Below are 54,990 nucleotides of genomic sequence, written 5' to 3'. Positions count from 1 at the left end.
GCGACACCATGTCGGCGTGGCCGTCGGCGAGCAACTGCTCGGCGAGCTCGGGGGTGTTGATGCGGTTGGTGGTGACAAGGGGGATCGAGACGGCGCCCATGACCTTCTTGGTCACCCAGGCGTACGCCCCTCGCGGCACCGAGGTCGCGATGGTGGGGATACGGGCCTCGTGCCAGCCGATGCCGGTGTTGATGATCGTCGCTCCGGCCGCCTCGACGTCCCGGGCGAGCTTGATGACCTCCGCCAGGGAAGAGCCGCCCGGCACCAGGTCCAGCATCGACAGGCGGTAGATGATGATGAAGTCCTCGCCGACCGCCTCGCGCACCCGCCGGACGATCTCCAGGGGGAAGCGCGTGCGGTTCTCGTACGAGCCGCCCCAGCGGTCCTCGCGTTTGTTGGTCTGGGCGGCGATGAACTCGTTGATCAGGTAGCCCTCGGAACCCATGATCTCGACGCCGTCGTAGCCGGCCTGCCGCGCCAGCCGGGCGGCCCGCACATAGTCGTCGATGGTCTGCTCGACCTCGGCGTCGGTGAGCGCACGCGGGGCGAAGGGACTGATCGGCGCCTGGAGTGCGCTCGGTGCGACCAGGTCCTGGTGGTAGGCGTACCGCCCGAAGTGCAGGATCTGCAGGGCGATCCTGCCGCCCTCGCCGTGCACCGCGGCGGTGATCTCGGCGTGCTGCAGGGCCTCCGCCTCGGTGGTCAGCTTGGCGCCTCCCTCGTACGGCCGGCCGGCCTCGTTCGGCGCGATCCCGCCGGTGACAATGAGGCCGACGCCGCCCCGGGCCCGGGTGGCGTAGAACTCCGCCATCCGCTCGAAGCCCCGCTCGGCCTCTTCCAGGCCCACGTGCATGGAGCCCATGAGCACGCGGTTGGGCAGGGTGGTGAAGCCCAGGTCGAGCGGGGTCAGAAGGTGCGGGTAGCGGCTCATCGGGCAGTCCTCCGTGCGCGGTGTCGTGATGTCTGTTGTAGACGACCGGGCACACCTTGTGCAACTAGTTGCACAATGCCGTAGCTCACTTCCTCCAGGGGCCGGATACCCAAGGGGTCCTAGGCTTTGGTGCCTATCACGACGTTGGCGTACAACTCCTCCGAGACGGCCAGTCGGCCGGTCAGGCCGCTGTGGGTGAGGGCCTCGACGGCACGGGACGCCTGGCGTTCGCTCGTCTCGACGAGGAGGCGGCCGCCGGGGGCCAGCCATTGCGGAGCCTCGGCGGCGACGCGGCGCAGGACGTCGAGTCCGTCGGAGCCGCCGTCGAGTGCGACGAGGGGTTCGTGGTCGCGGGCCTCCGCGGGCAGCAGGCCGACCTCGTCGGTGGGGACGTAGGGCACGTTGGCGACCAGGACGTCGATGCGGCCGCGCAGGGTGTCGGGCAGCGCCGCGAAGAGGTCGCCCTCGTGGACGTGCCCGGCGAAGGGCGCGACATTGCGGCGGGCGCAGCGCACGGCGGCCGGGTCGATGTCGGCGGCGTGCAGTTCGGGCCCGCCGAGGCAGGCTGCCAGGGCGGCACCCACCGCGCCGGAGCCGCAGCACAGGTCCACGACGAGGGACGCGTCCCGTGCGAGGGCGACCGCCTGGTCGACGAGGAACTCGGTGCGGCGGCGGGGCACGAAGACGCCCGGTTCCACGGCGATGCGCAGACCGTGGAACCCGGCCCAGCCGAGGACGTGTTCAAGGGGAAGTCCGGCGACGCGCCGATCCACCATGGTGGCGATGTCGGCCGGAGTACCTGCGGTGGAGAGGATCAACTCCGCCTCGTCCTCGGCGAAGACACAGCCGGCGGAGCGGAGTACGGCGACAACGGAATCAAAAAGAGGGGGCATGAAAGCCGAGGGCCTTTCGGTGAGCCGAAGGGCGCTCTCGCGGCTGCCGCCTACGAGCGGTGAGCCGCCTTGCCTTGAGGTGAGAGCACCCGACCTGAACTGGCGGTAATGGGTCTCACCTCCTGGGCAACTCCTTGGCTGGGGCGATCCACAGCCGGCGCGGCACACATTAACAGGGTCGGTCGGACGGCGACCGGCCCCTCCACCTTTCCTCGGCCGGGGCGCTCCCGCCGGTCAGGTTGTACTGTGCAACCAGTAGCGCGAGGGAGGTCCCATGAAGGTTGCCGAAGAGTCCGTGGAGAGTGGTGTCACCGCCGCCGACACAGCCGTCGAGACCATCCAGCGCGAGATGACCGCGTTCGCCCGGCGAGCCAGGGCGAACGCCGGCCGTATGCACCCCGAACTGTCCCTGGTCTCGTACACCCTGCTGGGCCATCTGGAGGAGCGCGGCGGCTGCAGTGCCACCGACCTCGCGGCCCACTACGCGCTGGACAAGTCCACGGTGAGCCGGCAGGTGGCCGCCCTGGAGCGGTCCGGGCTCATCGGGCGGCGGCTCGACCCGGAGGACCACCGCGTACAGGTGCTGCATCTGACGGACAGGGGCACGGAGATCCTCGCCCAGGTGACCGCGAGCCGTCGGGTGGCGTTCCGTGAGCGGTTGGCAGGCTGGCCCGAGGAGGATCTCGCGCGTTTCGCCTCGTATCTGCTGCGGTACAACGCGGCGGCGACGGACGAGCCGCCCAGCGGCTCGTCCACGCGCGCCCAGAACTAGTCAGGAGTCAGGCGTCGGCATGCTCCGGCACGCGTGCCGCCGAGAAGAGGGTGCTGCGCCGGAGCCGGAAGCCCAGGGCCTCGTAGAGGCGGATGGCGTTGGTGTTGTTCGCGGCGGTGTGCAGGAACGGAGTCTCGCCGCGTTCGCGGATGCCGTGCGCAACGGCCAGGATCAGCCGGGTGGCCAGGCCCTCACCGCGGAAGTCCGGGTCGGTGCAGACCGCGCTGATCTCGGTCCAGCCCGGCGGGTGCAGCCGCTCTCCCGCCATGGCGATCAGGGCGCCGTTCCGGCGTATCCCCAGGTAGGTCCCGAGCTCGACGGTGCGCGGCAGGAAGGGGCCGGGCCGGGTCCGTTCGACCAGGTCCAGCATCTCGGGTACGTCGGCGGGGCCGAGCCGTACCGCTTCCGGGTCCGGCGCCGCGGCGATCCCGTCGTCGACCAGCTGAACGCCCTCCAGGCTGAAGGTCACCTCCCAGCCGTCCGGGGTCTGCCCGGTGTAGCCGGCCAGCATGGCGTCGCCGCCCGGGCCGACCAGGTTGGCGAGGTCCGCCCAGTCGTCGGCACCCGGGTCGTCGGGGAGTGCCATCCACGGCGATACGTCCAAGGGGTAGCGCAGGACACGTCCGCGGCGTTCGGCGAAGTGGGCGTGCGGGCCGGTCAGCGCGCCGAGCGCCGGATTGTCCAGAGGGTGCGCGCTCATGCGCCGACCTCGATGACGGTCTTGCCGAGCGCGTGTCCTTCCTCGACCGTGCGCAGCGCCTCGCCGGCCCGGTCGAGCGGGAAGGTCTGGGTGACGAAGGGCTTCAGCTTCCCGTCGACCACGAGCTTCGCCACCTCGTCGAGCACGGCGGCGTTGCGAGCCCGTTCGACGGGCGCGCCGCCGAGCCGTGCGGCGGTCTGCCGGTCGGCACCGGTGATCAGCTTCGCGGGGTCGGTGAGCAGCGTCGCCGCGGCCTCCTGGACCTCGCCCCCGACCAGGTCGAAGACGGCGTCCACGCCCTCCGTCGCCGCCCCGCGCACGCGCTCCGCGAGGCCTGGCCCCGACGGGACGTGCACGGCGCCGAGCGACTCGACGAAGTCCTTCTTGCCGTCGCTCGCGACGCCGATGACCCGCACCCCGAAGGCGCGCGCGATCTGCGTGGCCGCGACACCGACACCGCCGCCCGCGCCGGTGATCAGCAGGGTCGCGCCCGCGGGCAGAGCGAGCTGCTGGATCCCGTCGTACGCGGTCGCCGCCGCGACGGGCAGGGTCGCGGCGTCCGAGTACGAGAGCTCGGTGGGCTTGTGCGCGGTGACGGTCACGGGGAGCAGGGTGTACTCGGCGTATCCGCCGGTCACCGGGTTGCCGAAGACCTCGTCCCCCACGGCGAAGCCGGTCACGTCTGCGCCGACCTCCTCGACCACCCCCGCGACCTCGTTGCCGAACACCGCGGGCAGCTCGCGCGCCGCGCCGCCGGCGGGGCCGTAGCCCGTCCGCTGCTTCCAGTCGACGGGGTTGACGCCTGCCGCACGGACCGCGACGAGTACCTGGCCGGGGCCGGGCGTCGGCCGGTCCAGCTCCACCAGGGCCTCGGCCTCCGGACCGCCGTACCGCGTGAAGACGTACGCCTTGGGCATGTGCTTCCTCACTCTCCTTCGCTGTCGCCGGTTGCCGGGACCACTGTCACCTGCCGCAGCAGATGGGGCCACCGACGTCGGCAATAGCGGCAAGGAAGATCACGGCGCGGCTATTCCCGGACCTCGGCAGAGTTCATACGTCCGCAATGATCGGGGGCCCTCGGGACACGGGCACGGTCGACGGCCACGTACGGTTGATTCCGTAGCCGCTGTTCAACCACTGTTCGCGCTCGACAACCACAGTTCGCGCTCGACCGGCGGGCCGCCGCCCCCGGCGGCCTGGAGGCACCACCCGCATGAACGTCACCCGAGGCTTCACCGGGCGTCCGCGCACCCCCGACGCCGGGCTGCCGCCCGGCCAGTACGACACGGGCGACGACTGGCCCGTCCTGTCCGCCGAGGTCACCCCCGACCTGGCGCCCGCCGACTGGACCTTCCGGGTGGACGGTCTGGTGGCCGAGCCGCGCGGCTGGGACTGGGACGAGGCGCACGCACTGTCCGCCTCGGCCTACGAGGGCGACATCCACTGCGTGACGAGCTGGTCGAAGTTCGGCGTGCGCTTCGGGGGCGTCTCTCTGGACACGTTCCTGGACGCGGTGCGCCCGGACACCACCGCCACGCACGCGGTGGCCTACTCGCACACCGGGTACACCACGAGCCTCCCGCTGGGCGACCTCACCGGTGGCCGTGCCTGGATCGTGTGGGAGTACGACGGGAAACCGCTGCCCGCCGAACACGGTGGCCCGGCGCGGCTGATCGTGCCGCACCTCTACTTCTGGAAGAGCGCCAAGTGGATCGCCGGTCTGCGACTCCTCGACCACGACGAGCCGGGCTTCTGGGAGCAGAACGGCTATCACGCACGCGGCAACCCCTGGGAAGAGCAGCGCTACTCCGGTGACTGAGACGACGACCGAGACCTTCGTGCCGCGCACCGCCTTCGCCGTGCCCGGGCGGATCGCCGTGAGCGACAGTGCCGCGGCCGCCTGGCAGACCGCGACGCTCACCGGGATCCGCCGGGAGACGCCCCACGCCTCCACGTTCCGGTTCGCGGTGCCGCACTGGGCAGGACATCTGCCCGGACAGCATCTGATGCTGCGGCTGACCGCCGAGGACGGATATGTGGCGCAGCGCCACTACTCCATCGCCTCTCCACCCGACGACCACGGACACATCGAACTGACGCTGGACCATGTCGAGGACGGCGAGGTCTCCGGCTGGTTCCACACCGTGGCCGAACCCGGCGACTCGGTGCAGGTGCGGGGCCCGCTGAGCGGCTTCTTCGCCTGGCCCGGCGACCGGCCCGCGCTGCTCATCGGCGCCGGCTCCGGTGTCGTACCCCTGATGTCGATGCTGCGACACCATCGCGCTCGCGGCCTGGACGTGCCGCTGCGCCTGCTCGTCTCGGCGCGCGGTCCCGAGGAACTCATCTACGCGCGGGAGTACGGCGAGGAGACGACGACCGTCTTCACGCGCAGTGCGCCGGACGGATCGCCGGTCGGACGTATGGCGGCGGCACATGTGGCGCCGCTGCTGGCGGAGCGGCCGCCTGGTGGCTGGGAAGCCTATGTGTGCGGCTCCAACGGGTTCGCGGAGCACGCGTCACGCCTGCTGGTGGCGGCCGGGCAGCCGGTGAACCGGATTCGCATCGAGCGATTCGGCTGAGCCGCCGTTCCTGTCGTGATCTGCCCTCAGCCGTGCGGCACCACCGCGACCGGACACCTGGCGTGCTGGATCAGCGAGTGCACGGCGCGGCCCAGGCCCTCGCCGACCCTGCGCCCGGTGACCAGCAGGCCTGCCCGGGTGGAGGCCCTCAGCAGATGGTGACCGGGATGGCCGTAGATCACCTGCTCGGAGACGGTCGTCTCGGGAAACTTGTGGCGCCACGGATGCAAGGTGCTGCTCAGCACGTGCCAGGTGCCGTCCGTCCGTTCCGCCGCGGCACCGGGCAGTGGCACGACGGGCGCGTGGCCGCGCGGCGGAGGCACGGTCCAGGTGTGCACGACGTGCAGGGGTGCGCAGCGGACGGCGGCTCTGTCGAAGGCGTACCCGATGAGGTCGTCGGCCGGGTGGCTCAGATCGAGGCCGAGGACCACCGGCAGATAGGGAGCCGCGCTCGGCGGTGTGCCGTCGACCACCGGCATCCGTTCGTCCTCGGGCAGTTCGCCCGCGCGCACGACGACGACCGGGCCTTCGGCGCGTGCCGTGACGGCGAGGGCGACCGAACCGACCAGGAAACCCGCGAAGCCGGTCAGACCGCGTGAACCGAGAACCAGGGTCTCGGCGTCCAGGGCCGCCGCGAGCAGCGCGGGTACGGCGGGCGTGTCGGTGCTGCGCGCGATGATGTCCAATGCCGGGTGGGCGTACGCCAGTTGGATCGCGGCCCGGTCGAGCGCCGTACGGGTGTCCCCGGCCGGAACGGCGGCGTCCGGGATCCGTGGCGGCACAGCGGGTCCGGGCGCCGCGTGCAGCAGACGCAGCGGGAGGCGGTGGCGCTGGGCCTCGCGGGCGGCCCAGTCCGCCGCGTCGAGACTCGCCCGCGAACCGTCGATGCCTACCGTGATGGTGCGGGTGCCGGAGTTCATGGCGGGGCCTTTCGGTGTCGGGGCGGATGCCGTTCGGTGTCGGGGCGGATGCCGTTGGGGTGTCGGGACAGGTGGTTGGTCCTCGGACGTCGAGGCAGGTGTCTCTCGGTGCCGGGGCGGGTGGCGGGAGGGGCCGACTGCCGGTCCTTGCCGGTGCCGGGCGGGTTCCACGGGGGGCGCCGATCAGTCGTGCGGGGACGGATTCGCTGTGCCGCGCGGCGGCGGTAAGCAGTGCCTGGCGTCTCCGCCGATGACCGACGTACCGTGTGATCACCCGTATTCCGACACCAAAGGTGATCCTTCATGGCCCTGTTCGACCTCCCTCTCGACGAACTCCGCGCATACCGGAGCGCGTCCATCGCGCCCGAGGGTTTCGATACGTTCTGGGCCGAAACGCTCCAGGAGGCACGCGAGCACGACCTCGCCCCCCGCTTCGAGCCGGTCGAGACGCATCTGAAGACGGTCAAGGTGTACGACGTCACGTTCGCCGGGTTCGGCGGGCATCCGGTGAAGGGCTGGCTGACGCTGCCGGCCTGGGCGAACTCACCCCTGCCCGCGGTCGTCGAGTTCGTCGGTTACGGCGGCGGACGCGGCCTTCCGCACACGCATCTGCTGTGGGCATCGGCGGGATTCGCGCACTTCGTGATGGACACCCGCGGCCAGGGCAGCGCCTGGGGCGGCGGCGGGACGCCGGACCCGGTGGGCAGCGCGTCCGCTTACCCCGGATACATGACCCGGGGCGTCGACGCCCCCGAGAACTACTACTACCGCCGCGTGTTCACGGACGCGGTGCGCGCCGTGGAGGCGGCCCGCTCGCACGACCTGGTCGACGAGGCGCGCACGGCGGCCGTCGGCGGGAGCCAGGGCGGCGGCATCACGATCGCGGTGGGCGGGCTGGTCCCCGATCTGGCGGCGATCGCCCCGGACGTGCCGTTCCTGTGCGACTTCCCTCGCGCCGTCACGCTGACGGACCGTCACCCGTACCGGGAGATCGGCAACTACCTCAAGACGTACCGCGGCCGCACCGACGAAGTGCTGCGCACGCTCTCCTATTTCGACGGCGTGCACTTCGCCGCGCGCGGCCGGGCACCAGCCCTCTTCTCGGTCGCACTGGAGGACCAGACCTGCCCGCCGTCCACGGTTTTCGCGGCGTTCAACGCGTGGGCGGCGCAGGACAAGACGATCGAGGTGTACGACTTCAACGACCACGAGGGCGGGGGTACCTACCAGGAGGCGGCCAAACTGCGCTGGCTGCCGTCCTACCTCTGAGGTCGCCTCAGCCGCTTCACCCTCGCGGTACGACCGTGGACAGGACGGCGGGCAGCGGGTACCAGTCCGCGGAGACGACGGTGGCGTGCTGCCCGGCCAGCAGGGCGAGGCGGTCGAGGGCCTGCTGCTGGGTGGGGTTGGTGCCGTCGATGGCCGGGGGCACGTTCTGGGCGTCGGTCATGACCACGAGGTAGTGGCGGTCGTCGTACCAGGCGGTGTCGATCGTGCCGTTCGCGTAGGTGGCCGCGTCGCCGTCGAACACGACGAGCCAGGGGCGGATCGTGGCGTCGGTGTAGCGGGTGCGGGGGTCGCCGGTGGCCGCGTTGTGCACGGCGGGGAAGACAGCCGCCTCGCGCAGGCGTCCGGCGGCGGCGAGGTCGCGCAGGTAAGTGGCGTACTCGCGGTCCGTCCACAGCGTGTCGAAGGGGTTGCCCTCCTCGACGGTGCCGGGGATCAGCTCGACGATGAACTTGCCGGCCAGCGCGGAGCGCGCGGGCCAGCCGTCGGCGCGGACGGCCGTGTCCAGGTCGGGGTGGGAACCGACGACGTCGGCGGGGCGGAGCAGCGCGTCGCCGAGCTTCGAGGTGAGCAGGGCGTCCAACTGGGCGGGACCACGGCCGCTGGTGGCCAGGAAGCCGTCCTTCATCTCTATCTTGAGCTGGATCGGCCGGTGTCCGGGGTTCGCGTCGTGCCAGGCTTTGATGTCCGCAAGGCAGCCCGCGAGGTCGCGGTTGGTGGTGTTGGTGCGCAGTTCGGAGGCGTTCGCCGCGTTCGCGCAGTTGTTGTCGTTGCCGAACGGATTGCTGTGCGAGACCCGCCAGGAAACCCCGAACACATTGGTCCACACGTCGAGTTCGAGCATTCCGGCGCCGGAGTCGAGGGCGTCGGCGAAGTAGGGGTACTTCGCCTTGTCGTAGGCGTTGTGGACGCCCACGGAGGTGTTGGACGAGTACGACAGGTCGGCGGCCGTCGCCTGGGGGCCCGTGGCGAGGGCCAGTACGCTCGCTGTCGCCACCGCGATACCGGTACGTGCCAACACCTTCACATGTCTCCGCATTGTCCCCATGCCTCCTGCGCCTCATCGGTCAACTTGGCTGCACAGTACGGGGGTTGGGTGGCCGACGGGGGATCACGCGATGACGAATGCGGGCTGCCCGACCTCCACCCGGTCCGACCAGGGCGCCGGGTTCGAGTACGAGACGGAGACCGTGCCCGGGTTGTGGCTGAGCGGACCCAACGGTCCGTTTGGGCCCGACCCGAGGGCTTTCGGACATGACGGCTTCGGTGGCTCCTGCGGGTTCGCCGACCCGGAGGCGGGCGTCACCCTGGAGAACGTCATGAACCGCACGGGCCCGCACATCGCCGACGACCCAAGGAAAAGCGGCGCCTGTGGATACCCTGTGCGGTGCGCTTCGAACGCACCCTTGCCGCACGGGACCGCGGGCTGAAATCGGCCGAACCGCGGACCACCCTTCCATGGTGGTTTAGACCAATGCTTAGACTGGTCGCGCAATGAGCCCGCACGGCTACGTTTCGTCACCACGTCTGGGTTGTCACTACACGTTTGTCCTTTTCACACGCAGGAGGGGCGCGGACATGGCCCGCACCGTCCACCCATCCGACCACGAGCCCCGTTACTCGCAGATCGCCGCACAGTTGCTCGGCGATCTGCGCGACGGGACCATTCCACCCGGCGAGCGCCTGCCGGGAGAAAGGGAGTTGGCCAACCGCTTCGGCGTGAGCCGCGAGACCATACGACAGGCGCTCAACATGCTGCGACGCGGCGGCCTGGTCACCACCGACCGGCGCGGCAGCCACGCGACACTTCCCGGCAGCACGGCCGAGCACATCCCGTCACTGGACTTTCCCCTCGGGGCACACGTCCCGGAGCCGGGCACCGTCCCCCGGACCACGGTGACCTGGGAGGCTCCACCACCGGAGCACGCGCACGCCCTGGGACTCCCCCCGCGGCTGCCGACCCTGGTGCACCGCTACGAGTCGGCCGCAGCGGACGGCAGCGGTCAGCGTACGGCCGTGACGTCCTTCTCCGCCGTCGCGGTGACCGAGGTCGAGGAGCTGGCCCGCTACCGCGACCGGGCCGACGGCACCGCGTCGGCGCAACTGGGGCGCGCCTACGACTGGATGCGCAAGGCGGGCCTGGCCCTGCACCACCGGGACTCCATCACCCAGCTCCCCGAGTCGGTACTGGTCACCCGGCGCGTGCACGACCAGTACGACCGGCCGCTGGAGATCACCGACCTTGTCGTCGACGCCCAACAGGACGCGCTGGTCTACGAGTTCACCCTGCCGGCGGCCGGGTGAGATCCATGGGGCGGCGGAAGTACATGCGTACGGCGGAGCCCGAGGGTCCGAGATCCTCGGCGACGAGGTCGCTCAACTGCCGTACCACCCACATGCCGTGACCACGCACAGCGCGTGCGCCGGGCGGCAGCTGGCCGGGGAACCGCGCGGGCGTCGCGGGACTGCGTGCGCCGTCGTCCACGACCTCGCAGATCACGTAGTCGGGGTCGCTGCGCAGCCGCAGTACCCCTCCCCCGCCGCCGAACCGCACGGCGTTGACCACCGCCTCGTGCACGGCCGCCACCATGTCGTACGTCCGCTGCTCGGGCAGCCCCGAGCGGCGGGCGTAGGCGGCGAGGGCAGCGCGCACGGCCGCTGACCCGCCCCGCCCGAAGGGGATGTCGTCGGCGCCGTCGGGAAGGAGGGCGGCCGGACGGCCCGAGTCGCACTCGGCGTAGAAGTCGGCCGGGTCGGTGTAGTGGGGGCTGGCGACCCAGGTGCGGGCGCCGAGGGACAGTTCGGGGTGGGTGCGGGATGCGGCACGCACGATGTCGGCGGGGACGGTGCGGGTGTCGTAGAGGCACAGGATCCAGTGGCCGGAATCGGCGAACGCGACGTTGAGCAGCGACTCGTAGCGTGTCCACTCCCGTGTCTCGAACTCCGTGCGGTCCCTCCAGACGGGTTCGCCGATGATGCGTACGCGGCGGTCCCTGCCCCGGTCGGCGCAGTAGCTGTGGTACCGCCCCAGGGTTCGGGAGGGGTAGCGGTACCAGTCGTCGGCGTCGACGAACTCGACGTCGTGGGAGAGGGTGCCCAGGGCGTCCTCAAGGAGGGGTGTGTGCCGGCCCTGCGTGACGGCGAGGACGGCCTCGCCCGCCGCCAGCCCGTCTCGGGTGAACGCGAGGGTCCCGTCGAGGAATTCGTCGTCCGAGCCGAAGCACAGTGCCTGGTGGACGAACCCGGTGCGGATCATGGCACGTCTTCTCCTGGTTCCAGCCGCAGCCCGGGAACGCGGTCCCAGCCGGTCACCCGCATCACCCGCCGGACGTGCGGGGCGACGCCGTACAGGACGAGGTTTCCGCCGCCCGCGTGCAGCTCAAGAGCGGAGAAGACCAGCAGGCGCAGTGCGCCGACGTCGACGAAGCACAGATCACGCAGGTCGAGGCGGGCGCGGATGCCGTTCACCGTGCGGGCGCGGGCGCGGGCCGTCTCGTCGTGCAGGGCGCGGGCGACGGCGGTGACGTTCGTGTCGTCGATCTCGCCTGCGAGGGCGAGGCCGGGGGGCGCGAAGGTGCGGGTGATGGAGAGCAGGTCGTCCTGCCAGACGAGGTCCGCGGCGACCCGGCCATGGTGCAGTCCGTCGAGCCGGGCCAAGTCGCCCTCGCCGAAGACCCGTCGGTCGTACTGGCAGATGCCCAGCACCGGAAGGGCGGCGAAGACGGGGTCGAGGAGCAGCTCGCTGTCGTGCAGCATCTTCAGCCCCTTGTCCGCCCCGCCGCACAGCACCTCCATGCTGACGCGCAGGCCGAGGAAGCCGTCACCGACCGCCCGGCGCGCCTCGCGGCGGATCATGTCGTCGAGGTCCCACAGCCCTTCGGGCACGGCCAGATGCGGATCGACCGCTAGCCGTCCGGCGGCGATCTCGTCGTCCACGGCGCAGCCGTGCGCTTCCAGGAAGGACAGGGCCAGGCCCGCCGGGATCTCCGCGGGGGTCAGCACGAGCCCGCGTTGACCGCTGGCCAGTCCGTCGAGGAGGAACGCGGCGAGTACGGTGTCCCGCTCCTCGTCCGTGTCGTAGCCGAGGAGCAGATGGTCTCCGGAACGCATCTGGCCCACGGAACGCAGCGCCGGTACCACTGTCATCCGCCGCACCCCCCAAGGTCGGTGTGCCAGGACGCGCGCTTCTACGCTACGTCGGCAGCGGGTCGCGCGTCAGAGGGTTATCGTGACCGCCATCGGGTCCGGTGAGGGGGAACCATGGCGGGCTCAGTACGCAATGGCAGGATCGGCAATCTGCCCGCCGAGGCCAACGCCTTCATCGGCCGGAGGAGCGAACTCGCCGCCATCTCGGGCTTGTTGGACACCAATCGCCTCCTCACCCTCACGGGCCTCGGAGGCGTCGGCAAGTCAAGGCTCGCGCTGCGGGCCGCGCACACCGGCCTGGCGGATTTTCCAGGTGGTGTGTGGTTCGTCGAGCTTTCGGAGCTGCAGGACCCGGGCCTGCTCACGAACGCCCTGGCGCAGACGACACGGCTGGCCGAGCAGACGCTGCTGCCGCTCCTGGAGGCGCTCTGTGAGCATCTCGCGGGGGCTCCGCCGCTGCTGGTCCTGGACACCTGCGAGCATGTACTCGACGAGTGCGCGCGAGTGGTGCAGGAACTCCTCGCGAAGGTACCGGAGTTGCGTGTGCTGGCCACCAGCCGGCAGCCGCTGGGTGTGCCGGGCGAGCAACTGCTCACGGTGGCGCCGCTGCCGCTCGGTGAACGGGACGACGCGGTGGCGCTGTTCGCGGCGCGCGCTGCCGCGGCCGTGCCGTCGTTCGCGCTCACCGACGCCAACCGGGTGAGCGTGGCCGCCGTGTGCGCCCGTCTCGACGGGATTCCACTGGCCCTGGAGCTGGCGGCCGTGCGGCTGCGCGGCTTCCCCCTCGACCGGCTTCTGGAGGGCTTGGACTCCCGCTTCGAGCTGTTGGTCTCGCCGGCCCGGCCGCGCCTCGCCCGGCACCAGACCCTGCGTACGACGATCGGCTGGAGCCACGAGCTGTGCACCCCGCTGGAGCGGCTGCTGTGGGCCCGGTTGTCGGTGTTCGCCGGCGGCTGGGACGTGGAGGCGGCTGAATTCGTCTGCCACGGCGACCCGTTGGATGCCGAGGAGATCCTCGCGCTGCTCTCGTCGCTCACCGAGAAGTCGATCGTGACCCGCGAGGGCGACGGCGCGGCGGTGCGCTACCGGATGCTCGACACGGTCCGCTCCTTCGGCGCCGAGTGGCTCGCCGGTCTCGACGAGGAGGACGCCGTACGCCTGCGCCACCGGGACTACTTCCGCTGGATCTCGCGGCAGGGCGAGGCCGAGTGGCTCGGTCCCGGGCAGCGGATGTGGGCCGAGCGCCTCACCGTGGAGCACGCGAATCTGCGGCTCGCCGTGGAGGAGTGCATCGCCGCACCCGAGCCGGAAACCGCGCTCGAACTCGCGGGAACCCTCTGGTTCTTCTGGTTCGCCTGCGGCTTCGCCGAGGAAGGTCGCGGCTATCTGGAACGGGCGCTGCGCCGGGAGCACGCCAGGGGCCCGGAGCACACGCTCGCCATCTGGACGCACCGCCTGGTCACCGTCGTCCCGGACGATCTGGATGCGGCGGAGTCCGTGAGCGCCGCGTACGTGTGGCTCGCCGAGGAACGTCGGCTGCCGGTGCCCGCCCTGCCGTTGACCGGCGCGAGCCTGGCCGTGCGCGGGGAGTCCGCCCGCTCGGCCGTGCTGTACGGGAACACCCCGCAGGGGCCGGGAGGTGGCGGCGGCGCGGAGTTCTTCCAGCTGCTGACGCTCGCCGTGCAGGCGTATCTTCTGGCCGGCCAAGGGGCGTTCGAGCGGTGTGCGGCGGTTGCCGAGCGGCTGCGCGCGGACTGTGCGAAACGCGGTGAGCTGTGGATGCGGGCCTGGGGTGACTTCTTCCTCTCGCTCTCCGGGATGGGCCTCGGCCACCCGGACGAGGCGCTGCGCACGGGACGTGAGGCGCTGGCCGCCAAGTGGCGGATGAACGACCGGCTGGGCACCGCGGCGGTCACCGATCTGCTGGTGGCAGCGACGGCCTGCCAGGGCGAACCGGAACTCGCCGCGCGACTGCTCGGCGTCAGCAGACGCCTCTGGTACGCCGCCGGGCTCCCCCGGCTCGGCCACTGCGAGACGACCGTCTTCCGCCGGGAGTACGCACGCCGACTGCGCGCGGAACTCGGCGACACCCGCTTCACCCAAGCCGTGCGCGAGGGCCACGAGCTGGGGCCGGACGCGGCGATGGCACTGGCCCTGGGCGGCACCGGGCTCGGGGAGCCGTGAGGCTACGCGCCTCGCGCCGCTCCCGGGGGCGTCATCCCGGGAGCGGACGGCGGTCACGCACCCGGCCCAAGGCTGCCGGTCCTCACCGCGCGGGCCGGCACCGGTCGGTATCCGTCACCGCGAACCGTCGGCGCCCGTTTACCCGGACCTTGTCGAAGCTTTGCATCTCATCACGCTCGGAGCCGCGGGACGCGATGCACACTTTGAAGATGCGAAGATTATGAGATATGCGCACATTTGCGCTAGGCGAAAATGCAGTCATCGGACCCATTCCAGGAACGCCACACATCGCTTGCGTCGAGGTATGCCAACGACGCACCGCAGGTCGAACGCGCCAACACCACCGACCGCGTCCGGGTCGCTGTCGCCCACGGCCTGCGGCTGCTGCCCTGCAGCCGGGAGCGGCGGACCGCGCACTTCGTGCAGTCGGGCTACGGCGCTCTTGCCGAGAGGCCTGTCGTGATCGGCCATTCCTTCCGTGGGCTTCTCACCCGGAGCCCGCCCTCGCCCGACCCCATCCCGACGTTCGCAGGTCACGTCGACGAACTCTCGAAAGGGAACCTCATGAGCACGTTCACCACCTCTGACGGGACCAGCCTCTACTACAAGGACTGGGGCACCGGTCAGCCCGTCGTCTTCAGCCACGGCTGGCCGCTCGACGCGGACGCGTGGGAAGGGCAGTTGAAGCTGGTCGCCGACAACGGCTTCCGTGCCGTGGCGCACGACCGCCGCGGGCACGGCCGCTCGGAGCAGCCCTGGCAGGGCAACCACATGGACCAGTACGCCGACGACCTGGCCGAACTCATCGAGTCGCTCAATCTCAGCGACGCGATCCTGGTGGGACATTCGACCGGTGGCGGGGAGGTGGCCCGCTACATCAGCCGGCACGGCTCTGGGCGGGTCGCCAAGGCGGTGCTGGTGGGAGCCGTCGCGCCGCTGATGCTGAAGACCGATGCCAACCCGGAGGGCACGCCCATGGAGGTGTTCGACGAGATCCGCGCCGGGGTCGTGGCGGACCGTTCGCAGTTCTTCCAGGATTTCAGCTCGCCGTTCTACGGCTCCAACCGCGAGGGCTCCACGATCTCGCAGGGCAAGCATGACGAGTTCTGGCTCCAGGCCATGCAGGCCGGGCTGAAAGCGGTGTACGCCTGTGTCGAGCAGTTCTCGGAGACCGACTTCACCGAGGACCTGACCCGGATCGACGTGCCGACTCTCGTCGTGCACGCCGACGACGACCAGATCGTGCCGATCGCCGCGTCGGCACTCAAGACAGCCCAGCTCGTCAAGGACGCGACGCTGAAGGTCTGTCCGGGTGGCTCGCACGGCATTGTGGGCGCGTACGAGCAGGCTTTCAACGGTTACCTTCTCGACTTCATCCGCAACTGACCGAACGGCGCGGACTTGTGGACCCGGATGTCTACGCGGGCGTCGGGTCGCCCTTCCGGATGGCGACGACCAGCCGGCACCGCGGGCTGCCGTCCGGCCGCCTTCCGAATTGCGGCAGGGGCTGCAGTTCGACCTCGAAACCGGCCCGCGTCAGTTCCCGGCGCACCTCGTCGAGCCGGAACGCCCGGTAGTACATGACGAACGGCGGCCGCCACACGGCGTTCCGCACCCGCATGGCCGCGTCGAAGCCCAGCAGGGCCCAGTACCAGGGCGAGCTCGGCCGGGGCGGAGCCACGATCGGGAACGCGAAGCGCCCGCCCGGCGTCAGCACGGAGTGAACCTGGGCGAACAGCCCGGGCAGCTCACGCGGCCTGAAGTGGCCGAACGCGCCGAAGCTCACCACCAGGTCGAAAACGGGCGAGAAGGGCAGAGCGCGCGCGTCACCTCGCACCCATGTCACGCAGGGCGCCTGGTCGGCACCCGCACGCTCGCGCCCACCAAGGGCCGCACGAGAAGCATCCGCCCGCTCCCGTCCCACGGCGAGCATCCCCGCGCTGATGTCCACGCCGGTGACGCTCCCTGGGCACAGCTCGCGCAGTACCCGCATTCCCGCGCCGGTTCCGCAGCAGAGGTCGAGCCCGCGGTCGAAGGGGCCGATCCGGTCCAGCGCCGACGCCACGGCGTCGAGGATCGGGTCCGGTGTCCGGAACGGCGTGTGGTCGAACTTCGGCGCGAGCAGGTCGTAGCCGTGCTCGATGGACGAAAGGGCCTGCACGGCCAGTTCGCGGAGGGTGGGGCCTTGCGGGGTGAACATCCAGCTGAGCTTAGGGGCAGCGCACGCCCCGTGCGACGGCTTATGGTCCACTTCATGACTTCGTTCCGCCCCGCTCCCGCCTGGCTGGCCGACGCCGTCTTCTACCAGATCTACCCGCAGTCGTTCGCCGACTCGAACGGCGACGGCATCGGCGACTTCAACGGAATCGCCGAGCGCCTCGACCACCTCGCGTGGCTGGGCGTCAACACCGTCTGGCTCAACCCCTGCTTCGTCTCCCCGTTCAGGGACGCCGGATACGACGTCTCCGACTACCTGAGCGTCGCGCCCCGCTACGGCACGAACGACGACTTCGCCAAGCTGGTCGAGGAAGCGGGCCGCCGCGGTATCCGCGTACTGCTGGATCTCGTGGCCGGTCACACTTCCGACGAGCACCCGTGGTTCACAGCTTCGGCGAACGACCCGGGAGACGACCGGTACATCTGGGTCCCCGATGCCCACCAGGACGGCTTCGTCGTCTCCCCCGGCACCCGCCCCGGCGCGTACCTGCCGAACTTCTTCGCCTTTCAGCCCGCCCTCAACTTCGGTTACGCGCGCACGAATCCGGCAGAGCCGTGGCGTCAGCCGGTCGACGCCGACGGACCGCGAGCCAACCGCGCCGCGCTCCGCTCGATCATGGACCACTGGCTCGGCCTGGGCCTGTCCGGCTTCCGTGTCGACATGGCCGCATCGCTCGTCAAGGACGACCCGGGCAAAGCCGGGACGGCGGGCATCTGGACGGAGCTGCGGCACTGGCTGGACGACGCGCATCCGGAGGCGGTGCTGCTCTCGGAGTGGGGCGAACCGGAAGTGTCCGTTCCCGCCGGCTTCCACACGGACTTCTTCCTTCAGTTCGGCGGCCCGACCGACGGTCGTGCCCTGCGTTCGTTGTGGAGCAACGCGGACGGCACGGTCAACGAGTCCTGGGACCCGCTCGACTGCTTCTTCGACCCGAGCGGCAAGGGCTCGCCCCGCCCGTTCGTCGAGGCCTGGCTGGAGGCGTCAGCCGCCGTGACCGGCCGCGGCTTCATCTCCCTCCCGACCGCCAACCACGACTTCTCGCGCCTCAACTGCGGCCCCCGCTCGGCCGAACAACTCCCCGCAGCCTTCGCCTTCCAGCTCACCTGGCCAACCCTTCCGGCGATCTACTACGGCGACGAGATCGGCATGCGATACGTCCCGGGCCTCCCCGACAAGGAGGGCAGCGTGCTGGGCCCCCGCTACAACCGAGCGGGCTCCCGTACCCCGATGCAGTGGGACAACAGTCCGAACGCCGGCTTCTCCACCGCCCCCGCCGACCACCTCTACCTCCCGCTCGATCCGGCGCCCGGCCGCCCCACGGTCGCCGCACAACGTGCCGACGACACCTCACTGCTCCATTTCGTACGCCGGCTCATCGCTCTGCGCACAGCGTCACCGGAACTCGGCTCCGGCGGCTCGGTGGAAGTCCTGCACGCGGGTTACCCGTTCGTGTACGTACGGGGCGGGCGGTATCTCGTCGTCGTCAATCCGCAGCGTAACGCGGTGAGTTACCCGTACGACGCCCCGGCGGAGCCACGGCCGCTGGAGGTGTCCGGCGTGCGGATCGACGGCAGAACCGTCGTCTCGCAGGGCTTCGCGTACGGGATCTTCGAACTCGGTCGATAGTTCACGACTGGACCCCCGGTTCACGACTGGGGGTCCGTGATTCCGGGGGCGTCGAAGGGGACCGACGTGTGCTGGTGAACGATCTGCCAGCGGTCACCGGCCGCACGGTAGCCAGTGGTGACCCGCGCCGTGGAGTCCAGCGGCACACCGCCGGCCAGTGTGGCCCGCATCCGTACGAGCGCGTGGCTGAACGCGACGCTCTCGTCGACCCTGACGCGGAAGTCGAGCACCTCACGCTCCACCGGCCCGGTCAGCGTCGAGAACCACAGCTCCTCCGCCTTGCGAAGGGCCTCGATCCCGCTCTGCTCCAGACCGCTCACGGGGTGGAAGACCTCGACGTCCGGGGCGTAACAGGCCATCGCCCTGTCGAAGTCGCGCTCGCGGCCGGCCGCGGTGAGCTCCGCGTCGATCCGGCGGATCTCCGCCTCGGCGTCCTCGTCGTCCCAGAAGGCGCGCACCTCCAGGGCACCGACGCTCGCCACCGGATGCTTGGCGGCTGCCTCCACGGCCTCCTCCAGGGTGTCGCATTCGAGGATGTCGTATCCGGCGATGTATTCCTTCGTCGCGGCGAACGGCCCGTCGGTGCGCAGCACTTCGCCGTCCCGTACCCGGACGGTGACCGCGTCCGCGGGGAGCCGTAGCCGGTGTCCGTGCAGCCGTACGCCGCGCTCGACGCCCAGCTCCTCGACCCAGGGTTCGACGGGCGCCATACCGGAGGCGTCCGCGGTGTCGTCACCACAGACCAGCAGCATGTACTTCATGGGTTCCTCCCGGTGATCATGAACTTCCTGCACCCCACCGACGAACGGCCGCCGCCGAACAGACACCCTTCCAGGTTCGCGTGTGTACGACCGGACACATCCGGCCGTATTCCCACGGCTCCCCGGCCACGCACGATTGGATGTCCCCATGACCGAGACGGCCGACCGGCACGAGCACGAGCACGAGCAGGCGCGGATGATGCGGGCCAACCAGGCCAACTGGGACGCGCGCACCCCCATCCACCTCGCCAGCCGCTTCTACGGGCTGCACGAGAATCTCGATCCGGCCCGCTGGTTCGCCGCCTTCGAGTGGGAGGACCTCGGCGAACTGGCCGGCCTTGACGTGATCCACCTCCAATGCCATCTCGGCACCGAGACGATCGCCTTCGCCGAACGCGGCGCCCGCGCCGTCGGGCTCGACATCTCCGAGGCATCCGTGGCGGCCGCGGCGGACATCGCGGCACGGGCGGGCGCCGACGTCGCGTATGTACAGGCCAACGTGTACGACGCCGTCGAGGCCCTGGGAGAGCGGCGGTTCGACGTCGTGTACACCGGAAAGGGCGCGCTGTGCTATCTGCCCGACCTGGACCGCTGGGCCACCACCGTCGTCCAACTCCTGCGCCCCCAGGGGCGGTTGTACATCGCCGAGTTCCATCCCCTGCTCAACTCGCTGGGGCCCAAGCCGGCCGAGGGCGAGGGCGGTGAACTGCTCCTGCGGCACGACTACCTGGGCGGCCGGGACGCCGTTCACCGGGACGCGACGTACACCTACACGGACGGTCCGGCCGTGCACGGGGCCACCGACAGCTACGAGTGGATGCACGGACTGGGCGACGTCATCAACGCGCTGATCGGAGCGGGCCTGCGGATCCGGCGGCTGCGGGAGAGCGACGAACTTCCCTGGCCCCGGTGGCCGCAGATGACCCCTACCCCGTCCGGGTGGTGGCGGCTGCCGGAGTCCGAACCGCGTATCCCGCTGCTGTACGGCCTGCTCGCGGGCCACTGAGACTCACATCACAGCCGAGCCCGGGCCCGAGGTGCTAGAGTGCGAACAGCATTCGTGTACGCCCCGTCTCGGGCACCGGTGCTTGTTCCACTTCTTCTCGCTGACACGCCCGTCGCATTCCGACCGGCGGAACAGCTTTCCAGCACATCACCTCCTGAGCACGGCCACAGGCAGATCCTGCCGTCCGCCGTACCCGAGGTGCTGTCTCCTCGCCGCACGGAGGCGTGAGCACGCCGCCTCCCCCCGGCACATCCCCCTCCCTTCCTCATGACCTCATGAACCCGTCCTCGAAAGGACACCCCACCATGACCACCACACTCGAACCTCCCGTACGGCAGAAGCAGCTCCCGGCGCACGCCAACGGTGTCCTGGACATCGCGAACAACGGGCAGGGGTACCTGCGCGCCGCCACCAGCTGCCTGCCCACGCCGGCCGACGTCCAGGTCTCCGCCGCGCTGATCCGCCGTTACGGCCTGCGCAAGGGCGACACCGTCCAAGGCGTACGCGGCGGGCCCCGCGCGCTCGCCGAGGTGGAGCGGATCAACGGGCGTACGCCCGAAGAGCTGCGCCGCCGCCCGCACTTCCATGACCTCACCCCGCTGCATCCGCGTGACCGGCTCCGCCTGGAGCACCCGGCGAGCGGCCTGGCCGGCCGCGTCGTCGACCTGGTCGCACCGGTCGGCAAGGGCCAGCGCGGACTGCTCGTCGCCCCGCCCAAGACCGGCAAGACGGTACTGCTCCAGCAACTCGCCGCGGCCATCGCGGGCAACCACCCCGAGATCCACCTGATGGTGCTGCTGCTCGACGAGCGACCGGAGGAAGTGACCGACATGCGGCGCTCCGTCCGGGGCGAGGTCTTCGCCTCGACCTTCGACCAGACGCCGAAGCACCACATCGCCCTCGCCGAACTCGTCATCGAGCGCGCCAAGCGGCTCGTCGAGCAGGGCGAGGACGTCGTCATCCTGATGGACTCGCTCACCCGGCTGTGCCGGGCGCACAACAACGCGGCCGCCTCCGGTGGCCGCACCCTCAGCGGCGGCGTCGACGCGGCCGCGGTGCACGGACCCAAGCGGTTCTTCGGCGCCGCACGCCTCGCCGAGGAAGGCGGTTCCCTCACCATCCTCGCCACCGCCCTGGTGGAGACCGGCTCCCGTGCCGACGACTACTTCTTCGAGGAGCTCAAGAGCACCGGCAACATGGAGCTCCGCCTCGACCGCACCCTGGCCTCCAGGCGGGTGTTCCCGGCCGTCGACATCACTCCCTCCGGCACCCGGCGCGAGGAACTCCTCGTACCTGCCGCCGAGTTGGGCACCGTACGAGGACTGCGCCGCGCCCTGCAGACACGGGACGGCCAGGCCGGCCTGGAGACCCTCCTGGAGCGGATGCGCGCCACCCCGGACAACGCGGCCTTCCTCCGCCAGGTCCACCCGACGCTGCCCTCCTGACCTTTCCCACGTGCGGCATCCGGGTGCTCGATCCCGCCGCTGTGGCCCGGCAGCCCGCCGCGAGGCATGCCGGTTCCTACTTTTGCGGTATGACCATCGGGTTCTCCTCGCGCGCCGCCGTCTATTGTTCCGCCGTCTGTGCGGTCGGGGCCCTGGCCCTGGCGCCCAGCGCCGCGGCTCTCGCACCGAGTGCGGCAGCCGCCAGAGCCGGCACGGACCCGGGGACACCCGGAGCCTCGGCCTCGCTGCCGCCGCTGCACCGGGCCGGAACGCAGGTACGGCCGCGGTCCGGAGCGCCCGAGATCCCCCACGACGTCTCCGCACTCTCGTGGCTGGTGGCCGACGCCCGCACGGGCAAGGTGCTCGCCGCCCACAACGCGCACCGCAGACTGCCGCCCGCCAGCACCTTGAAGACCCTCTTCGCCCTCACGGTGCTCCCGGTGCTGCCCGGCGGCATCCGGCACACCGTCACCGAGAAGGAACTGCGGGGCATCGGCGACGGCAGCAGCCTGGTGGGCGTCGCGGAGGGGCGCACCTACCGGGTGGCGGACCTGTGGCGCGGTGTCTTCCTGAACTCAGGGAACGACGCCGTCCACGTACTGGCCGCGATGAACGGCGGCTGGCGCACCACGGCCGCCCACATGCAGGCCAAGGCACGGGCTCTGGGCGCCCTCGACACGCACGTCCGCTCCCCCGACGGATACGACGCGCCGGGGCAGGTCTCGTCGGCGTACGACCTCGCGGTGTTCGGCCGGGCCGGGCTGCGCAACGCCGAGTTCGCACGGTACTGCTCCACCGCCGAGGCCACGTTCCCCGGCGGGGGCGGCTGGTCGTACAAGATCGAGAACACCAACCGGCTGTTGACCGGCGCCGACGGGGTGGAGCCGTACCCGGGCCTGGTCGGCGTCAAGAACGGCTCCACCAGCAACGCGGGCAGCACACTCGTGGCCGCCGCCCGCCGGGGCGGGCACACCGTGATCGTCACGGTGATGAACCCTCAGGAGGGCGGCGGGTTCGCGGTGTACGAGGAGGCCCGCTCGCTGCTGGACTGGGGTTTCCAGGCCTCCGGGCGCGTCGATCCCGTCGGCTCGCTCCTCGACACGCGTCCCGTGCCGACGGCAGGACCGGCCGCCCTACCGGCCGCGCTGCCCACGGCCGACGGACCCGACTGGCCTGCGGCTGCCGCCGCGATCGCGGGCGCGGCCTGTCTGGGCGCGGGAAGCGTGGCCCTGGCCCTGCGGACCAGAGGCGGACGGCCGGCGCCCGGCTGACCGACCGGCAGCCACAGCAGCAGGCCGAGCGTGATCCACGTATAGGCGTTGCTCCCGACGAAGCCGTCGAGGCCGGACGCGTCGTGGAACCACAGCCACACCAGGCTGCTGCACAGGATCGCGTACAGGATTCCCGCGACCCGCACTCGGCGCCTGCGCAACAGTACGGCGAAGGACGGCAGCAGCCAGACGAGGTGGTGCACCCAGGTGATCGGGCTGACGAGGCAGGCGGTGAGGCCGGTGAGGGCGAACGCGGCGATCCAGTCCTCGTCGGCCACGGCTCGCGAGGTCCGCCGGGCCCATACCCACAGGACCAGCACGGCGGCCGCCGCCCAGAGCGCCTTGCTCGGTTCGCCCGGTGCCGCGAGCCGCGCCAGGACGCCCTGCAAGGACTGGTTGGAGACATAGTCGAGGCGTCCGATGCGGTCCGTGTCCCACAGGGCGTGGGTCCAGTAGAAGCGCGAGGCGTCCGGCGCCACCCAGGCCGCCAGGGCGGTGGCCGCCGCGGCGACGGCTGTGGCGACCCCGGCCGCGCGCCGGCGACCGGCGAGCAGCAGCATGCCGATGAAGATCGCGGGGGTGAGCTTGATGGCGGCGGCGAGGCCGATACCGACGCCCGCCCTGCGGCCCCGGCCGGTGGCCAGCAGCCAGGCGTCGCTCAGGACGAGGGCCAAGAGCAGGAGGTTCACCTGGCCGAAGCTGAAAGTGTCGCGGACCGGTTCGAACAGGGCGAGCAGGCAGGCCGCCATGGCGAAGCCGAACCAGCCGTACCGGCGCAGCGCGGGCCCGACCAGGATCCACACCACGGCGGCGAGCGCGACCAGGTTCAGCAGCAGCCCGATGGCGATCGCGGTGTGCAGTCCGATCAGCGCCATCGGCAGCATGCTGAGGGCCGCGAACGGCGGATAGGTGAAGCCGTACGTCGTCCCGGGCAGCAGGTAGTCGTAGATCCGGCCGTCGTGGTGCACCCAGGCGTCGATGGTCCCGTAGTAGACGCGCAGGTCGAACCAGTCGCGCAGCAGGGGCACGGTGGCGGTGAACGCGATGACGGCGGCGGCGAGTCCCAGCACCAGGAACAGGCGCCCCCGGTCCGTGCGGGGAAGCCGGAAGGAGACCTGGGGAAGTCCGCGGGTCATACGGGGAAATCCGGGGAAGGTGCGGGGGCGTTTCATGCGGTGCGCTCCAGTACCGGCGCCTGCGCCGCTTGATGGGCCTGCCAGAGCACGACGAGGGCGAGCAGTCCGCCGGAGACGGCCAGGACCACCTGTTGGGCGTCCGGCGCGTATCCGCTGGGCAGCACGGCGAGGGCGAGTACTCCGCTCGCGGCTGCGACCCGGTGGCGCACCGAGCCGTTGGGCGCCGCGGCGGCGATGAGGAACAGCCCCCACAGCGCGTACCAGGGCCTGATCGCCGGGCCGAACGCGGCGACGGCGGCCAGGCTCAGGCCGAGTGCGTAGATCGGTCCGGGCCGCAAGCGCAGCCATATGAAGAGGACGATGGCCGCGGTCAGCACGAGTCCGGCGGTGTGCCAGGCCGGGATGGCCAAGGGGGCGAAGCCGCTGCCGAGTTTCTCGAGCACAGTGCCGGTGGCCCGGCCGAGCAGACTGGTGAGCGACCAGTTCTGCGGGGACACGGGGGTCTTCAGAGCTGCGATCCAGCCGTAGCCCGTACCTGTCACGGCGGTCACCCCGGCCGTGGTGGCGAGGGCACCGAAGGCGGTGGTCAGGACGGACGGCACCAGCCCCCGCCGCCCGCGCAGCGCGATCACCGCCAGCAGGCCGAGCGCGGCGGGTGCCTTGACCAGCGCCGCGAGGGTGATGAGGACGACGCCCAGGACGGGCCACCGGCCGCGTGCGGCCACCAGTCCGACGCCGAGCAGTCCGAGCATGATGGCGTCGTTGTGCGCGCCGGCCACCAAGTGCAGCAGGACAAGGGGGTTGAGGGCGCCGAGCCAGAGCGCGGCGGCCGGATCCGCTCCGCTGTGCCGGGCGAGCCGGGGCAGCGCCGCGGCCATCAGTGCGACGCCGAGCAGGGCGACCAGGCGCATGCCGAGCAGTCCGGCGGGGATCTCCCCGCGGGTGAGTGCGGACAACGCGGAGGCGACCGCGAGGAAGACCGGGCCGTACGGCGTCGTGGTCTGTTGCCACACCGGCGCCACCTCGTCGGCGAGCGGACCGCCGAGCTGGGCGGGTCCGTGCGCGTACACGTCGATGTGCGCGTCGACCATCGCGCCCTGCGCGAGATAGCTGTACACGTCCCGGCTGAACAGCGGCGGCGCGAGCAGCAGCGGCGCCGCCCACACGACCAGAACGAGCAGCAGGGAGCGCGGAGTCGGCGGTTCGGGACCGCGTACGACGGTGCCGAGGAGCGCCCACGCCGCTATCAGCAGGACGACGCCGAAGTACACGCCGACCAGGCCGAGTACGGCCTCGGCGGACTCGGGGGCGAGGAACTCCCGCACAGGCAGGGCCCCGGCCGTCTCACCGCCCAGAGCGAGAAAGGCGGAGCCGGCCAGACCGAGGGCCTGACAGCGGCGGAGATCGACGGGAAAAGCCATGGCCAACACTCGGAAAGCGTGTCAACGCCGGGTGGCCGTAAAGCGACGTACTTCCCTCCGTACGGGGGCCTGCGCGTGACCTCCGTGTGAGATCCGTGCGAGATCCGTGCGACGGGGGCCTGTTAACCGCCGCGGACAACCCTCCCGGCGATGTCGGATCAGAACACGGACACCCCTGTCAGCGTCGTGAAACGGTCGAGAGCCGCGACGCCCGCCACCGAGTTCCCTCGCTGGTCGAGGCCCGGACTCCACACACACAACGTGCACCGTCCCGGCACCACCGCGATGATCCCGCCGCCGACGCCGCTCTTGCCCGGCAGCCCCACGCGGTAGGCGAATTCGCCGGCCGCGTCATAGGTGCCGCATGTGAGCATCACCGCGTTGACCTGTTTGGACTGGCTCTGGGTGAGCAGCCGGGAACCGTCGGACCGGATGCCGTGCCGGGCCAGGAATCCGGCTGCCAGCGCCAGATCGGCACAGGATGCCTCGATCGAGCACTGCCGGAAGTACTGCTCAAGGAGCACCGGAACAGGGTTGTCGATATTGCCGTAGGACGCCATGAAGTGGCCGAGAGCGGCGTTGCGGTCGCCGTGCGCGGCCTCGGAGGCGGCGACGTCCTTGTCGAAGGTGAGGTTCGGGTTGCCGCTCTCGGCGCGCAGGAACGAGAGCAGGGTCCCCGCCGCGTCTCCGGTCTGGGTCTGCAGCCGGTCGGTGACGACGAGGGCGCCCGCGTTGATGAACGGGTTGCGCGGGATGCCGTTCTCGTACTCCAGCTGCACAAGGGAGTTGAAGGCGTTGCCGGAGGGCTCGCGGCCGACGTGCTCCCACAACTCGTCGCCCTCACGGGCCAGATCGAGGGCGAGGGTGAAGACCTTGGTGATGGACTGCGTGGAGAAGGGTTGGCGCCAGTCGCCCACGCCGTACACCGTGCCGTCGAGTTCGGCGACGGCCATGCCGAAGCGGCGGGGGTCGCAGGCGGCGAGCGCCGGGATGTAGTCGGCGGGCCGACCACGCCCGGGGGTCTGCGCGATCTCGACGGCGATGCGTTCCAGGACCGGCTGAAAGGTCAACGACGGGGACATGATCACCATCATGCCGCCCGGCCGGCCCCGGTGCCCACCGGCTCAGAGCGCCTGTGACACGGCCTGGAGGCGGCCTACGGGGTGCCGCTGCCTGCCGGTGCCTCCTGGCGGAGCGGTGCCGCGAAGGCTTCGGTCGGCAACAGGCGCTTCCCCAGGGCGAGTTCGGCACGTCCGGGGCCGGTGGTGGTCTACGTCCGGCATCACGACGTACGACGGGATCCCGCGTGGGTGTCATCGGCGCCGCGTCCTGGTGGTCGGTCGGATCCTTCCCCCAGTCCTCTTCGCGACGCGCTCAGGCGCACATGTCCTGCGCCGGGAGCGGATCGAGCGCGCGGGCAGGGCGGACGTGACCGACCACCACGCCACCCCCGAGGAGCGGCGCGCCGCCGAACTCGGCGAGGGCTGCCGGGTCGACCCCGGCGCGGGCCAAGGCAGCCGCAGCCACCGGGATCCGCGCCCGGTCGGCGCCGTCGGCGATCTTCACGGCGACGGACCGGCCGTCCGGGAGCGCCGCGAACTGCACGCCTTCGAAGCCGTCCTTGCTGAGCAGCCCCGGCACGGCCCGCATCAGCGCGGCGACGTCACGCCCGGAGCCGGAGGCCATCTCGGCGTGCTCGCGCATCGCGTCGGCCACCTGCGCCTCGGGGGTGCCCGGGGCAGCGGTGGTGATCCCGGCCGCGGCGCGCGCGAGTCCGTGCAGCGAGACGGAGAACAGCGGTGCGCCGCAGCCGTCGACGCTCACCCGCGCGATCGCCTGTCCGGTGAGGTCCTCGACGATCTCCGCGATGGCCTGCTGAAGCGGGTGCGCGGGGTCGAGGTAGTCGTCGAGGGACCAGCCGTTGAGCTTGGCCGTGTACAGCATGGCGGCGTGCTTGCCGGAGCAGTTCTGTGCGAGCCGGGAGGGCAGTCGTCCCTCGCGGATCCAGGCCTCGCGTACGACCGGGTCGAACGGCAGGTCCGGGACATTGCGCAGCCGGTCCTCCGTCAGTCCGGCCAGCTCCAGGATCCGCCGGGTGCCGGCCAGATGCCGTTCCTCGCCGGAGTGGCTGGCCGCGGCCAGCGAGAGCAACTCGCCGTCGAGCGGCAGCCCGGCCCTCAGCATCGCCGCCGCCTGAAGGGGTTTGACCGCCGAGCGCGGATAGAAGGCGGCCTCGATGTCGCCGATCTGGAGTTCCACGGTGCCGTCGGCGGCCAGTACGACCACCGAGCCGTAGTGGATGCCCTCGATCACCCCGCCGCGTACGAGATGGGCGACGGGTGCGTGGAGGGGCTCGCGGATCACCGGTGCGGCCGCGAGTGAATTGCCGTACTCCAGCTTCAGCGATGGCTCGTTCACGCTTCGGGTCCGTCTTTCCTGGAGGTGTCCGCGCGCTCGGGATGCACGATGGAGGTGAGGGTGGTCTCGACGCGGTCGAGGTGGTGGGACATGGCCTCCACGGCGTCGTGCTCGCTGCCGTCGACCAGTGCCTCGAGGATCGCGCGGTGCTCGCGGTCGGACTGCTCACGGCGGCCGCCCAGATCGTTCAGGAAGGCCGACTGGCGGGCCAGTGCGTCCCGGATCTCCTCGATGACCTTGCGGAAGACGGGGTTCTGGGAGGCCTCGGCGAGGGCGATGTGGAAGACCGTGTCCATCGCCACCCACGCGGTGGTGTCGGTCTCCCCCTCCATGCGCTCCAGGAGATGGGCGAGGCGGTCGAGGTTCTCCGGGGTACGGCGCACCGCGGCGTACCCCGCGACCGGGATCTCGACGTGGCGGCGCACTTCGAGGAGGTCACCGGCCGCGTAGTCGCCGAAGGTGGGGTCCTCGACGGCGTTGGCGAGGACGAAGGTGCCCTTGCCGGTACGGGACACGGTGAGGCCCATGACCTGCAGGGCTCGCAGCGCCTCGCGGAGCACGGGACGGCTGACCTCCAGGCGGCGGCAGAGCTCCGCCTCGGAGGGGAGCTTGTCGCCGATGGCGTACTCACCGCGCTCGATGGCGCCGCGGAGGTGGGTGAGCACCGCTTCCATGGCGCTGACGCGCCGCGGGGCCGACCCACCTGTCTGGCTGTCTGACAGGTTCACGGGACCGATACTCCGCGGAACAGGAGGCCGCTGTCAACCGCCGGAGCGGCTCACCTGGGCGGCCTCAGCCGAGCACACCCGCTCCGAGCAGGCCGAACAGGGCCACGCCGATCACGAGCCGATAGATCACGAACGCGTTGAAGGAGTGCTTGGCGACGAACTTCAGAAGCCAGGCGATGGAGCCGTACGCGACCACGAAGGAGACGAGTGTGCCGACGGCGAGCGGGGCGGCGCCGACACCCGTACCCAGGGCGTCCTTCAGCTCGTACAGCCCTGCGCCGGTCAGGGCGGGAATGCCGAGGAAGAAGGAGAGCCTGGTGGCGGCGACGCGGTCGAGGTCGAGGACGAGCGCCGTGGACATGGTGGCGCCGGAGCGCGAGAAGCCCGGGAAGAGCAGGGCGAGGATCTGGGAGCCGCCGACCAGCATGGCGTCCTTGAGCGTCGTGTCGTCCTCGCCACGCTTGTGCCGGCCCATCTGGTCCGCCGCCCACATGACGCCACTGCCGACGATCAGGGAGGCTGCGACCACCCACAGCGAGGCGAGCGGCCCCTCGATGAGCGGCTTCGCCGCCAGGCCCACGACGACGATCGGAATGGTCGCGTAGATGACCCACCAGGCGAACTTGTAGTCGTGGTGGTAGCGCTCCTCGCGATGCCGCAGGCCGCGCCCCCATGCGGAGACGATCCGCACGATGTCCTTGAAGAAGTACACGAGGACGGCGGCGATCGCACCGACCTGGATGACCGCCGAGAACCCGACTACGGCGTTGTCGTCGACGGGGATGCCCATCAGCCCCTCAGTGATCTTGAGATGGCCGGTGGAGGAGACGGGGAGGAATTCGGTCACCCCCTCGACGGCTCCGAGGACGACGGCCTGCCCGATGTTGATGACGCTCATGGGGTCCAGTTCTGGGAGTTGGTCGACAGTGCTGTAGACAGTCTTACAGCGCGCGGGTGAGTGCCCGCGGTCTACGACCACACGGCTTGCGCGACCGACACCCCCGCGAACGCCGCCCCGAGGCCCGCCATGACGCTCGCGATCACGTTCGCGGCGGCGAGGAGTCCGGCGCCCGTTTCGGCCAGCCGCAGCGTCTCGTAGGAGAACGTCGAGTACGTGGTCAGCGCCCCGCACAGACCCGTGCCGATCAAGAGTTGCAGGTGGGGGGAGGCATGGCCCGCCGAGGCCGCGCCCGTCAGGACACCGAGGACCAGACAGCCCGTGACATTGACGGCGAAGGTGCCCCAGGGGAAGACGGTGTCGTGCCTCAACTGCACCGCGCGGTCGGTCAGGTAACGCAGGGGCGCGCCGACCACGGCACCGATGATCACCAGCAGCCAGTTCACAACCAGTTCTTACCTTCCTCGCCCGCTCGTCGCCGCTTCCGCGACAGGACGCGACGAGCCGCCGTCATCGCCAGCCATACCGCCGCGAGCGCGGCGAACAGGGTCGCGGCGAGGTAGACGAGGCCGGTCACGGGCCGGTCCCCGTCGACGAGTTTCTGGATGTCGACGGCGTACGTCGAGAACGTGGTGAAGCCGCCGAGTACTCCGGTGCCGAAGAACGGCCGCACCAGCCGGTGGACCGCCCACGCCTCGGTGACGGCCACCATGAGGACGCCGATCACCGCACACCCGACGACATTGACCCAGAACGTGGCCCAGGGGAATCCGCCTCCCTGGGAGGGCCACAGCAGCGAAGCGCCGTAGCGGGCCGTGGCGCCGATCGCGCCGCCCAGCGCGACCGCCGCGACGACCGGTCCCTGACCCTGCCACGGGGACACCGGCCGCGCGGGCGTCCCGGCCCGGTCGGCTCGCTCCGGTCGCGGGATTGTCATGTGCGTACGCCTGCGGGCTCCGGCCGCGAACCTGTCACGCGGGTACGTCTGCTCGCGTCTTGTCGCGGGGCGGTCACGTGCGTACGTCTCCTACTCGCCGGGGGCCCGGTCGCCCGAGCACACTTCTCGCAAGCAGGGACCGTTGGCGGCTCTGTCGCGCCGCGGTTCGGGTACGGCGGGTCCCGCCGCCGCGCCGCGCGGCAAGATCGCGGCCGGTGGACAGCGTAACGCCGGGGCGACAGGTCTCGCACGCCCGGCAGAAGCCATCGAGGACCTGTGGCCCCTACCAGCCCGCCTCGAAGAAGCGGACCACCTCGGCGATGCGGTACTCGTCGCGGTGGTAGAAGGTGCGACGTCTGATCTTCTTGGTGCGCAGCAACCCGATCCCCGTGAGGACGTCGAGGTGAGTGCGCGCGACGCCACGGCTCACACCGAGCTTGGCGGCGACGGTCGCCGGAGTGACACCGTCCTCGACGAGATCACCGCGCCGCTGCGGAGGAAAGTGCGCCACGGGATCGCGCAGCCACTCCAGGATCTCCAGTCGTTGTCCACTGACGGGAAGCTTCAGCATCTTGTCCCCTCCGTCACGGCGGTCTCCCGACACTGTCCCGCAGCCCGGGGCGACGCGCACGGCCTTCGGCGACGCCCGCGAAGACCGGACGCCACCGGGAAAGCCCGGGTCTCACCCCAGTTGCTCAGCGGCGCGGAGCCTCTCCATGGCGAGGGGGCAGCGACTGGATGCGGCTGAACTAGTTGCACGCTCAATTACTGGCCGGATCTCTGTTACCGTTCAGTTATGGCAGTGAAGAGTCCGGACGCTCGGCTCGAGGACAAGTGGCGGGACATTCTCTCGGTGCACGCGCGCACGATGTGCGAGATCGACCGCGAGCTGCATCCGTACGGTCTCGGCGCCAGCGACTTCGAGGTGCTCGACATCCTCGCCTCCGGCGTGGCCGCGGATCCCGGCGCACAGTGCCGTGTGCAGAACATCGCCGACCGTGTCCATCTGAGCCAGAGCGCGCTGTCCCGCCTGATCGGTCGACTGGAGAGGGACGGCCTGGTCGAACGCACCCTCTGCGCGGACGACCGGCGCGGAGTGTGGGTCGCGCTCACCGCCAAGGGCCACGATCTGCACGCGGAGGTACACCCTCTGCAACGCGCCGCCCTCGCCCGCATGTTGGGCGGATAGCGCCGGGCCGGGGGCCAACTGTTCGACGAAGGGGGGCCGTTGTACCGGACGCTCCTCACCTCCGAGCCTTCCCCCGCTTCCCGGGCGCAGGTCCATCGGCCGTTGCGGACCGACAGGGCAGGTCACCTGCGTCGCGGCACGCTCCGCGCGTGTCCTGCCCTGTCCCACGTACCCGCCCGCGTCACCCGCCCCGCGTCACCGCAGCAGATCCCGTACGGCGTCGAACGCGGCGGCGACCGTGGCCGGGTCCGCGCCGGAGCGGGCCAGCGCGCTCATGGGGATCGGGGTGACCGGGGGCAGTCCGTCATAGGGTGTCAGGCCGTCCGGCGCGGGTCCGACCGCGGCGAGCAGGGCCACGCCCTGACCGGTGCGGGCGATGTCGAGGACGCCCGCGAGATAGCCCGCGTCGCCCACCACCCTGGCCGCGACGCCGTGCGCGGCGAGGGTCGCGATGGCCCGGCGGCGGATCGCGCAGGGGTCCTCGATGGCGACCAGCGGTACGGGATCGGGCGCCCCGGGCGGCGCCCAGCCGGGGGTGGCGTGCCAGGTGAGCGGCAGCCCGCCGACCGGGGTGCCCTCGGTGGCGGCGGCCTCGGTGACGTACACCGCGACGTCCACGCTGCCCCGCTCCACGGCCTCGACGAGGCGCGCCGAGCGGTCGATGCGGAAGCGCACCCGGCAGCCGGGCCGTACCGACTGCACGGCGGCGGTGAGCCGGGGCAGGAACTGGTCCGCGGCGTGCTCGGTGGAGCCGATGGTCACGGTGTCGCCGTCCACGTCGAGGAGGGCGCGTACGGCCTCGTCGTGGACGGCGAGGATACGGCGGGCCTGCTCCACCAACAGGCGTCCGTCGGTGGTGAACCGCATCCCGCGGCCCTCACGCTCGACGACCGCGCGGCCCAGCGTCTTCTCCAGTCTGCGCACGTGCTGGCTGACCGCGGACTGGCTGAGGGCGAGGGAGTGGGCCGCGCGATGGAAGCCGCCGCAGTCGGCTATCGCGGTCAGGCTGCGTAGGGCCACGATGTCGAGCACAGGTTGGGACATGCGTCGAACGTAGTCCGATGCCGGCACCGATCGCGATTGCTGATCGATTTCGATGCGGAATCGTCGTTGGACGCGCTCGGCCACGGTCAGTCATGATGAGGCCATGCTTCACGCCACCGCTACCGCTGCCTTCCTGACGCAGCGCCGAGTCATCGACTTCGGCGTGGCGTGCAGCGCGCGCTGTCGCTGATCTGCTGAAGCACTCCGCCGCCGGCCATTACTGAGGCGTTCGGCGCTCCTTTCTCCCGCGAGCCGTCTCTGGTTCCGCGTATGACGCGTGACACCGGTCCTGAGCCGCGGCCTGGTATCTCCGCATCTCCACCCCCATGTCGCCCCGCCCCGCCAAGGGAGTCGCCCCCTCATGCCCGCATCCCCGCCTTCCCCATCCCTGTCCGTCTGGAACGAACCCGAAGGCCTCGCCGCACGCGGCACGCTCATCGTGCTGGCCGGGCGCGGTGAGCACGGCGGCCTGTACGAGCGCTTCGGCCGCCGGCTCGCCTTCGACGCCTACCGGGTTCTCGCCCTCGGCGATCCCGGCGCCGACCCGTCGGTCCTTGACCAGGCCGCCAAGCTCCTCGCCGACGAGTCGCTGCCCGGCCCGAAGGTACTGGTCGGTTCGGACACCGGTGCCCGGTACGCCGCCCACCTCGCCGCCGAGCAGACGCCGGGGATCGACGCGGTGATCCTCGTCGGTCTGCCCACCGCTCCCTGGGAGTCCGGCGGCTGGGACGTCGAGGTCCAGGCGCGCACCGCCTGCCCCACCCACCAGGGGCGGCTCACGAACGACCCGGACTTCCGGCGCGGCGCCATCGACGCGACAGCCGACCTTCCGGAGCTGCGCCTCGACCTCGTGGACGTCCCGGTGCTCGCCCTGCACGGCGCGGACGACACGGTCAGCCCCCTCGACCAGGCGCTGACCCTGTACGCCGGCCACCCCGAGGTGCGGTCCGTGACGTTCGAGGCCGGCCGTCATGACGTGCTGAACGACGCCCAGCACCGCACGGCCGCCGCCACGGTGGTCCTCTTCCTGGAGCGGCTGCGCCTCTCCCCCGAGCTGCCCCTGATCGCCGAGGCCCTCGCATGACCGGCCGGGTGACAACGACGGTCGCCGAGCTCGACGCCCTGCTGCGCTCCGCCGAGCCGCCCGCCGTACTCGACGTCCGCTGGGCACTCGGCGACCCGCACGGCCGCGACCACTACGCGGCCGGACACATCCCCGGCGCCGTGTACGTCGACCTGGACACCGAGTTGGCCGCGCCGCCGAGCCCGGAGGGTGGACGCCATCCGCTGCCGGATCTCGACGATCTACGGGCGGCGGCACACCGGTGGGGTCTGCGGGCCGGTCAACCGGTCGTCGTGTACGACGACTTGGGGAACACGGCCGCGGCCCGGGCGTGGTGGCTGCTGCGCTACGCCGGAGTGGCCGAAGTGACGCTCCTGGACGGCGCGTTGGGCGCGTGGCGGGCGGCCGGACTTCCACTGGAGTCGGGCACACCCGCCGCTCCGCCGCTCGGTGACGTCGTCCTGCGCCCCGACACCCTGCAGACCATCGACGTGGACGGGGCCGCCGACCTCGCCACGACGGGGCTGCTGCTGGACGCCCGCGCGGCCGAGCGATACCGCGGCGAGGTCGAACCGGTGGACCCGCGCGCCGGCCACATCCCAGGGGCGGTCTCCGCTCCGACCGGGGAGAACCTCGCGGCGGACGGCACCTTCCTGCCGCCCGACGAGCTGCGCAAGAGGTTCGCGGACAAGGGCGCCGACGCGACCGCGCGTATCGGCGTCTACTGCGGCTCAGGCGTCACCGCCGCCCACCAGATCGCCGCACTCGCCATCGCCGGTTATGAGGCGACCCTCTTCCCCGGCTCCTGGTCAGCCTGGTCCGCAGATCCCGCACGCCCCGCCGCGACCGGCCCCCTGCCGTCCTGAGGCGAGAGGAACCCCGCCATGACGACGAAACCCCTGAGCCCGGCGCCGGCCGTGCTGCCCGCCCCCGCTCCCGACACCCCTGCCGCTCCGGCCCCCCGGAGCACGCCCCGGGTCACCATCCGCGGCACCGCCCGCACCACCCGCCGCTTCACCGTCCCCCGCTCGGTACGCCGCGCCTCCGGCCCCGTCGGCCTGGTACTCCTGTGGTTCCTGGCCTCGGACACAGGCGTTCTCCCCGAGTCCGTGCTCGCCTCCCCCGTGGACGTGCTGCGTCAGGCCGTGGAGCTGACCAAGAACGGTGAACTGCCGAGCGCCATCGCCGCGTCGGGACGCCGGGCCGGCATCGGGTTCCTGATCGGCGCGACCATCGCGCTGAGCCTCTCGCTGCTGGCCGGGCTGTTCCGGCTCGGCGAGGACGTCATCGACTCGTCGATGGGCATGTTCCGGGCGATCCCGTGGGTGGGTCTGATCCCGCTGTTCATCGTCTGGTTCGGCATCGACGAGACCCCGAAGATCGCGCTCGTCGCACTCGGCGTCACCTACCCGCTGTACTTCAACATCTACGGCGGCATCCGGTCCACCGACTCCCAACTCGTCGAAGCGGCACGGATGATGGGGCTCGGCCGACTGGGCCTGATCCGGTACGTGATCCTGCCGAGCGCGCTCCCGGGGGCACTCGTGGGCCTGCGGTACGCGCTCTCCACCGCCTGGCTCGCGCTCGTCTTCGCCGAACAGGTCAACGCCGACGCGGGCCTCGGCTATCTGATGAGCAACGCCCAGCAGTACTTCCGCACGGACATCATCGTGCTCTGCCTGGCCGTGTACGCGCTGCTCGGTCTGACCTGCGACTTCGCCGTACGGGTTCTCTCGCGCCGGCTGCTGACCTGGCGCGCCAACTTCGAGGGCGAGGCCTGACGATGACCAACAGCGTGGAAATACGGGGGCTTTCGCGGGCCTTCGACGGCAACCCCGTCCTGCACGACCTCGACCTCGACATCCGCGAGGGCGAGTTCGTGGCCCTCCTCGGGCACAGCGGCTGCGGCAAGTCGACGCTGCTGCGCATCCTCGCCGGGCTCGACGACGAGATCGGCGGCGAGGTGACCGTGCCCGCGCGACGCAGTGCCGCGTTCCAGTCTCCCCGGCTGCTGCCCTGGCTGAAGGTGTGGCGCAACGTCGTCCTCGGGCTGCCCGGCCGCCCCGACCGCACGCTCGCCGACAAGGCGCTCGACGAGGTGGGCATCGCGGAACGCGCGACCGTCTGGCCCAAGACCCTCTCCGGAGGACAGGCGCAGCGCGTCTCACTCGCCCGTGCCCTCGTCCGCGAGCCCGAACTCCTGCTCCTGGACGAGCCGTTCGGCGCACTTGACGCACTGACCCGGGGCAAGGTGCAGCAGCTGGTCGGCGAGCTGTGGCAGCGGCACGGCTGCGCGATTCTCCTGGTCACGCATGACGTGGAGGAGGCGCTGCTGCTCGCTGACCGGGTGCTGGTGATGGACGAGGGGCACATCGCCCACGACGTCACCGTCGATCTGCCCCGCCCCCGCGATCTCACCGCCTCCGAGTTCGTCACCCTCCGGGCCCGCGTCCTCGGCTGGCTCGGTGTCGCCCCCACCCTCGAAGGAACCCCCTCGTGATACGCAGAATCGCAGCCGCCGCCCTGAGCCTCACCGCTCTGCTGGCACTGACCGCCTGCGGCGCCGACTCCTCCGCGGACACGGCCACCAGCCAGGACGAGGTCACCCTGACCATCGGCGACCAGGCGAAGACTCTCCAGACCATCTTCGCCGCCTCGGGCGCCCTCGACGGTGCCAAATACAAGGTGAAGTGGGCCGAGTTCGAGGGCGCCGCGCCGCTCTACCAGGCCGTCCAGGCGGGCGCCACCGACACCGCGTACTCCGCCGATCTGCCCGCCCTCCAGGCGCTCAGTGGCGGCGTCAAGTTCAAGACCATCGCCGCGCTCAAGAACGACGGCCACAGCACCGGGATCATCGTCCCCAAAGACTCCGACGTGAAGAGCGTCAAGGATCTCAAGGGCAAGACGGTCGTGGTGTCCTCGGCGAAGGGCAGCATCGCCGAGTATCTGCTGGCCAACGTCCTGCAGCAGAACGGGCTCAACTACTCCGACGTGAAGGTGCAGTACCTCCTGCCGACCGACGCGCAGGCGGCCTTCGTCTCCGGGAAGATCGGCGTCTGGGCGACCTTCGGGACCTATATGGCGGTCGGTCTGCAGCAGGAGGGCCGGCTCCTCGTCGACGGCACCGACGGACGCATAAGTGGGTACGGCTTCATCGGCGCCTCCGAGCAGGCCCTTGCGAGCCCGGCGAAGAAGACCGCGCTCGGCGACTTCCTCAAGCGCCTCGGTACGGCCCTGGAGTGGACGGACACGCACGAATCCGCGTACGCGGACGCCATCGTGAAGCTGAACGGCGCCGACCCCTCGGTCGCGAAAACCCTCTCCACGTCCGCGTACAGCAAGGTTCTCCCCATCACCTCCGAGGTGACCTCGAAGGTCCAGGACGTCGCCGACCTCATGAACGGCATCGGCGTGCTCGAACCGAACGTCGACGTGGCGAAGTCGGCGGACACGTCCGTGCTCAAGTGACCTCCGCCCCGACCGCCTTTTGAAAGCAAGTGACCTTTGAACGCCAGGAGTTCTCCATGCCCGTAGAGTTCATCAGCGCCGTCCACACCGACGCCGGGACGAGTGGTCCGGCCGCCAGCGCGCGCACCGGCTTCGACCCCGACTTCGTACGCCGCTACGCCCGCGCCCTGGACGACGGAGGCTTCGACCACACACTGGTCGCCTACCACTCGGCCTCACCGGACGCCCTCCAGCTGGCCCAGTTCGTCGCCACGCACACCGAGCGCATCCGCCCGGTCCTCGCGCACCGGCCCGGTGTCATCTTCCCCACCCACGCGGCACGCGCCTTCGCGACGCTCGACCGGATCAGCAACGGACGTCTGTCCGTTCACATCATCTCCGGCGGCAGCGACGAGGAGCAGCACAGGGAGGGCGACTACCTCAACAAGACCGAGCGGTACGAGCGTTCGGACGAGTACATCCAGATCCTGCGGAAGGTGTGGACCGCGGACGGGCCGGTCTCCCACGAGGGCAAGCACTACAAGTTCGAGGGATTCCACTCCGACGTACGTCCCGTGAACGGGCTCGTGCCGATCTCGGTGGGCGGTTCCTCGCAGGACGCGTACCGGGTGGGCGGGCAGCAGGGCGACATCTTCGGGATGTGGGGCGAGCCTCTGAAGGAGACGGCGGAGCAGATCGCCGCCGTGAACGCCGTCGCCGACGCCGCCGGGCGCCCGCACCCGCGTATCTGGGTGTCGTTCCGCCCGATCATCGCGCCCACCGACGAGCTGGCCTGGGAGAAGGCGCACCGCACCCTCGGCGTGCTCAAGGAGCAGACCGCGAACACCGAGCTGCTGCGCCACTACAAGACATCCGGGCGGCCGGCCAATGTCGGCTCGCAGCGGCTCCTCGACATCGCCGAGCGCGGCGAGGTCCACGACCGCTGCCTGTGGACGGCGCCGGCCATCGCGACGAACGCAGCCGGCGCCTCGACCGCGCTGGTCGGCTCCCCCGAGACCGTTGCCCAGGCGCTGCTCGACTACGTCGACATCGGCTGCGACCTGCTGTCGATCCGCGGCTACGACCCGCTCAACGACGCAATCGACTACGCCCGTTACGTACTCCCGCTGGTCCGGCAGGAACTCGCCCACCGCGCCGCCACCTCCCAGGCCGCCTGACCCCCCTCTGAGCTCTCATGGAGATTCCGTGTTGCGTCATACCCTGCGTGCGTCCACCGCCGCCCTGGCCCTCATGCTGCCGTTCGCGGCGGCCTGCGGGAACGAGGCGCAGGCCGAATCCTCGTCCGACGTCTCCTCCGTGACCCTGGACGTCGGCGCCACCGGCTGGAAGGCCGACGAGGCGATCCTCAAGTTCGCCCACCTCGACGACACCCCTTACAAGGTCAATTGGAGCCTCTTCCAGGGAGGTGACCTGCAGCTCCAGGCCATCCGGGCGGGAGCGCTCGACCTCGCCTCCTCCAGTGAGATCCCGCCGATCTTCGCGGCGGCCGACGGCAAGCCCAACTTCAAGGTCGTCGCCGTGGAGCGGGCCGCGACACTCAATCAGGAGGTCGTCGTCCCCAAAGGCTCCAAGGTGACCGACATCGCGGGCCTGAAGGGCAAGAAGGTCGGCTACGTCGCGAACACCACCGCGCACTACTTCCTGTACGAGCTGCTCAAGCAGGCGGGCCTGAAGTGGTCCGACATCGACGCCAAGCCCCTGCTCCCCAATGACGGACTCGCGGCCCTGAACGGCGGCGGCATCGACGCCTTCGCCTCCTACGGCACGTCGATCATCACCGCCCACCAGCAGGGCGCCGTCACCATCGGTTCGGGCAAGGACATCCTGTCCGGCAACTTCCTCTGGTCGGCGCGGGACACCGTGCTGAAGAGCCCCGCGCAGACCGCCGCCGCGGCCGATCTGATCGCCCGGATCTCCCAGGCGTACGCGTATGTCAGGGACGGGCACGAGGCCGAGTTCGCCAAGGTCATCGCCGACGCCACCCACCAGCCCGTGGAGCAGGCCGAGAAGGACCTCGTCGCCCAGCAGACCCAGCGGCCCAACCAGGCCGAGACGGTCAGCGACGCCACCATCGCCTCGCAGCAGAAGGTGGCCGACGCCTTCACCGAACTCGGCGCGCTCAAGTCGCACCTGGACGTCGGGGCCTTCTGGAGCCGCGACCTCAACGCCGACCTCAAGAAGGCACTGTGACCTCCCCGATAACGCTTCGCCTCGCGGAACTTGCCCCCGAATACGATCGATCGGCTGCCTTCCCCGCCGAGTCCCTCCAGGCCGTGCACGAGGCCGGACTGCTCACCGCGACCGTCGGCGAACGCTACGGCGGCCCGGGCGGCAGAGTCGCCGAGACCGCGCGCATCCTGCACACCCTCGGCCAGGGCGACCCCTCCGTCGCCCTGATCACGGCGATGACCCTCAACACCCACGCCAGGCAGGCCGTCCAGCCGCACTGGCCCGACGAGCTGTACGCGCGCGTGCTCAAGGAATCCGAGAAGCGGCCCGTTCTCATCAACCACGCGCGCGTGGAGCCCGATCTGGGCTCCCCCGCGCGGGGCGGACTGCCCGCCACCCTCGCGCGGCGCACCGCCGACGGCTGGTCGCTCAGTGGCCGCAAACGGTTCGTGACCGGAGCCGAAGGTCTCGACTGGTTCCTCGTGTGGGCCACCACCGACGAACCGGAGCCGCGCGTGGGCACCTTCCTGGTCCCGGGCGGCTCCCCCGGCATCGAGATCGCCGACCGCTGGGATCAGTTGGGTCTGCGGGCCAGCGGCAGCCATGACGTCGCCTTCCACGGCGTGGAGATCCCGTACGAGAACGTCATCGGCCTGGGCCCGCACGGACCCGCAGCCGAGCAGGACAACAGGGCCGGCGCCGCTCTCCATCTGCCGCTCGCCGCCCTCTACTTGGGTGTCGCACGGGCGGCGCAGGCCTTCTTCCACACCTTCGCGCACTCACGCGTGCCGGCCAACCTCGGTCACCCGGTGGCCCGTACCGAACGCTTCCGGCGGACGGCCGGGGAGATCGAGGTGCTGCTCACCGCCGCCGAGCAGCTGGTGCTCGGCGGCGCCGCCCTGGTCGACGCGGGCGACACGTCGTACACCCCGGAACAGGCGCTCGGCGCGCGCGTGCTGGCCGACCGGCACAGCGTACGGGCCGTGGAACTGGCCGTGCGGCTGCTCGGCAACCCGGGCCTGGCTCGCGGCAACCCCCTGGAGCGGCACTTCCGCGACATCCAGTGCGCGCCCGTGCACGCACCCCAGGAGGACATCTCCCTGCTCACGATCGGAACGAAGGCGTTGAACGGTACGAAAGCCCCGACGGGCACACAGGCACCGAACGGCACGAATTCCCCGGCGGGCACAAAGGCACCGAGCGAAACGACGGCATCGGGCGAAGCTCAGGCGCCGACCGACACGAAGGCTCTGATCGTATGACAGCACCAGCCATCACGGCCTCGGCCCAGTTGCTGGGCCTCCTCGCCCGTGACCTGCCCCCCGACCGCCTCACCACGGACCCGGCCACGCTGACCGCGCACGCCACCGACCGCTCCGGCACGCGCGTCGACGGCAGTCCGCTGGCTGTCGTGCACGCCCGACGCACCGAGGACGTGACCGTCACTCTCCGGCACGCGCACGAACTGCGTGTGCCGGTGGTCCCGCGCGGCGCGGGCACCGGTCTGTCGGGCGGCGCGACGGCGGGCGAGGGCACGCTGGTCCTCGACCTGTCCGGGATGAACCGCATCCTCGAACTGTCGACGGACGACCAGCTCGCTGTCGTCGAACCCGGTGTGATCACCGCCGAGCTGGACCTCGCGGCCGCCGCGCACGGTCTGCGCTACGCACCCGATCCGGCGAGCGCGGCCATCTCCACGATCGGCGGGAACATCGCGACCAACGCCGGCGGTCTGCGCTGCGCCAAGTACGGCGTGACGCGGGACAGCGTGCTCGGTCTCGAGGCGGTGCTCGCGGACGGAACCGTCGTGCGCACCGGCCGCCGTACCGTCAAGGGCGTCACCGGCTACGACCTCACGGCACTGCTCACCGGCTCCGAGGGCACCCTCGCGGTGATCACGTCGGCGACGCTGCGGCTGCGGCCCGTCCCGGTGGCGACGGCCACGCTCGCCGCGTACTTCGCCTCCTTCGAGGACGCCGCCGAGGCCTCGTACGCGATCGCGCGGGCCGGCGTCGAGCCCGCGCTGGCGGAGCTGGTCGACGGGCCGGTACTGCAGGCCATCGACCCCGCGCTGCGCGAGCGCGGCGCGGCCCTGCTGCTCGTCCAGTGCGACGGCGCGGGCGCGGCGATCGAGGCGGAGACGGTCGCCCGGCTGCTGGCACCGCTGGCCACGGCGGTCGAGACGGCGGCGGACCCCGCCGAAGCCGACGCTCTGCTCGCCGCCCGCCGCCTCGCGCTGCCCGCGCTGGAACGCCTGGGGCGTCCGCTGATCGAGGACATCGCGGTACCGCGCTCCCGGCTCGCGGAGGCGGCCCGCGAGATCCGCGCCATCTCCGCACGCCATGACGTGCCCGTGTTCACCATCGCGCACGCGGCGGACGGGAACCTCCACCCGATCATCGTGGTGGACCCGTCACTGCCCGTGCTGCCGGACGCCGCGTGGGAGGCGGCCGGCGAGATCTTCGCGCTGGCCCTGCGCCTCGGCGGCACGCTGACGGGCGAGCACGGGGTGGGGGTCCTGAAGCGGCAGTGGGTGGCGGACGAACTGGGGCCCGCGGCCCACGCGCTGCAGCGGCGCCTGAAGGACGCCTTCGACCCCCGCGGGATCCTCAATCCCGGCAAGAGTCTGTAGGCGGCCTTACGCCTGAGGCCTGGCGAGCAGGGTGCGGACGCCCTCGGAGGTGAGGGTCAGGCCGTGCGGCGAACTGCCGTCGATCGTGAGCGCCAGTTCACTGGACGGCCACTGCGAGGCGAGGGCGCCCAGCGGCACCATGCGGTACCGGGAGACGGACGGGAGCAGCCCTGCCATCTCCAGCTCCGAGGTGAAGACCGGCACGACCTGCTCACCGCCCGGCGCCTCCAGGACGGGCAGCGCGACGGCCGTAGGGTCGGCGACCTCCTCCTCGCTGACGTCGTCCGGCACGGGGACCAGGACATCGCTGCCGGCCAGCGTGTCCAGTGCCACCGCGTCCTCGGTGTTCCGGGTCAGGACGTCCAGTGCCTCCTGGGCGGGTGTCGTGGGCGGGGTGTGGTTGTTCAGGGGGGTGTCCATGGCAAATCCCGGGGTAGTACGGACGGGTCGCCCGGGACGGGTCCGCCCCGGGCACACCCTCGTCGCGTACCCACCCGATGCCTGGGCATTCCTCACACTTGCCGATCGAGAATGTCCAGTCCAGGCGGTGAAAACCGACGAGTAGTGGTGACGGGTGCCCACGCGCAGGCCGGATCCCTACCGGGGAGCCGGGCGCGATTGACGGAGGAACTCGTCGAGTGCGGGCGCGTCGGGCGCGGTGGCGGGTCCGGACCGGGTGACCGCCAGCGCGGCGGCCGCGTTGGCACGACGGGCGGCGTCGGACGGGGCCAGACCGCCCGCCAGGCCGGCCATGAAGACACCGGTGTGCGCGTCGCCCGCGCCGTTGAGGTCGACTGCCCGGACGTCGAATCCGGGGACCGCGGTGAGTGTGCCTTCGTGGTGCAGGAGGCAGCCGTCCGGTCCGGTACGGATCAGGGCCGAGCCGCGCTTCAGACGGGAACGCACGGCGCGGGCCGCGGCGACTGGCTCGTCGACTCCCGTGAGCAGCGCGGCTTCACGGGCGTTGCAACTCCACCAGTCGGCTCGCGCCATGAGCAACTCCAGCGCCTCAAGGGGGATTTCGCCCACCAGGGGGCCAGGATCCACGATCACCGTGACGGCCGGGTCCAGCCGGGGCACCCATTCGACGAGCGCGGCGCGATTGGCCTCGTACATCAGGCTGTAGCCGGAGATATAAGCCATGTCGGCTGCCGCCGGCCGCAGTTCGGCGAGATCGGTGAAGGCCAGTGTGGCTTCGGCACCCGGGCTCGTGACAAAAGTGCGCTCGCCCTCGGCGTCGACGAGGCAGACGACGAGGCCGGTGTCGAGGTCCGGGCGGGGTGCCAGCAGGACGTCGATGCCCTCCGCGCGCAGGGCGCTCCGGGCCCGGTCGCCGAAGGGACCCGTACCGTGGGCGCCCGCGTAGGTCACGGGCAGTCCCTGCCGGGCTGCCGCCGCCATGACGTTGAAACCGCCGCCCGGCGTCCGGTCGGTGCGGGTGGCGAGGACGTCACCGCCACGCTCAGGCAGGGCGGGGACCTCCAGGACCAGGTCCATCATCACGTTGCCGAGGTGCAGGAGCCGGCTCATGGCCGTCCTCGCAGGGTGAGGAGCGCGGCGGCGGTCGCGTCCAGGTTCAGCTGTGGGTTCACTCGCGCCAAGGCCGCCCGTGCGTCGGCCGGAAAGGCGTCCACTCCGTGGCAGGCGCCACCGACGGCGCCCGCGATCGCGGCGATGGTGTCACAGTCGCCGCCGACGGACGCGGCGAGCAGCACGGCCCGCCACGGGTCGTCCGGAGAGGCTGCGAGGACGGCGAAGGCGGCGGGTACGGACTCCTGGGTCGCCAGGCTGGTGCCCACCAAGGTGTAGACCCGGTCGCATACCTGGGCCTCATCGAGACCTCGTACCAGCCCGGTGGCCCACACGATCCGCTCGGCCACATCGGCGGCGGCCACCCAGTGGCCACGGTCCGCCGCCGACCGGGCCGCCGCGATTGCGACTTCGACGGCCTGCGCGACCGACGCTCCGTCAAGTCCCGCGCTGACCGCGGCGGCCACTGCTGCCGCGCCCGCCAGGGCGACCCCGGTGTTGTGGGTCAGCCGGCTGGCCTCCACGACCCGGTCCACCAGCGCAACCGGATCCGCCACGGACACGGCGATGCCCACGGGCGCGATCCGCATCGCCGCGCCGTTGGTGGTGCCGTACCTGCCGACCTCGTCCACGGGCGTACCCGCCAGGACCAGTTCGACCGCACGCTTGGTGGAGGGGCCGAGCAGATCCAGCGAGCCACGGGCCCGCATGTCCTCCTCCCAGGCCACCAGACGCCGGGCGAGCTCCGCCGGGTCGATGCTCCCCTTGCCGTCGAGCAGCAACCGGGCGAGCAGGAGGGCCTGTTCGGTGTCGTCGGTGACCGCCCCGGCCGGCATTCCGGCGGCCAGCGGGTGGTCGAGGTCGGCGGGCTGGAACCCGGTCAGCACCGGGCCGTAGCGCGCGAGGATCCGCGGGCGCGACAGCATCTGGGTCGGCATACCGAGGGCGTCCCCGAGGGCGAGCCCGTAGAGGGCTCCGGCGGCGCGGCTCTGGAGAGTCATGGGCGCTTTCCGTAGCAGGAGTGTGTCAAAACAGGGGTTCAGCCGAACTCGAGGGAGAGCTGGAAGTGGTCGGGGTCGAGCAGGCTCGCGACATGTTCGACGAAGGAGCCGTCGACCGCACGGCTCGTGCGCCGCGTGTCGAGGAACCAGTCACCCGGTGCACGGCGCAGCACCTGCGCTTCCCGGACGTCGATCCGCCGCCCGGCCAGCCGCTGTTCACCGTGGTCGGGGCGGAGCCCGGCCCGCAGCATCACCTCGGTGAGGGAGAGGTCGTCGAGACCGCGCCCCGGAAGTTCCTTTACGCCGGGAACGGGCGGCAGACAGCTGCGTTCGTACGAGATCACGGAGCCGTCGGCGACCAGCTCCCGGATCCGCTCGACCCGTATGAACGTCGGTATGTCCAGAGCGAGTTGAAAGGCCAGCTCCTTGTCGTGGACTTCCCGGACCGCGAGTGTCCGCACGCGTGTGTCGACGCCCTGGACGGCCAGGGCGTGCGCCCAGCCGAGCCGGTCGTCGAGCGGGCGGCCGTCGAAGAGTACGTACGAGCCCTTGCCGGTGCGGGTGGCGATCAGTCCGGCGTCGTTCAGTTCGGCGAGTGCGGCGCGCACCGTGGTGCGGCTGACGCCGAAGCGCTGGGCCAGGGCGTGCTCCCCCGGCAACTGCTCCCCCGCCGGCCGGCGTCCGCTGCGGATCTCCTTGGCGAGTACGTCAGTGATCTGCTGGTGCTTCAGCGGGATTCCGGTCATGCCGCGACCCCGGCAAGGACCTCGTCGACGGTGACGACCCGGATCAACGGCCGGTACAGATCCAGCACATGGAGAGCCTTGGCGTGCGAGTCGTCGTCGACGCCCGCGCAGGCGTCGGCCACGACCAGCACCTCGATTCCGGCGTCCGCGGCGGCGAGGGCGGTGGACACGACGCAGCAGTCGGTGCTGACTCCGGCGAGGACCAGCCGCCCGTCGCTGCCGACGCGCGCCGCGAGCTCGGGGGTCCACTTGCCGAAGGTCGTGGCGTTCACCAAGTGCCTTGCCTGTTCGGCGAATTCGTCCGTCAGCTCCCACAGCGGGGCGTCGGCCGGCTGCAGCGCGAAGGGCCACTGGTCGTAGTAGGCGCGCCAGGCTCCGACGGGCTTCTCCGGCGCGAGGAAGCGGGTGAACGTGACGCGGTCACCGAAGGCCGGCAGCAGTCGACGTACACCTCGGGCGGCTTCCTCGAAGCGTGGCGTCGCCCAGGGGCTGTCGGGCTCGGCGAACACGCGCTGCATGTCGATGACGGTGAGCAGTCCGTGAACCGGTTCGGCGTTCATACGGCGCTGAGCACCTCCTCGCTCGGGTCCTGCCGCTCCTGGGCGGGCACCCGGCCGCGACCGAGCGCCAGTGTGCCGAGGAATCCGAGGGCGAGGGCGAGCAGGACGCCCAGGTTGGCGTAGGCCCAGGAACCCGTCTTGCCGCCGAGTCCGAACGGGTCGAGCAGATAGCCCTGCCACTCCAGCCAGCTCGCGGCGGAGTTGGTGACCAGGCCCCAGCCGAGCGCGGTGGCGGTCAGGGTGAGCAGCAGCGGCTGGAGCGGGATGTCGCCGTACCGGCCGCCGGTGCGGAACAGGTCGCGCTCGTCGTAGTCGCGGCGGCGCATCGCGAGGTCGGCCAGCATGATCCCGCACCAGGCGGCGACGGGAACGCCCAGGGTGGTGAGGAAGCCGATGAACTGGCCCAGGAAGTTGTCGGTGAGGAAGACGATGTAGACCGAGCCCGCGATCATCAGGACTCCGTCGAGGAGCGCCGCCAGATAGCGCGGCACGCGCAGACCGGCGGAGAGCAGCGCCAGGCCTGACGAGTAGATGTCCAGGACCGCGCCGCCGACCAGTCCGAGCACGGCGACGATCGCGAAGGGGACCAGGAACCAGGTGGGCAGGATCGTGGTCAGCGCGCCGATCGGGTCGGCGGCGATGGCCGTGCTGAGGTCGCTGGAGGAGCCCGCGAGGAGCAGGCCGAACACCAGCAGGAGCAGTGGCGCCACCGAGGCTCCGAAGGTGGTCCAGCCGATCACGCCCCGGCTGGACGATCCGCGCGGCAGGTAGCGGGAGTAGTCGGCGGCGGCGTTGACCCAGCCGAGTCCGAAGCCGGTCATCATGAAGACCAGCGCGCCGATGAACTCCTGCGCGGAGCCCGCCGGTACGGCGCTGACGGTGCTCCAGTGGATGTGGTCGGCGACCAGCGCGATGTAGACGACCGTGAGAACCGCGGTGACGACGGTGATCACCGTCTGCAGACGCATGATCAGGTCGAAGCCCATCACACCGCCGACCACGACGAGCGCGCCGACCACGATCAGGGCGACCACCTTCGTCTCGGTGCCACCGCCCCAGCCGAGCCGCCCGAACACGGTCGCGGTGGCCATGGTCGCGAGCGCTGTCAGCACGGTCTCCCAGCCGACGGTCAGCATCCACGAGATCACCGAGGGAAGCCGGTTCCCGCGTACTCCGTAGGCGGCTCTGCTGAGCACCATGGTCGGCGCGGAGCCGCGCTTGCCCGCCACGGCGACGAACCCACAGAGCAGGAAGGAGAACACGATGCCGATCACTCCGGCGATCAGAGCCTGCCAGAAGGAGATGCCGAAGCCGAGTGCGAAAGCGCCGTAACTCAGTCCGAGGATCGAGACGTTGGCGCCGAACCAGGGCCAGAACAGTGTCCGTGGAGTGCCCTTCCGTTCGGCGTCGCCGATCACGTCCAGGCCGTGTGTCTCCACCTGGAGCTGCCTGCTCCCGGGTCCACTGTCGGGTCTGCTGTCGGGCCTGTTCTCGGAGGAATCGCGGGAGTCCGTCATCTTCGACCTACCTGTCCAGACGTGTTCAGTGGAGGCTAGGTCGGCCGCCCGGAGCCGTCAAGGGGCGCCGGCGAACCGGGGTCCGGCCCGCGAACGTTGCTCGCCGCGGTGAGAAGCTGTGCCCGAACCGGCGTACTGAAGGTGGAGGGGCACCAAGCCACCGAGCCCTTCCTTACCGGAGGTACCTCACTCGTGACCATCACCAAGGCGGCCCCGCCCCCGGTCGAGCACCGCGCCGCGGGCGACCCGCAGGGCCGGCGGGGCTGGAACGTCAACTCCCCGCTTGTCCTGACCATGGTCCTGCTCCTGCTGGTCACCCTGCAGGGTCCGATCCGGCAGGTGCTGTCCGCGCCGGTCATGCAGAGCTGGATGACCGTGTTCGTCGCGGTGATCATCCAGGCCCTCCCCTTTCTCGTCCTGGGCGTGCTCCTGTCGGCGGTCATCGCGGTGTTCGTCCCGCCCTCGTTCTTCGCCCGCGCCCTGCCGAGCCGGCCCGCCCTCGCGGTGCCGGTCGCCGGGATGGCCGGGGCGGTCCTGCCCGGCTGCGAGTGCGCCTCCGTTCCGGTGGCCGGGGCGCTGGTGCGCCGGGGCGTCACACCCGCCGCGGCGCTGGCTTTCCTGCTGTCCGCACCGGCGATCAACCCGATCGTGCTGACCGCCACGGCGGTCGCGTTCCCGCGCAATCCGGAGATGGTCCTCGCCCGCTTCGTGGCGAGCCTGCTCGTGGCGTGTTCGATGGGCTGGCTCTGGCAGCGGCTCGGGCGTGCGGACTGGCTGCGCCCGCCGGCTCGCCCGGCACACGACGGCCTCGGCAGGGGCGCCGCGTTCTGGGGGTCCGTGCGGCACGACGTGATGCACGCGGGCGGTTTCCTGGTCGTCGGCGCGATGGCCGCGGCCACGCTCAAGGCCGTCGTTCCGGAGAACTGGCTGCAGGCCGCGGCGGGCAACTTCCTGGTGTCCGTCCTCGCGCTCGCGGTCCTCGCGGTACTGCTGTCGATCTGCTCCGAGGCCGACGCGTTCGTGGTCGCGTCGCTGACCCAGTTCTCCCTCACCGCCCGGCTGGCGTTCCTCGTCGTCGGGCCGATGATCGACCTGAAGCTGTTCGCCATGCAGGTCGGCACGTTCGGCCGCGGGTTCGCCCTGCGGTTCGCCCCCGCCACCTTCACCCTGGCGGTCCTCATGTCGGTCCTCGTCGGGGCGGTGCTGCTGTGAACCGGCAGGCGCAGGCGGCCGTCCTGTTCCTCATCGGCGCGGCGGTACTCAAGGCCGGCTCCAGCGATCTCTATCTGCGGTACGTCAAGGCCGGGTTGCGGCCCCTGCTGCTGGCGGCCGGCGTCGTACTGATCGTCACGGCCGTCGCCACGGTGTGGTACGAGTTGCGACTCTGGCGCGCGCGCCGGGAGAGCCCGCCCGAAGAGGGCCGGGACGACGAAGGGCACGGCCACGCCCACCGCGAGCCCCGCATCGCCTGGCTCCTGGTCCTCCCGCTGCTCGCCCTCATCCTGGTCGCCCCGCCCGCGCTGGGCTCCTACAGCGCGATGCGTACCGGCACGGCCCTGCAACCCCCCTTCGGCTACGCCGACCTGCCCTCCGGCGACCCACTGCCGCTCAGCCTGGTCGACTACGCGGGCCGCGCGGCCTACGACCACGGGCACACCCTCGGCGACCGTCGGATCAAGGTCACCGGCTTCATCGCCCTGGGCGACGACGGCACCCCCTACCTCGTCCGCATGGCCCTCAACTGCTGTGCCGCCGACGCCCAGCCGGTCAAGATCGGCCTGACCGGACAGATTCCCCCCGTGCTGCAACCCGACTCCTGGCTCGAGGTCACCGGCACCTACACCAGCAAGCGGACGAAGGATCCCGTCAACAACGGCGTCATCCCCTTCATCGACGTCGCCGACGCCAAGCCCGTCGGGGCCCCGCGCGATCCGTACGACGAGAGCTGGAACAGCTGAGGGCTTCTCCGGGGAGCCGCTGGGCTTTTTCAGGAGGGTGCCAGGGAGAGATCGGAAGGTGACGGACAGAGATCGTCGCCCCTTCGCTCGATGGAAGCGGGCTTGCGGGAGCGATCAGTTCCAGCCGATGTTCAAGCCTGCCGACGCCACCGGCGCAGTGACCTCCGGGCGAGCAGCCCGGCCTTACTTTTCGCTAAATATCCAACTCCGACACAAAAGGATCACGCCTGGTCGCATTCTGAACCCCATCCGACCGAGGACTTCACATTGACCACTGCTAATTTAGGGGGGCCGCGATGTACCGAAAGGTCGGGGAGGGGGGCTCGCAGCCGCATTTGCGGCAGCTGCATCTACCCGCGCGAGCAAGCACGAGCGCGGAGGGAGACGCAGGCATGTCCAGGCCATGGCAGCGAATACATCGGGGGCTTCCCGGAGGGGACTCACACCCGGCAGACGTCATGGCTAGGCCGGAGGAAGGCAGCCCGGAGGAAGGCAGCCTGGGCCGCCGCCTGTCCGCCGCGAGACACGCCAGGTTCCGTCGCCGCAACGGCCGCACCGGCGTCGAGGGGACGGACGCCTCCAACCCCGCAGCCGACTCGCCGGATGCCGAGGCGGACTCCCGGTATCCCCAGGCCGGTCCCTCCCTGAGCGAGCCCGGCAGTGAATCCGACGCGCGTGACACAGCGGGCTCATCCGTTCCGCCACCGGCCGACCCGGACTCGACCATCATGCTCCGGGTCCTCCGCATACCCGTATCCGCTCGCCTCGGCCCCCGGCGCAAGCCCGCGCCGCCCACCGCCGCACGCCGTGTCACGGCAGGCGTCACCGCACGCCTCGCGCCGGTCCTCCAAGGCATCGCACCCACGGCACGCCGCCTTCGTCCCCGCTACCCGCGGCCGGGCCGCACCGGCTGGCGGCGCTGGACACCGTCCTGGCGTCAGTGGCTGGGTGCCTGCCTGACACTCACGGCTGTGATCGGTTCCCTGCTGACCGTCCTCTACGTCACCACGGACATCCCTGAGGACCTCAACACGTACGCCACCCAGCAGGACAACGTCTTCTTCTGGTCGGACGGGACGCCCATGGCCCGTACCGGCTGGGTGCGGCGGCAGGAGATGCCCCTCAAGGACATCCCCGAGGATGTGCGCTGGGCCGTGCTGGCCGCCGAGAACGCGAGCTTCTACTCCGACCCCGGAATCTCGCTGAGCGGCGTCTCCCGCGCGCTGTGGCGCACGGTGGGTGAGGGTGACACGCAGGGCGGTTCCACGATCACCCAGCAGTACGTCAAGAACGTCTACCTGTCGCAGGACCGCTCGGTCAGCCGCAAGCTCACCGAAGCCATGATGGCCATCAAGCTCGACCAGCAGATCAGCAAGGACGAGATCCTGGAGGGCTATCTCAACACCAGCTGGTTCGGCCGGGGCACCTACGGCATCCAGCGGGCCTCGCAGGCGTACTACGGCAAGGAGGTCGGCGAACTCGACGTCAGCGAGGCCGCGTTCCTCGCGTCCTTGCTGAAGGGAGCCGGCCTCTACGACCCCACCCTGAGTGCGGACAACCACGACCGGGCCGTCGAGCGGTGGTCGTGGATCCTCGACCGCATGGTGGAGATCGGCAGGCTGTCGCCGACCGAGCGAGCGAAGTACAAGGAGTTCCCCGAACCCCTGAAGCAGTCCCAGGTCTACGACACCGGCCACCAGAGCGACTACCTGGTCGAGTTGGCCACCCAGTACGCCAAGAAGGCCGCGGGCATCTCGGACAAGCAGTTCGACCTGGGCGGCTACCAGATCTACACCACTTTCGACCGCAAGCGGGAGGAGGCGCTCACCAAGGCCGTCACCAGCGCTCGCCAGGATGCCGAGGAGAGCGACGCCTCGGCGGCGAAGACCGCGCACTACGGCGCCGCCTCGGTCGCCGACGACGGCCGGATCCTCGCCGTCTACGGCGGGCCCGACCACCGCAAGCAGGGGTTCAACGAGTCCAACGCGACGACGGTCCCGGCCGGTTCGGCGTTCCTGCCGTTCGTCTACGCCGCCGGCCTGGAGAACGGCGTCAGCACAGAACGGGGCGCGCCGCCGACTCCCGTCAGCCCGGACTCCCTCTACAACGGAGACAGCGGCGTGCCCGTCAGCACGCCCGAGGGCCCCTACTGGGACCGCAGCGGCAAGAAGGTCACCGCCCACAACGACAACGGCACGTCCTGGGGGCAGATCTCCCTGCACAAGGCGCTCGCCAATAGCGTCAACGCCCCGTTCATGCAGCTCGGCATGGACACCGGCCTGGACAAGGTCCGCCTCACGGCGCAGGCGGCGGGCATGCTGGCGTCCAGCATGGGCTCGCAGGTACCCGCACTGACACTGGGCAGCTCGACGCCCAGCGCGATCCGGATGGCCGACTCCTACGCCACGTTCGCGGCCGAGGGCATCCACACCGAGCCGTACTCGGTGGGCCGCATCACCCGCAACGGAACCGGCGTCCCCCTGGACAAGCCCGCCTCGGGCCGCGCGATCAGCACCAAGGTCGCCAACCAGGTCACCGAGGCGCTCACGGAGTCCTTCGTCACCCAGCACCCCGACGCGGCCGAGGACGCGGCCCACGTCGCCGGCAAGGGCGGCACGACCGAGAAGGACACGGCCGCCTGGTACGTCGGCACGAACGCGTCGGTGTCGACGGCGATCGTCGTCTACCGCATGGATCTGACCAAGAGCCTCGAACCGCTGCCGTTGAAGGGTGTCGCCGGCTCTCCCGCCACCGACGTTCCCTACAGCATCTGGTCGAGTGCCATGAGCCCGCTCAGCTGACGCGAGCCGCGACGGCGACAGAGCCCCATTCCGCATCCCTCCTCGCAGAATGCGCCACCGATGACCTCCAACGCCCACCGCCGTCGCCGCAGACGGAACCGTGCTCACGTTCTCGGCCGGCTCACCGCCCGGCCAAGAATCCTGATCGCCGCCATCGCCCTCGCCCTCGTGTGTATCGCCGTACCCCTACTGGTGCTGGGGAACGGCGATGATCTGGTGGCCACCGGATCGGCGGACGGAAAAGCTGACGCAGACGGGAAGAACTCCGCCAAGAGCGACACGGAACCCTCGTGGGACGGCAAGACGAAGGTGATCGGGGACGGGTCCACGTCGTACACCGGGCCACAGACCGAAGAGCTCGATGCCAAGCCGCTCAAGCCGGGAGAGAAGCCGCCGCAGTTCGTCGTCTTCTCCTGGGACGGCGCCCTGCAGGGCGACGACGAACTCTTCTCGCACTACCGGGAATTGGCGAAGGAATACAACGCCCATATGACGTTCTTCCTCACCGGCATCTACCTTCTGCCGAAGGACAAGAAGACGCTCTACGATCCGCCGATGCACGATCCCGGGGCGGCGGCGATCAGTTACCCCACCGACGAACACATCCGCACCACGCTGGAGCAGCTCGCACTGGCCTGGGAGGAGGGGAACGAGATCGGTTCCCACTTCAACGGCCACTTCTGCGACGCCAAGGGCGGCGGCGACTGGAGCGTCGCGGAGTGGAAGAGCGAGATCAGCCAGTTCTACTCCTTCGTGGAGAACTGGAAGACGAACACCGGCTACACCGATCTGCCACCGCTTCCCTTCGACGCGCAGCAGGAGATCATCGGCGGCCGGGCGCCCTGCCTGGAGGGCCAGAAGAACCTGCTCGAGGCGATCAAGAGCTTCGGCTGGCGTTACGACGCCAGTTCGCCCGGCGACTTCCAGATATGGCCCACCAAGAAGGAAGGCCTCTGGGACTTCCCGCTCCAGATGCTTCCCTACGAGGGGGGCGAGTACCAGGGCCTGTCCATGGACTTCAACTTCCTCTACAACCAGTCCGACGGCGAGACCGAAGGCGACCCGGCCCAGTACGAGTTGTGGCGGCAGGAGACCGTCGACTCCTATCTCGCCGGCTTCAATCGCGTGTACTACGGCAGCCGGGCACCCCTGTTCATCGGCAACCACTTCGAGGACTGGAACGGCGGCATCTACATGAAGGCCATCGACGACGTCATCAAGAACGTGTGTGTGCGCAAGGAGGTCCGCTGTGTCTCCTTCCGCGAACTCGCCGACTGGATGGACGTCCAGAAACCCGAGGTCCTGGAGCGCCTGCGCAGCCTCGACCCGGCGCAGTCACCGGACTGGTCGACCGTCGTCAAGTAGCCCTGGCCGACGTCCCGCTCGCCGGTGCGGAGGTACGCCTCGGCGAGCTCGGCCAGGAACAGCGGTTCCAGCAGTCCGCCGAGCCACGCGCACTCCAGCCGGCACCCGACCGGTACCGGCATTCCGTGGTCTCCGCGACCCACTGCTCGCGGAGACCACCCGTCAGCGTCGGCTCGCTCGTGAGGCCCCGTGCGCCCTTACATCGGCACCGAACCGGTACGGGCACGGTTCCCGAGGCGGCCCGCGGCGGGTACCAGGGCGATGGCGACCGCGCCGGTCACTCCGGCCAGCGCGAAGGCGATGAAGCCCCAGCTCTCGCTGCCGTTGGAGGCGAGAGTGCCGACCAGCGAGGGGCCGACGACGGCACCGGCACGGCCCACACCGGTGACCCAGCCGAGTCCGGTGGCCCGTTCACTGTCCCGGTAAAGGGAGTTGGAGGTCGCGTACACCATCACCTGGGCGCTGAACAGCCACACACCGGTCACCGCCACGACGGCGTAGGTCAGGCCGAGCGACAGGTGTGACTGGGGCGACAGTCAGGCCGAGAACGGTCGCCGCCATACCGCCGGCGTGGTAGGAGGTCATCAGCAGCCCCGTGGTGAGCGCTGCCCGGCGGGGCGGCGCGAACTCCATCACCATGGCCAGGCACAGCGGCATGAGGCCGCCGAGCCCCAGTCCGGCGATGAACCGCCCGGCGCCGAACAGAGTGGTTGTCCCGGCCATGGCACAAGGCCGGAACCGAGGGAGAAGAGCGTCACGCTGCACGCCAGGACGGGCCGACGGCCGAGCCAGTCCGTGATGTTGCCCGCGGTGAGCGCGCCGGAGATATTGACGTCCATGCCGTCGAAGAACACCGCCAGCCAGCACAGGGCCAGCACGGGGAAGACGGAACGGAATGTGTGCTCGGGGCGCGTCGGGTGCGCGTCCGTGATGCATTGTTCACAAGGATGTCGGTGCCCGCGGCGGACCGTTCCGCCGCGTCGAGGTCGGTGAGCGTGCTCAGGCCCGCGGCGTCGCGGTCGACCGCTCTCACCCTGGCCCCGGCGGCGGCGAGTCACAGCACACAGGCACCGCCGATTCCACCCCCGGCGCCGATGACGAGGGCGGTGCGGCCGCCGAGGTCGAATGCGCGTGGGCTTGATACCTGGGCGGGCGCTAGGCATGGTCATGTCTCGACCCTTCTAAGCTGCGCCCCGGAGCCAGCCCATGTGGTCAACTCACACACTTCACGCTCAGGTCATGGGGTCGAACCACGTGGGTGCATCGGAGAGCGCCTGCTTGATCCGCAGCAGGCAGAACTCGTTCAGCTCCGGCAACGCGTCCACGTCGAACCATCCGACGTCCAGCGACTCGTCGTCGTTGACACGCGCCTCACCACCGACGGCCCGGCACCGGAACGTGATGTCCATGTACTGACAGTTGTCGCCGTTCTCGTAGGTGACCGGCGCAAGGGCCTGGACGAGCACGACGCGCTCGACCACGCACCGAACAGCCGTCTCCTCGAAAACCTCCCGCACCGCTCCGGCAGCGGGCTGCTCCCCCGGCTCCGGAATGCCACCGATCACCGACCACTTGCCCGTGTCGGAGCGGCGCCCCAGCAGCACTCTGCCCTCGTCGTCGAAGACGATGGCGGTCACTCCGGGCAGCCAGAGAAGCTGGTGGCCGGCGGT

Annotated in this window: 53 protein-coding genes and 3 pseudogenes (2 of these 56 only partly in view); 26 read left to right on the top strand and 30 right to left on the bottom strand. The window is 70.8% G+C overall.

Going from position 1 to position 54,990, the window contains the following annotated elements; translation table 11 throughout:
• Window positions 1–931, bottom strand: partial view of an FAD-dependent oxidoreductase gene (locus tag ACFYPC_RS24120; RefSeq protein ID WP_388679729.1) — the 5' end (the start) only. Its footprint begins 1,085 nt before the window's first position; only the first 931 of its 2,016 coding nucleotides appear in the window; it begins with the start codon at window positions 929–931; its stop codon lies beyond the left edge, outside the window.
• Window positions 932–1,050: 119 nt separating this feature from the next.
• The gene (locus ACFYPC_RS24115) at window positions 1,051–1,824 is read right to left on the bottom strand and encodes a putative protein N(5)-glutamine methyltransferase (RefSeq protein WP_388679727.1); all 774 of its coding nucleotides are present in this window, start codon (window positions 1,822–1,824) and stop codon (window positions 1,051–1,053) included.
• 274 nt (window positions 1,825–2,098) lie between these two features.
• Between ACFYPC_RS24115 and ACFYPC_RS24110 the strand changes: the two genes are divergently transcribed.
• The gene (locus tag ACFYPC_RS24110; RefSeq protein WP_388679724.1) at window positions 2,099–2,596 is read left to right on the top strand and encodes a MarR family winged helix-turn-helix transcriptional regulator; all 498 of its coding nucleotides are present in this window, start codon (window positions 2,099–2,101) and stop codon (window positions 2,594–2,596) included.
• 7 nt (window positions 2,597–2,603) lie between these two features.
• Here the strand turns inward: ACFYPC_RS24110 and ACFYPC_RS24105 are convergent, their stop codons facing one another.
• Window positions 2,604–3,296, bottom strand: coding sequence for a GNAT family N-acetyltransferase (locus tag ACFYPC_RS24105; RefSeq protein WP_388679722.1), 693 nt, complete (start codon window positions 3,294–3,296; stop codon window positions 2,604–2,606).
• Complete coding sequence (locus ACFYPC_RS24100; RefSeq protein WP_388679720.1) at window positions 3,293–4,213, bottom strand: NADP-dependent oxidoreductase; 921 nt, start codon at window positions 4,211–4,213, stop codon at window positions 3,293–3,295. Before ACFYPC_RS24100 ends, ACFYPC_RS24105 begins: the two co-directional genes overlap by 4 nt.
• Window positions 4,214–4,509: 296 nt before the next feature.
• Between ACFYPC_RS24100 and ACFYPC_RS24095 the strand changes: the two genes are divergently transcribed.
• Both ACFYPC_RS24095 and ACFYPC_RS24090 read left to right on the top strand, forming a co-directional pair.
• Complete coding sequence (locus ACFYPC_RS24095; RefSeq protein WP_388679717.1) at window positions 4,510–5,115, top strand: sulfite oxidase-like oxidoreductase; 606 nt, start codon at window positions 4,510–4,512, stop codon at window positions 5,113–5,115.
• A complete protein-coding gene (locus ACFYPC_RS24090; protein WP_388679714.1) occupies window positions 5,108–5,875 on the top strand; it encodes a ferredoxin reductase in 768 nt (255 codons plus the stop codon). Before ACFYPC_RS24095 ends, ACFYPC_RS24090 begins: the two co-directional genes overlap by 8 nt.
• Before the next feature lie 26 nt (window positions 5,876–5,901).
• Here ACFYPC_RS24090 and ACFYPC_RS24085 read toward each other — a convergent pair whose 3' ends face one another.
• Window positions 5,902–6,795, bottom strand: coding sequence for a universal stress protein (locus tag ACFYPC_RS24085; protein ID WP_388679711.1), 894 nt, complete (start codon window positions 6,793–6,795; stop codon window positions 5,902–5,904).
• A gap of 303 nt (window positions 6,796–7,098) precedes the next feature.
• Here ACFYPC_RS24085 and ACFYPC_RS24080 point away from each other — a divergent pair, with 303 nt between their 5' ends.
• Window positions 7,099–8,064 carry an acetylxylan esterase gene (locus ACFYPC_RS24080; RefSeq protein ID WP_388679708.1) on the top strand — a complete coding sequence of 322 codons (966 nt, stop codon included), beginning with the start codon at window positions 7,099–7,101 and terminating at the stop codon, window positions 8,062–8,064.
• A gap of 16 nt (window positions 8,065–8,080) precedes the next feature.
• On the opposite strand, the gene ACFYPC_RS24075 is transcribed toward ACFYPC_RS24080, so the two are convergent.
• A complete protein-coding gene (locus tag ACFYPC_RS24075; protein WP_388679705.1) occupies window positions 8,081–9,130 on the bottom strand; it encodes a phosphatidylinositol-specific phospholipase C domain-containing protein in 1,050 nt (349 codons plus the stop codon).
• Window positions 9,131–9,242: 112 nt separating this feature from the next.
• On the opposite strand from ACFYPC_RS24075, the pseudogene ACFYPC_RS24070 reads away from it, so the two are divergent.
• Window positions 9,243–9,446: pseudogene (locus ACFYPC_RS24070) on the top strand (EstA family serine hydrolase); the annotation flags it as partial.
• Between the two features lie 214 nt (window positions 9,447–9,660).
• Window positions 9,661–10,386 carry a GntR family transcriptional regulator gene (locus ACFYPC_RS24065; RefSeq protein ID WP_388679702.1) on the top strand — a complete coding sequence of 242 codons (726 nt, stop codon included), beginning with the start codon at window positions 9,661–9,663 and terminating at the stop codon, window positions 10,384–10,386.
• Here the strand turns inward: ACFYPC_RS24065 and ACFYPC_RS24060 are convergent.
• Together ACFYPC_RS24060 and ACFYPC_RS24055 are read right to left on the bottom strand one after the other, a co-directional pair.
• On the bottom strand, window positions 10,364–11,338 hold the full coding sequence (locus ACFYPC_RS24060) for an anti-sigma factor RsbA family regulatory protein (RefSeq protein ID WP_388679699.1): 975 nt from the start codon (window positions 11,336–11,338) through the stop codon (window positions 10,364–10,366). The two genes, ACFYPC_RS24065 and ACFYPC_RS24060, sit on opposite strands and share 23 nt — an antisense overlap.
• The gene (locus ACFYPC_RS24055; protein ID WP_388679697.1) at window positions 11,335–12,228 is read right to left on the bottom strand and encodes an MEDS domain-containing protein; all 894 of its coding nucleotides are present in this window, start codon (window positions 12,226–12,228) and stop codon (window positions 11,335–11,337) included. The genes ACFYPC_RS24060 and ACFYPC_RS24055 overlap by 4 nt, the downstream gene beginning before the upstream one ends.
• 114 nt (window positions 12,229–12,342) lie before the next feature.
• On the opposite strand from ACFYPC_RS24055, the gene ACFYPC_RS24050 reads away from it, so the two are divergent.
• Window positions 12,343–14,412, top strand: a complete 2,070-nt coding sequence (locus tag ACFYPC_RS24050; protein WP_388679694.1) for an ATP-binding protein — start codon at window positions 12,343–12,345, stop codon at window positions 14,410–14,412.
• A gap of 564 nt (window positions 14,413–14,976) precedes the next feature.
• Entirely contained in the window at window positions 14,977–15,798 is an 822-nt protein-coding gene (locus tag ACFYPC_RS24045) for an alpha/beta fold hydrolase (protein WP_388680074.1), read from the top strand.
• A 31-nt stretch (window positions 15,799–15,829) separates the two neighbouring features.
• Here the strand turns inward: ACFYPC_RS24045 and ACFYPC_RS24040 are convergent, their stop codons facing one another.
• On the bottom strand, window positions 15,830–16,612 hold the full coding sequence (locus ACFYPC_RS24040; RefSeq protein ID WP_388679692.1) for a methyltransferase domain-containing protein: 783 nt from the start codon (window positions 16,610–16,612) through the stop codon (window positions 15,830–15,832).
• 54 nt (window positions 16,613–16,666) lie between these two features.
• Between ACFYPC_RS24040 and ACFYPC_RS24035 the strand changes: the two genes are divergently transcribed.
• Window positions 16,667–18,256: an alpha-amylase family glycosyl hydrolase gene (locus ACFYPC_RS24035; RefSeq protein WP_388679690.1), complete on the top strand. Its 1,590-nt coding sequence runs from the start codon at window positions 16,667–16,669 to the stop codon at window positions 18,254–18,256.
• Window positions 18,257–18,276: 20 nt separating this feature from the next.
• Here ACFYPC_RS24035 and ACFYPC_RS24030 read toward each other — a convergent pair whose 3' ends face one another.
• On the bottom strand, window positions 18,277–19,017 hold the full coding sequence (locus ACFYPC_RS24030; protein ID WP_388679687.1) for a nuclear transport factor 2 family protein: 741 nt from the start codon (window positions 19,015–19,017) through the stop codon (window positions 18,277–18,279).
• 148 nt (window positions 19,018–19,165) lie between these two features.
• Between ACFYPC_RS24030 and ACFYPC_RS24025 the strand changes: the two genes are divergently transcribed.
• The 3 genes and pseudogenes from ACFYPC_RS24025 to ACFYPC_RS24015 form a co-directional block, all read left to right on the top strand.
• The gene (locus ACFYPC_RS24025) at window positions 19,166–20,023 is read left to right on the top strand and encodes a class I SAM-dependent methyltransferase (RefSeq protein ID WP_388679685.1); all 858 of its coding nucleotides are present in this window, start codon (window positions 19,166–19,168) and stop codon (window positions 20,021–20,023) included.
• Window positions 20,024–20,328: 305 nt separating this feature from the next.
• Entirely contained in the window at window positions 20,329–21,468 is a 1,140-nt protein-coding gene (gene rho, locus ACFYPC_RS24020; RefSeq protein WP_388679682.1) for a transcription termination factor Rho, read from the top strand.
• A gap of 89 nt (window positions 21,469–21,557) precedes the next feature.
• Window positions 21,558–22,454: pseudogene (locus ACFYPC_RS24015) on the top strand (D-alanyl-D-alanine carboxypeptidase family protein); the annotation flags it as partial.
• Window positions 22,455–22,465: 11 nt separating this feature from the next.
• On the opposite strand, the gene ACFYPC_RS24010 reads toward ACFYPC_RS24015, so the two are convergent.
• The 9 genes from ACFYPC_RS24010 to ACFYPC_RS23970 all read right to left on the bottom strand — a co-directional run bounded on the left by ACFYPC_RS24010 (window position 22,466) and on the right by ACFYPC_RS23970 (window position 30,848).
• Window positions 22,466–23,875 carry a glycosyltransferase 87 family protein gene (locus ACFYPC_RS24010; RefSeq protein ID WP_388680071.1) on the bottom strand — a complete coding sequence of 470 codons (1,410 nt, stop codon included), beginning with the start codon at window positions 23,873–23,875 and terminating at the stop codon, window positions 22,466–22,468.
• Window positions 23,876–23,907: 32 nt separating this feature from the next.
• Entirely contained in the window at window positions 23,908–25,296 is a 1,389-nt protein-coding gene (gene mptB / locus ACFYPC_RS24005; protein ID WP_388679679.1) for a polyprenol phosphomannose-dependent alpha 1,6 mannosyltransferase MptB, read from the bottom strand.
• A 158-nt stretch (window positions 25,297–25,454) separates the two neighbouring features.
• Window positions 25,455–26,387, bottom strand: a complete 933-nt coding sequence (locus ACFYPC_RS24000) for a glutaminase (protein ID WP_388680069.1) — start codon at window positions 26,385–26,387, stop codon at window positions 25,455–25,457.
• Window positions 26,388–26,670: 283 nt separating this feature from the next.
• Window positions 26,671–27,714, bottom strand: coding sequence for an asparaginase (locus tag ACFYPC_RS23995; protein ID WP_388679676.1), 1,044 nt, complete (start codon window positions 27,712–27,714; stop codon window positions 26,671–26,673).
• The gene (locus ACFYPC_RS23990; RefSeq protein ID WP_388680066.1) at window positions 27,711–28,388 is read right to left on the bottom strand and encodes a FadR/GntR family transcriptional regulator; all 678 of its coding nucleotides are present in this window, start codon (window positions 28,386–28,388) and stop codon (window positions 27,711–27,713) included. Before ACFYPC_RS23990 ends, ACFYPC_RS23995 begins: the two co-directional genes overlap by 4 nt.
• Before the next feature lie 118 nt (window positions 28,389–28,506).
• A complete protein-coding gene (locus ACFYPC_RS23985) occupies window positions 28,507–29,340 on the bottom strand; it encodes an undecaprenyl-diphosphate phosphatase (RefSeq protein WP_388679672.1) in 834 nt (277 codons plus the stop codon).
• A 71-nt stretch (window positions 29,341–29,411) separates the two neighbouring features.
• Window positions 29,412–29,786 carry a fluoride efflux transporter CrcB gene (crcB, locus tag ACFYPC_RS23980; protein ID WP_388679669.1) on the bottom strand — a complete coding sequence of 125 codons (375 nt, stop codon included), beginning with the start codon at window positions 29,784–29,786 and terminating at the stop codon, window positions 29,412–29,414.
• Window positions 29,783–30,277 (bottom strand): fluoride efflux transporter CrcB, encoded by a 495-nt coding sequence (gene crcB, locus ACFYPC_RS23975; RefSeq protein WP_388679666.1) that lies wholly within the window; start codon window positions 30,275–30,277, stop codon window positions 29,783–29,785. Before crcB (ACFYPC_RS23975) ends, crcB (ACFYPC_RS23980) begins: the two co-directional genes overlap by 4 nt.
• Window positions 30,278–30,560: 283 nt before the next feature.
• Window positions 30,561–30,848, bottom strand: coding sequence for an ArsR family transcriptional regulator (locus ACFYPC_RS23970; RefSeq protein ID WP_388679664.1), 288 nt, complete (start codon window positions 30,846–30,848; stop codon window positions 30,561–30,563).
• 225 nt (window positions 30,849–31,073) lie between these two features.
• Between ACFYPC_RS23970 and ACFYPC_RS23965 the strand changes: the two genes are divergently transcribed.
• Window positions 31,074–31,466: a MarR family winged helix-turn-helix transcriptional regulator gene (locus tag ACFYPC_RS23965; RefSeq protein WP_388679661.1), complete on the top strand. Its 393-nt coding sequence runs from the start codon at window positions 31,074–31,076 to the stop codon at window positions 31,464–31,466.
• Window positions 31,467–31,661: 195 nt separating this feature from the next.
• Here the strand turns inward: ACFYPC_RS23965 and ACFYPC_RS23960 are convergent, their stop codons facing one another.
• Window positions 31,662–32,510 (bottom strand): LysR family transcriptional regulator, encoded by an 849-nt coding sequence (locus ACFYPC_RS23960; RefSeq protein WP_388679658.1) that lies wholly within the window; start codon window positions 32,508–32,510, stop codon window positions 31,662–31,664.
• 361 nt (window positions 32,511–32,871) lie between these two features.
• Here ACFYPC_RS23960 and ACFYPC_RS23955 point away from each other — a divergent pair, with 361 nt between their 5' ends.
• The 9 genes from ACFYPC_RS23955 to ACFYPC_RS23915 all read left to right on the top strand — a co-directional run bounded on the left by ACFYPC_RS23955 (window position 32,872) and on the right by ACFYPC_RS23915 (window position 41,842).
• Entirely contained in the window at window positions 32,872–33,594 is a 723-nt protein-coding gene (locus tag ACFYPC_RS23955) for an alpha/beta hydrolase (protein WP_388679655.1), read from the top strand.
• Window positions 33,591–34,439 carry a sulfurtransferase gene (locus ACFYPC_RS23950; protein WP_388679652.1) on the top strand — a complete coding sequence of 283 codons (849 nt, stop codon included), beginning with the start codon at window positions 33,591–33,593 and terminating at the stop codon, window positions 34,437–34,439. Before ACFYPC_RS23955 ends, ACFYPC_RS23950 begins: the two co-directional genes overlap by 4 nt.
• An 18-nt stretch (window positions 34,440–34,457) precedes the next feature.
• Window positions 34,458–35,354 (top strand): ABC transporter permease, encoded by an 897-nt coding sequence (locus tag ACFYPC_RS23945; RefSeq protein WP_388679649.1) that lies wholly within the window; start codon window positions 34,458–34,460, stop codon window positions 35,352–35,354.
• 2 nt (window positions 35,355–35,356) lie between these two features.
• On the top strand, window positions 35,357–36,073 hold the full coding sequence (locus ACFYPC_RS23940) for an ABC transporter ATP-binding protein (RefSeq protein WP_388679646.1): 717 nt from the start codon (window positions 35,357–35,359) through the stop codon (window positions 36,071–36,073).
• Window positions 36,070–37,041 (top strand): ABC transporter substrate-binding protein, encoded by a 972-nt coding sequence (locus ACFYPC_RS23935; protein WP_388679644.1) that lies wholly within the window; start codon window positions 36,070–36,072, stop codon window positions 37,039–37,041. The genes ACFYPC_RS23940 and ACFYPC_RS23935 overlap by 4 nt, the downstream gene beginning before the upstream one ends.
• A gap of 56 nt (window positions 37,042–37,097) precedes the next feature.
• Complete coding sequence (locus tag ACFYPC_RS23930) at window positions 37,098–38,198, top strand: LLM class flavin-dependent oxidoreductase (RefSeq protein ID WP_388679641.1); 1,101 nt, start codon at window positions 37,098–37,100, stop codon at window positions 38,196–38,198.
• 73 nt (window positions 38,199–38,271) lie between these two features.
• A complete protein-coding gene (locus ACFYPC_RS23925; RefSeq protein ID WP_388680063.1) occupies window positions 38,272–39,231 on the top strand; it encodes an ABC transporter substrate-binding protein in 960 nt (319 codons plus the stop codon).
• A complete protein-coding gene (locus tag ACFYPC_RS23920; RefSeq protein WP_388679639.1) occupies window positions 39,228–40,472 on the top strand; it encodes an acyl-CoA dehydrogenase family protein in 1,245 nt (414 codons plus the stop codon). Before ACFYPC_RS23925 ends, ACFYPC_RS23920 begins: the two co-directional genes overlap by 4 nt.
• Window positions 40,469–41,842: an FAD-binding oxidoreductase gene (locus ACFYPC_RS23915; RefSeq protein WP_388679636.1), complete on the top strand. Its 1,374-nt coding sequence runs from the start codon at window positions 40,469–40,471 to the stop codon at window positions 41,840–41,842. The genes ACFYPC_RS23920 and ACFYPC_RS23915 overlap by 4 nt, the downstream gene beginning before the upstream one ends.
• Before the next feature lie 6 nt (window positions 41,843–41,848).
• Here the strand turns inward: ACFYPC_RS23915 and ACFYPC_RS23910 are convergent, their stop codons facing one another.
• The 6 genes from ACFYPC_RS23910 to ACFYPC_RS23885 form a co-directional block, all read right to left on the bottom strand.
• Window positions 41,849–42,262 carry an SseB family protein gene (locus ACFYPC_RS23910; RefSeq protein ID WP_388679634.1) on the bottom strand — a complete coding sequence of 138 codons (414 nt, stop codon included), beginning with the start codon at window positions 42,260–42,262 and terminating at the stop codon, window positions 41,849–41,851.
• 177 nt (window positions 42,263–42,439) lie between these two features.
• On the bottom strand, window positions 42,440–43,372 hold the full coding sequence (locus ACFYPC_RS23905; RefSeq protein ID WP_388679632.1) for a PfkB family carbohydrate kinase: 933 nt from the start codon (window positions 43,370–43,372) through the stop codon (window positions 42,440–42,442).
• Window positions 43,369–44,373: an ADP-ribosylglycohydrolase family protein gene (locus ACFYPC_RS23900; RefSeq protein WP_388679630.1), complete on the bottom strand. Its 1,005-nt coding sequence runs from the start codon at window positions 44,371–44,373 to the stop codon at window positions 43,369–43,371. Before ACFYPC_RS23900 ends, ACFYPC_RS23905 begins: the two co-directional genes overlap by 4 nt.
• Window positions 44,374–44,411: 38 nt before the next feature.
• A complete protein-coding gene (locus ACFYPC_RS23895; protein WP_388679628.1) occupies window positions 44,412–45,119 on the bottom strand; it encodes a GntR family transcriptional regulator in 708 nt (235 codons plus the stop codon).
• Complete coding sequence (locus ACFYPC_RS23890; RefSeq protein ID WP_388679626.1) at window positions 45,116–45,679, bottom strand: cysteine hydrolase family protein; 564 nt, start codon at window positions 45,677–45,679, stop codon at window positions 45,116–45,118. Before ACFYPC_RS23890 ends, ACFYPC_RS23895 begins: the two co-directional genes overlap by 4 nt.
• Window positions 45,676–47,196, bottom strand: a complete 1,521-nt coding sequence (locus ACFYPC_RS23885) for a purine-cytosine permease family protein (RefSeq protein ID WP_388679623.1) — start codon at window positions 47,194–47,196, stop codon at window positions 45,676–45,678. The genes ACFYPC_RS23890 and ACFYPC_RS23885 overlap by 4 nt, the downstream gene beginning before the upstream one ends.
• Before the next feature lie 192 nt (window positions 47,197–47,388).
• On the opposite strand from ACFYPC_RS23885, the gene ACFYPC_RS23880 reads away from it, so the two are divergent.
• From ACFYPC_RS23880 to ACFYPC_RS23865, 4 genes are all read left to right on the top strand, one after another.
• Window positions 47,389–48,408, top strand: a complete 1,020-nt coding sequence (locus tag ACFYPC_RS23880) for a permease (RefSeq protein WP_388679620.1) — start codon at window positions 47,389–47,391, stop codon at window positions 48,406–48,408.
• Window positions 48,405–49,154 carry a TIGR03943 family putative permease subunit gene (locus ACFYPC_RS23875; protein WP_388679618.1) on the top strand — a complete coding sequence of 250 codons (750 nt, stop codon included), beginning with the start codon at window positions 48,405–48,407 and terminating at the stop codon, window positions 49,152–49,154. Before ACFYPC_RS23880 ends, ACFYPC_RS23875 begins: the two co-directional genes overlap by 4 nt.
• 458 nt (window positions 49,155–49,612) lie before the next feature.
• Window positions 49,613–51,955, top strand: a complete 2,343-nt coding sequence (locus ACFYPC_RS23870) for a transglycosylase domain-containing protein (RefSeq protein WP_388679616.1) — start codon at window positions 49,613–49,615, stop codon at window positions 51,953–51,955.
• 60 nt (window positions 51,956–52,015) lie between these two features.
• On the top strand, window positions 52,016–53,320 hold the full coding sequence (locus ACFYPC_RS23865) for a hypothetical protein (protein ID WP_388679613.1): 1,305 nt from the start codon (window positions 52,016–52,018) through the stop codon (window positions 53,318–53,320).
• 197 nt (window positions 53,321–53,517) lie between these two features.
• Here ACFYPC_RS23865 and ACFYPC_RS23860 read toward each other — a convergent pair whose 3' ends face one another.
• The 4 genes and pseudogenes from ACFYPC_RS23860 to ACFYPC_RS23845 form a co-directional block, all read right to left on the bottom strand.
• Window positions 53,518–53,811, bottom strand: coding sequence for a hypothetical protein (locus ACFYPC_RS23860; protein ID WP_388679610.1), 294 nt, complete (start codon window positions 53,809–53,811; stop codon window positions 53,518–53,520).
• 141 nt (window positions 53,812–53,952) lie between these two features.
• Complete coding sequence (locus ACFYPC_RS23855) at window positions 53,953–54,198, bottom strand: hypothetical protein (RefSeq protein WP_388679607.1); 246 nt, start codon at window positions 54,196–54,198, stop codon at window positions 53,953–53,955.
• A gap of 53 nt (window positions 54,199–54,251) precedes the next feature.
• Window positions 54,252–54,476: pseudogene (locus tag ACFYPC_RS23850) on the bottom strand (3-hydroxybutyrate dehydrogenase); the annotation flags it as partial.
• Between the two features lie 76 nt (window positions 54,477–54,552).
• Window positions 54,553–54,990: the 3' portion of an NUDIX domain-containing protein gene (locus ACFYPC_RS23845; RefSeq protein ID WP_388679605.1), read on the bottom strand. Its footprint extends 36 nt past the window's final position; 438 of the gene's 474 nt are visible here — the last part of the coding sequence; the start codon falls outside the window, past its right edge; the stop codon is at window positions 54,553–54,555.

Origin of the sequence: Streptomyces sp. NPDC005808 (assembly GCF_042871385.1) — a bacterium.
Lineage (GTDB): Bacteria > Actinomycetota > Actinomycetes > Streptomycetales > Streptomycetaceae > Streptomyces.
The sequence above is the reverse complement of the archived record's forward strand: the minus strand, read 5'-3'. Positions and strand labels throughout refer to the sequence as shown.

Excerpts from the sequence above, each read along its gene's own strand:
- ACFYPC_RS24110 (WP_388679724.1), top strand. The coding sequence starts at position 2,099 with ATGAAGGTTGCCGAAGAGTCCGTGGAGAGTGGTGTCACCGCCGCCGAC.
- ACFYPC_RS23910 (WP_388679634.1), bottom strand. The coding sequence starts at position 42,262 with ATGGACACCCCCCTGAACAACCACACCCCGCCCACGACACCCGCCCAG.
- ACFYPC_RS23990 (WP_388680066.1), bottom strand. The coding sequence starts at position 28,388 with ATGGAAGCGGTGCTCACCCACCTCCGCGGCGCCATCGAGCGCGGTGAG.
- ACFYPC_RS23905 (WP_388679632.1), bottom strand. The coding sequence starts at position 43,372 with ATGAGCCGGCTCCTGCACCTCGGCAACGTGATGATGGACCTGGTCCTG.
- ACFYPC_RS24010 (WP_388680071.1), bottom strand. The coding sequence starts at position 23,875 with ATGACCCGCGGACTTCCCCAGGTCTCCTTCCGGCTTCCCCGCACGGAC.
- ACFYPC_RS23955 (WP_388679655.1), top strand. The coding sequence starts at position 32,872 with ATGCCCGCATCCCCGCCTTCCCCATCCCTGTCCGTCTGGAACGAACCC.
- ACFYPC_RS23960 (WP_388679658.1), bottom strand. The coding sequence starts at position 32,510 with ATGTCCCAACCTGTGCTCGACATCGTGGCCCTACGCAGCCTGACCGCG.
- ACFYPC_RS24095 (WP_388679717.1), top strand. The coding sequence starts at position 4,510 with ATGAACGTCACCCGAGGCTTCACCGGGCGTCCGCGCACCCCCGACGCC.
- ACFYPC_RS23965 (WP_388679661.1), top strand. The coding sequence starts at position 31,074 with ATGGCAGTGAAGAGTCCGGACGCTCGGCTCGAGGACAAGTGGCGGGAC.
- ACFYPC_RS23900 (WP_388679630.1), bottom strand. The coding sequence starts at position 44,373 with ATGACTCTCCAGAGCCGCGCCGCCGGAGCCCTCTACGGGCTCGCCCTC.
- ACFYPC_RS23950 (WP_388679652.1), top strand. The coding sequence starts at position 33,591 with ATGACCGGCCGGGTGACAACGACGGTCGCCGAGCTCGACGCCCTGCTG.
- ACFYPC_RS24060 (WP_388679699.1), bottom strand. The coding sequence starts at position 11,338 with ATGATCCGCACCGGGTTCGTCCACCAGGCACTGTGCTTCGGCTCGGAC.
- ACFYPC_RS23865 (WP_388679613.1), top strand. The coding sequence starts at position 52,016 with ATGACCTCCAACGCCCACCGCCGTCGCCGCAGACGGAACCGTGCTCAC.
- ACFYPC_RS24050 (WP_388679694.1), top strand. The coding sequence starts at position 12,343 with ATGGCGGGCTCAGTACGCAATGGCAGGATCGGCAATCTGCCCGCCGAG.
- ACFYPC_RS24055 (WP_388679697.1), bottom strand. The coding sequence starts at position 12,228 with ATGACAGTGGTACCGGCGCTGCGTTCCGTGGGCCAGATGCGTTCCGGA.
- ACFYPC_RS24075 (WP_388679705.1), bottom strand. The coding sequence starts at position 9,130 with ATGGGGACAATGCGGAGACATGTGAAGGTGTTGGCACGTACCGGTATC.
- ACFYPC_RS24085 (WP_388679711.1), bottom strand. The coding sequence starts at position 6,795 with ATGAACTCCGGCACCCGCACCATCACGGTAGGCATCGACGGTTCGCGG.
- ACFYPC_RS23970 (WP_388679664.1), bottom strand. The coding sequence starts at position 30,848 with ATGCTGAAGCTTCCCGTCAGTGGACAACGACTGGAGATCCTGGAGTGG.
- ACFYPC_RS23885 (WP_388679623.1), bottom strand. The coding sequence starts at position 47,196 with ATGACGGACTCCCGCGATTCCTCCGAGAACAGGCCCGACAGCAGACCC.
- ACFYPC_RS23930 (WP_388679641.1), top strand. The coding sequence starts at position 37,098 with ATGCCCGTAGAGTTCATCAGCGCCGTCCACACCGACGCCGGGACGAGT.
- ACFYPC_RS24105 (WP_388679722.1), bottom strand. The coding sequence starts at position 3,296 with ATGAGCGCGCACCCTCTGGACAATCCGGCGCTCGGCGCGCTGACCGGC.
- ACFYPC_RS24030 (WP_388679687.1), bottom strand. The coding sequence starts at position 19,017 with ATGAAGTACATGCTGCTGGTCTGTGGTGACGACACCGCGGACGCCTCC.
- ACFYPC_RS23925 (WP_388680063.1), top strand. The coding sequence starts at position 38,272 with ATGCTGCCGTTCGCGGCGGCCTGCGGGAACGAGGCGCAGGCCGAATCC.
- ACFYPC_RS24080 (WP_388679708.1), top strand. The coding sequence starts at position 7,099 with ATGGCCCTGTTCGACCTCCCTCTCGACGAACTCCGCGCATACCGGAGC.
- ACFYPC_RS24000 (WP_388680069.1), bottom strand. The coding sequence starts at position 26,387 with ATGGTGATCATGTCCCCGTCGTTGACCTTTCAGCCGGTCCTGGAACGC.
- ACFYPC_RS24115 (WP_388679727.1), bottom strand. The coding sequence starts at position 1,824 with ATGCCCCCTCTTTTTGATTCCGTTGTCGCCGTACTCCGCTCCGCCGGC.
- ACFYPC_RS24045 (WP_388680074.1), top strand. The coding sequence starts at position 14,977 with ATGAGCACGTTCACCACCTCTGACGGGACCAGCCTCTACTACAAGGAC.
- ACFYPC_RS23890 (WP_388679626.1), bottom strand. The coding sequence starts at position 45,679 with ATGAACGCCGAACCGGTTCACGGACTGCTCACCGTCATCGACATGCAG.
- rho (WP_388679682.1), top strand. The coding sequence starts at position 20,329 with ATGACCACCACACTCGAACCTCCCGTACGGCAGAAGCAGCTCCCGGCG.
- ACFYPC_RS23940 (WP_388679646.1), top strand. The coding sequence starts at position 35,357 with ATGACCAACAGCGTGGAAATACGGGGGCTTTCGCGGGCCTTCGACGGC.
- ACFYPC_RS24040 (WP_388679692.1), bottom strand. The coding sequence starts at position 16,612 with ATGTTCACCCCGCAAGGCCCCACCCTCCGCGAACTGGCCGTGCAGGCC.
- ACFYPC_RS23895 (WP_388679628.1), bottom strand. The coding sequence starts at position 45,119 with ATGACCGGAATCCCGCTGAAGCACCAGCAGATCACTGACGTACTCGCC.
- ACFYPC_RS23945 (WP_388679649.1), top strand. The coding sequence starts at position 34,458 with ATGACGACGAAACCCCTGAGCCCGGCGCCGGCCGTGCTGCCCGCCCCC.
- ACFYPC_RS23985 (WP_388679672.1), bottom strand. The coding sequence starts at position 29,340 with ATGAGCGTCATCAACATCGGGCAGGCCGTCGTCCTCGGAGCCGTCGAG.
- ACFYPC_RS23870 (WP_388679616.1), top strand. The coding sequence starts at position 49,613 with ATGGCTAGGCCGGAGGAAGGCAGCCCGGAGGAAGGCAGCCTGGGCCGC.
- ACFYPC_RS24100 (WP_388679720.1), bottom strand. The coding sequence starts at position 4,213 with ATGCCCAAGGCGTACGTCTTCACGCGGTACGGCGGTCCGGAGGCCGAG.
- ACFYPC_RS24065 (WP_388679702.1), top strand. The coding sequence starts at position 9,661 with ATGGCCCGCACCGTCCACCCATCCGACCACGAGCCCCGTTACTCGCAG.
- ACFYPC_RS24025 (WP_388679685.1), top strand. The coding sequence starts at position 19,166 with ATGACCGAGACGGCCGACCGGCACGAGCACGAGCACGAGCAGGCGCGG.
- ACFYPC_RS23915 (WP_388679636.1), top strand. The coding sequence starts at position 40,469 with ATGACAGCACCAGCCATCACGGCCTCGGCCCAGTTGCTGGGCCTCCTC.
- mptB (WP_388679679.1), bottom strand. The coding sequence starts at position 25,296 with ATGGCTTTTCCCGTCGATCTCCGCCGCTGTCAGGCCCTCGGTCTGGCC.
- ACFYPC_RS24035 (WP_388679690.1), top strand. The coding sequence starts at position 16,667 with ATGACTTCGTTCCGCCCCGCTCCCGCCTGGCTGGCCGACGCCGTCTTC.
- crcB (WP_388679666.1), bottom strand. The coding sequence starts at position 30,277 with ATGACAATCCCGCGACCGGAGCGAGCCGACCGGGCCGGGACGCCCGCG.